This window comes from Nocardia nepalensis (genome assembly GCF_048910785.1).
Classification (GTDB): domain Bacteria; phylum Actinomycetota; class Actinomycetes; order Mycobacteriales; family Mycobacteriaceae; genus Nocardia; species Nocardia nepalensis.
The window spans coordinates 961,919-1,018,649 of sequence record NZ_JBKBET010000020.1 but is presented as its reverse complement, the minus strand read 5'-3'; the positions used below and the strand labels follow the sequence as shown (position 1 = coordinate 1,018,649).

Annotated in this window: 55 protein-coding genes; 30 read left to right on the top strand and 25 right to left on the bottom strand. The window is 66.5% G+C overall.

The features are described 5' to 3' along the window. Positions 1-184 precede the first annotated feature (184 nt). Both ACHQ4I_RS15885 and ACHQ4I_RS15880 read right to left on the bottom strand, forming a co-directional pair. Positions 185-1,072 (bottom strand): aldo/keto reductase, encoded by an 888-nt coding sequence (locus ACHQ4I_RS15885; RefSeq protein ID WP_420772471.1) that lies wholly within the window; start codon positions 1,070-1,072, stop codon positions 185-187. 86 nt (positions 1,073-1,158) lie between these two features. Beyond that, the gene (locus tag ACHQ4I_RS15880) at positions 1,159-1,515 is read right to left on the bottom strand and encodes a hypothetical protein (protein WP_420772470.1); all 357 of its coding nucleotides are present in this window, start codon (positions 1,513-1,515) and stop codon (positions 1,159-1,161) included. 383 nt (positions 1,516-1,898) lie between these two features. Between ACHQ4I_RS15880 and ACHQ4I_RS15875 the strand changes: the two genes are divergently transcribed. Further along, positions 1,899-2,276 carry a hypothetical protein gene (locus ACHQ4I_RS15875; protein WP_420772469.1) on the top strand — a complete coding sequence of 126 codons (378 nt, stop codon included), beginning with the start codon at positions 1,899-1,901 and terminating at the stop codon, positions 2,274-2,276. A gap of 226 nt (positions 2,277-2,502) precedes the next feature. Then, positions 2,503-2,949, top strand: coding sequence for a hypothetical protein (locus ACHQ4I_RS15870; RefSeq protein WP_420772468.1), 447 nt, complete (start codon positions 2,503-2,505; stop codon positions 2,947-2,949). 178 nt (positions 2,950-3,127) lie between these two features. On the opposite strand, the gene ACHQ4I_RS15865 is transcribed toward ACHQ4I_RS15870, so the two are convergent. Both ACHQ4I_RS15865 and ACHQ4I_RS15860 read right to left on the bottom strand, forming a co-directional pair. After that, a complete protein-coding gene (locus ACHQ4I_RS15865; RefSeq protein WP_420772467.1) occupies positions 3,128-3,484 on the bottom strand; it encodes a hypothetical protein in 357 nt (118 codons plus the stop codon). Between the two features lie 70 nt (positions 3,485-3,554). Then, positions 3,555-4,175 (bottom strand): antibiotic biosynthesis monooxygenase, encoded by a 621-nt coding sequence (locus ACHQ4I_RS15860; RefSeq protein WP_420772466.1) that lies wholly within the window; start codon positions 4,173-4,175, stop codon positions 3,555-3,557. A gap of 335 nt (positions 4,176-4,510) precedes the next feature. On the opposite strand from ACHQ4I_RS15860, the gene ACHQ4I_RS15855 reads away from it, so the two are divergent. Then, on the top strand, positions 4,511-4,912 hold the full coding sequence (locus ACHQ4I_RS15855; RefSeq protein ID WP_420772465.1) for a hypothetical protein: 402 nt from the start codon (positions 4,511-4,513) through the stop codon (positions 4,910-4,912). A gap of 103 nt (positions 4,913-5,015) precedes the next feature. On the opposite strand, the gene ACHQ4I_RS15850 is transcribed toward ACHQ4I_RS15855, so the two are convergent. After that, positions 5,016-5,819, bottom strand: a complete 804-nt coding sequence (locus ACHQ4I_RS15850; protein WP_420772464.1) for an SDR family oxidoreductase — start codon at positions 5,817-5,819, stop codon at positions 5,016-5,018. Positions 5,820-5,938: 119 nt separating this feature from the next. Then, positions 5,939-6,835: an alpha/beta fold hydrolase gene (locus tag ACHQ4I_RS15845; RefSeq protein ID WP_420772463.1), complete on the bottom strand. Its 897-nt coding sequence runs from the start codon at positions 6,833-6,835 to the stop codon at positions 5,939-5,941. Positions 6,836-6,958: 123 nt separating this feature from the next. Between ACHQ4I_RS15845 and ACHQ4I_RS15840 the strand changes: the two genes are divergently transcribed. The 4 genes from ACHQ4I_RS15840 (at position 6,959) to ACHQ4I_RS15825 (ending at position 9,919) form a co-directional block, all read left to right on the top strand. Further along, positions 6,959-7,399, top strand: coding sequence for a universal stress protein (locus tag ACHQ4I_RS15840; RefSeq protein WP_420772462.1), 441 nt, complete (start codon positions 6,959-6,961; stop codon positions 7,397-7,399). Between the two features lie 50 nt (positions 7,400-7,449). After that, complete coding sequence (locus tag ACHQ4I_RS15835) at positions 7,450-7,923, top strand: DoxX family protein (protein WP_420772461.1); 474 nt, start codon at positions 7,450-7,452, stop codon at positions 7,921-7,923. A 145-nt stretch (positions 7,924-8,068) separates the two neighbouring features. Then, positions 8,069-8,995, top strand: a complete 927-nt coding sequence (locus tag ACHQ4I_RS15830) for a cyclase family protein (protein ID WP_420772460.1) — start codon at positions 8,069-8,071, stop codon at positions 8,993-8,995. A 99-nt stretch (positions 8,996-9,094) separates the two neighbouring features. Next, a complete protein-coding gene (locus ACHQ4I_RS15825) occupies positions 9,095-9,919 on the top strand; it encodes a GNAT family N-acetyltransferase (RefSeq protein ID WP_420772720.1) in 825 nt (274 codons plus the stop codon). Here ACHQ4I_RS15825 and ACHQ4I_RS15820 read toward each other — a convergent pair. Continuing rightward, on the bottom strand, positions 9,916-11,166 hold the full coding sequence (locus ACHQ4I_RS15820; RefSeq protein ID WP_420772459.1) for a KasA/KasB family beta-ketoacyl-ACP synthase: 1,251 nt from the start codon (positions 11,164-11,166) through the stop codon (positions 9,916-9,918). The genes ACHQ4I_RS15825 and ACHQ4I_RS15820 overlap by 4 nt on opposite strands. A gap of 477 nt (positions 11,167-11,643) precedes the next feature. Here ACHQ4I_RS15820 and ACHQ4I_RS15815 point away from each other — a divergent pair, with 477 nt between their 5' ends. Continuing rightward, on the top strand, positions 11,644-12,321 hold the full coding sequence (locus ACHQ4I_RS15815) for a DUF8176 domain-containing protein (protein WP_420772458.1): 678 nt from the start codon (positions 11,644-11,646) through the stop codon (positions 12,319-12,321). Between the two features lie 177 nt (positions 12,322-12,498). On the opposite strand, the gene ACHQ4I_RS15810 is transcribed toward ACHQ4I_RS15815, so the two are convergent. Next, complete coding sequence (locus tag ACHQ4I_RS15810) at positions 12,499-13,221, bottom strand: uracil-DNA glycosylase (protein ID WP_420772457.1); 723 nt, start codon at positions 13,219-13,221, stop codon at positions 12,499-12,501. A 28-nt stretch (positions 13,222-13,249) separates the two neighbouring features. Further along, positions 13,250-14,539 (bottom strand): M20 metallopeptidase family protein, encoded by a 1,290-nt coding sequence (locus ACHQ4I_RS15805; protein WP_420772456.1) that lies wholly within the window; start codon positions 14,537-14,539, stop codon positions 13,250-13,252. A 240-nt stretch (positions 14,540-14,779) separates the two neighbouring features. Between ACHQ4I_RS15805 and ACHQ4I_RS15800 the strand changes: the two genes are divergently transcribed. From ACHQ4I_RS15800 to ACHQ4I_RS15770, 7 genes are all read left to right on the top strand, one after another. Further along, on the top strand, positions 14,780-15,223 hold the full coding sequence (locus ACHQ4I_RS15800) for a GyrI-like domain-containing protein (RefSeq protein WP_420772455.1): 444 nt from the start codon (positions 14,780-14,782) through the stop codon (positions 15,221-15,223). Next, positions 15,220-15,654: an effector binding domain-containing protein gene (locus tag ACHQ4I_RS15795; protein ID WP_420772454.1), complete on the top strand. Its 435-nt coding sequence runs from the start codon at positions 15,220-15,222 to the stop codon at positions 15,652-15,654. The genes ACHQ4I_RS15800 and ACHQ4I_RS15795 overlap by 4 nt, the downstream gene beginning before the upstream one ends. A gap of 256 nt (positions 15,655-15,910) precedes the next feature. Continuing rightward, positions 15,911-16,675, top strand: a complete 765-nt coding sequence (locus ACHQ4I_RS15790) for a hypothetical protein (RefSeq protein WP_420772453.1) — start codon at positions 15,911-15,913, stop codon at positions 16,673-16,675. Beyond that, a complete protein-coding gene (locus tag ACHQ4I_RS15785) occupies positions 16,672-18,819 on the top strand; it encodes an Rv1355c family protein (protein ID WP_420772452.1) in 2,148 nt (715 codons plus the stop codon). The genes ACHQ4I_RS15790 and ACHQ4I_RS15785 overlap by 4 nt, the downstream gene beginning before the upstream one ends. 67 nt (positions 18,820-18,886) lie before the next feature. Next, complete coding sequence (locus ACHQ4I_RS15780) at positions 18,887-20,704, top strand: putative bifunctional diguanylate cyclase/phosphodiesterase (RefSeq protein WP_420772719.1); 1,818 nt, start codon at positions 18,887-18,889, stop codon at positions 20,702-20,704. 580 nt (positions 20,705-21,284) lie between these two features. Then, complete coding sequence (locus tag ACHQ4I_RS15775) at positions 21,285-22,412, top strand: glycosyltransferase (RefSeq protein WP_420772451.1); 1,128 nt, start codon at positions 21,285-21,287, stop codon at positions 22,410-22,412. Between the two features lie 102 nt (positions 22,413-22,514). Beyond that, complete coding sequence (locus tag ACHQ4I_RS15770) at positions 22,515-23,393, top strand: SDR family oxidoreductase (RefSeq protein WP_420772450.1); 879 nt, start codon at positions 22,515-22,517, stop codon at positions 23,391-23,393. Here ACHQ4I_RS15770 and soxR read toward each other — a convergent pair. Continuing rightward, positions 23,362-23,847 (bottom strand): redox-sensitive transcriptional activator SoxR, encoded by a 486-nt coding sequence (gene soxR, locus ACHQ4I_RS15765; protein ID WP_355176626.1) that lies wholly within the window; start codon positions 23,845-23,847, stop codon positions 23,362-23,364. The two genes, ACHQ4I_RS15770 and soxR, sit on opposite strands and share 32 nt — an antisense overlap. Positions 23,848-23,992: 145 nt before the next feature. Between soxR and arcA the strand changes: the two genes are divergently transcribed. Both arcA and ACHQ4I_RS15755 read left to right on the top strand, forming a co-directional pair. Next, the gene (arcA, locus tag ACHQ4I_RS15760; protein WP_420772449.1) at positions 23,993-25,300 is read left to right on the top strand and encodes an arginine deiminase; all 1,308 of its coding nucleotides are present in this window, start codon (positions 23,993-23,995) and stop codon (positions 25,298-25,300) included. 7 nt (positions 25,301-25,307) lie between these two features. Then, positions 25,308-25,667 carry a GntR family transcriptional regulator gene (locus ACHQ4I_RS15755; protein ID WP_420772448.1) on the top strand — a complete coding sequence of 120 codons (360 nt, stop codon included), beginning with the start codon at positions 25,308-25,310 and terminating at the stop codon, positions 25,665-25,667. A gap of 142 nt (positions 25,668-25,809) precedes the next feature. Here the strand turns inward: ACHQ4I_RS15755 and ACHQ4I_RS15750 are convergent, their stop codons facing one another. Then, complete coding sequence (locus ACHQ4I_RS15750) at positions 25,810-27,411, bottom strand: dolichyl-phosphate-mannose--protein mannosyltransferase (RefSeq protein WP_420772447.1); 1,602 nt, start codon at positions 27,409-27,411, stop codon at positions 25,810-25,812. Between the two features lie 342 nt (positions 27,412-27,753). On the opposite strand from ACHQ4I_RS15750, the gene rsmI reads away from it, so the two are divergent. Both rsmI and ACHQ4I_RS15740 read left to right on the top strand, forming a co-directional pair. Beyond that, positions 27,754-28,605, top strand: a complete 852-nt coding sequence (gene rsmI / locus ACHQ4I_RS15745) for a 16S rRNA (cytidine(1402)-2'-O)-methyltransferase (protein ID WP_420772446.1) — start codon at positions 27,754-27,756, stop codon at positions 28,603-28,605. Positions 28,606-28,692: 87 nt separating this feature from the next. Next, positions 28,693-29,445: an isocitrate lyase/PEP mutase family protein gene (locus ACHQ4I_RS15740; RefSeq protein ID WP_420772445.1), complete on the top strand. Its 753-nt coding sequence runs from the start codon at positions 28,693-28,695 to the stop codon at positions 29,443-29,445. A 208-nt stretch (positions 29,446-29,653) separates the two neighbouring features. Here ACHQ4I_RS15740 and metG read toward each other — a convergent pair whose 3' ends face one another. Then, positions 29,654-31,213 (bottom strand): methionine--tRNA ligase, encoded by a 1,560-nt coding sequence (metG, locus tag ACHQ4I_RS15735; protein WP_420772444.1) that lies wholly within the window; start codon positions 31,211-31,213, stop codon positions 29,654-29,656. A 104-nt stretch (positions 31,214-31,317) separates the two neighbouring features. Between metG and ACHQ4I_RS15730 the strand changes: the two genes are divergently transcribed. The 3 genes from ACHQ4I_RS15730 to rsmA all read left to right on the top strand — a co-directional run bounded on the left by ACHQ4I_RS15730 (position 31,318) and on the right by rsmA (position 34,490). Next, positions 31,318-32,145 carry a TatD family hydrolase gene (locus ACHQ4I_RS15730; RefSeq protein ID WP_420772443.1) on the top strand — a complete coding sequence of 276 codons (828 nt, stop codon included), beginning with the start codon at positions 31,318-31,320 and terminating at the stop codon, positions 32,143-32,145. Between the two features lie 285 nt (positions 32,146-32,430). Continuing rightward, on the top strand, positions 32,431-33,558 hold the full coding sequence (locus tag ACHQ4I_RS15725; RefSeq protein ID WP_420772442.1) for a transglycosylase family protein: 1,128 nt from the start codon (positions 32,431-32,433) through the stop codon (positions 33,556-33,558). A 50-nt stretch (positions 33,559-33,608) separates the two neighbouring features. Next, a complete protein-coding gene (gene rsmA, locus ACHQ4I_RS15720; RefSeq protein WP_420772441.1) occupies positions 33,609-34,490 on the top strand; it encodes a 16S rRNA (adenine(1518)-N(6)/adenine(1519)-N(6))-dimethyltransferase RsmA in 882 nt (293 codons plus the stop codon). 123 nt (positions 34,491-34,613) lie between these two features. On the opposite strand, the gene ACHQ4I_RS15715 is transcribed toward rsmA, so the two are convergent. From ACHQ4I_RS15715 to ACHQ4I_RS15695, 5 genes are all read right to left on the bottom strand, one after another. After that, a complete protein-coding gene (locus ACHQ4I_RS15715; protein ID WP_420772440.1) occupies positions 34,614-35,852 on the bottom strand; it encodes a cytochrome P450 in 1,239 nt (412 codons plus the stop codon). Continuing rightward, the gene (locus ACHQ4I_RS15710) at positions 35,849-36,421 is read right to left on the bottom strand and encodes a TetR/AcrR family transcriptional regulator (RefSeq protein ID WP_420772439.1); all 573 of its coding nucleotides are present in this window, start codon (positions 36,419-36,421) and stop codon (positions 35,849-35,851) included. Before ACHQ4I_RS15710 ends, ACHQ4I_RS15715 begins: the two co-directional genes overlap by 4 nt. Before the next feature lie 380 nt (positions 36,422-36,801). Continuing rightward, positions 36,802-37,698: a hypothetical protein gene (locus ACHQ4I_RS15705; RefSeq protein ID WP_420772438.1), complete on the bottom strand. Its 897-nt coding sequence runs from the start codon at positions 37,696-37,698 to the stop codon at positions 36,802-36,804. Then, positions 37,698-37,904 carry a heavy-metal-associated domain-containing protein gene (locus ACHQ4I_RS15700; RefSeq protein ID WP_420772437.1) on the bottom strand — a complete coding sequence of 69 codons (207 nt, stop codon included), beginning with the start codon at positions 37,902-37,904 and terminating at the stop codon, positions 37,698-37,700. Before ACHQ4I_RS15700 ends, ACHQ4I_RS15705 begins: the two co-directional genes overlap by 1 nt. 172 nt (positions 37,905-38,076) lie before the next feature. Further along, the gene (locus ACHQ4I_RS15695; RefSeq protein ID WP_420772436.1) at positions 38,077-38,691 is read right to left on the bottom strand and encodes a TetR/AcrR family transcriptional regulator; all 615 of its coding nucleotides are present in this window, start codon (positions 38,689-38,691) and stop codon (positions 38,077-38,079) included. A gap of 76 nt (positions 38,692-38,767) precedes the next feature. On the opposite strand from ACHQ4I_RS15695, the gene ACHQ4I_RS15690 reads away from it, so the two are divergent. Next, on the top strand, positions 38,768-39,538 hold the full coding sequence (locus ACHQ4I_RS15690; protein ID WP_420772435.1) for an SDR family oxidoreductase: 771 nt from the start codon (positions 38,768-38,770) through the stop codon (positions 39,536-39,538). A gap of 76 nt (positions 39,539-39,614) precedes the next feature. Next, positions 39,615-40,550 carry a 4-(cytidine 5'-diphospho)-2-C-methyl-D-erythritol kinase gene (locus ACHQ4I_RS15685; RefSeq protein ID WP_420772434.1) on the top strand — a complete coding sequence of 312 codons (936 nt, stop codon included), beginning with the start codon at positions 39,615-39,617 and terminating at the stop codon, positions 40,548-40,550. 202 nt (positions 40,551-40,752) lie between these two features. On the opposite strand, the gene ACHQ4I_RS15680 is transcribed toward ACHQ4I_RS15685, so the two are convergent. After that, the gene (locus ACHQ4I_RS15680) at positions 40,753-41,601 is read right to left on the bottom strand and encodes an LLM class flavin-dependent oxidoreductase (protein ID WP_420772433.1); all 849 of its coding nucleotides are present in this window, start codon (positions 41,599-41,601) and stop codon (positions 40,753-40,755) included. A gap of 400 nt (positions 41,602-42,001) precedes the next feature. Between ACHQ4I_RS15680 and ACHQ4I_RS15675 the strand changes: the two genes are divergently transcribed. Continuing rightward, on the top strand, positions 42,002-43,789 hold the full coding sequence (locus ACHQ4I_RS15675) for an ABC-F family ATP-binding cassette domain-containing protein (RefSeq protein WP_420772432.1): 1,788 nt from the start codon (positions 42,002-42,004) through the stop codon (positions 43,787-43,789). A 119-nt stretch (positions 43,790-43,908) separates the two neighbouring features. Here ACHQ4I_RS15675 and ACHQ4I_RS15670 read toward each other — a convergent pair whose 3' ends face one another. Next, positions 43,909-44,748 (bottom strand): Abi-alpha family protein, encoded by an 840-nt coding sequence (locus ACHQ4I_RS15670; RefSeq protein WP_420772431.1) that lies wholly within the window; start codon positions 44,746-44,748, stop codon positions 43,909-43,911. Between the two features lie 65 nt (positions 44,749-44,813). Continuing rightward, on the bottom strand, positions 44,814-46,088 hold the full coding sequence (locus ACHQ4I_RS15665; RefSeq protein WP_420772430.1) for a DUF445 domain-containing protein: 1,275 nt from the start codon (positions 46,086-46,088) through the stop codon (positions 44,814-44,816). Between the two features lie 381 nt (positions 46,089-46,469). On the opposite strand from ACHQ4I_RS15665, the gene ACHQ4I_RS15660 reads away from it, so the two are divergent. Next, positions 46,470-47,348 carry an Abi-alpha family protein gene (locus ACHQ4I_RS15660; protein ID WP_420772429.1) on the top strand — a complete coding sequence of 293 codons (879 nt, stop codon included), beginning with the start codon at positions 46,470-46,472 and terminating at the stop codon, positions 47,346-47,348. A gap of 100 nt (positions 47,349-47,448) precedes the next feature. After that, on the top strand, positions 47,449-48,033 hold the full coding sequence (locus ACHQ4I_RS15655) for a nuclear transport factor 2 family protein (protein ID WP_420772428.1): 585 nt from the start codon (positions 47,449-47,451) through the stop codon (positions 48,031-48,033). A 56-nt stretch (positions 48,034-48,089) separates the two neighbouring features. Here the strand turns inward: ACHQ4I_RS15655 and ACHQ4I_RS15650 are convergent, their stop codons facing one another. Continuing rightward, positions 48,090-49,733 carry a peptide chain release factor 3 gene (locus ACHQ4I_RS15650; protein ID WP_420772427.1) on the bottom strand — a complete coding sequence of 548 codons (1,644 nt, stop codon included), beginning with the start codon at positions 49,731-49,733 and terminating at the stop codon, positions 48,090-48,092. A gap of 300 nt (positions 49,734-50,033) precedes the next feature. Here ACHQ4I_RS15650 and ACHQ4I_RS15645 point away from each other — a divergent pair, with 300 nt between their 5' ends. Both ACHQ4I_RS15645 and pth read left to right on the top strand, forming a co-directional pair. After that, a complete protein-coding gene (locus ACHQ4I_RS15645) occupies positions 50,034-50,639 on the top strand; it encodes a 50S ribosomal protein L25/general stress protein Ctc (protein WP_420772426.1) in 606 nt (201 codons plus the stop codon). A 24-nt stretch (positions 50,640-50,663) separates the two neighbouring features. Beyond that, positions 50,664-51,245, top strand: coding sequence for an aminoacyl-tRNA hydrolase (gene pth / locus ACHQ4I_RS15640; protein ID WP_420772425.1), 582 nt, complete (start codon positions 50,664-50,666; stop codon positions 51,243-51,245). Positions 51,246-51,297: 52 nt separating this feature from the next. Here pth and ACHQ4I_RS15635 read toward each other — a convergent pair whose 3' ends face one another. Together ACHQ4I_RS15635 and ACHQ4I_RS15630 are read right to left on the bottom strand one after the other, a co-directional pair. Further along, entirely contained in the window at positions 51,298-52,953 is a 1,656-nt protein-coding gene (locus tag ACHQ4I_RS15635; RefSeq protein WP_420772424.1) for a fatty acyl-AMP ligase, read from the bottom strand. A gap of 147 nt (positions 52,954-53,100) precedes the next feature. Further along, the gene (locus tag ACHQ4I_RS15630) at positions 53,101-53,802 is read right to left on the bottom strand and encodes a lysophospholipid acyltransferase family protein (protein WP_420772718.1); all 702 of its coding nucleotides are present in this window, start codon (positions 53,800-53,802) and stop codon (positions 53,101-53,103) included. A gap of 125 nt (positions 53,803-53,927) precedes the next feature. Between ACHQ4I_RS15630 and ACHQ4I_RS15625 the strand changes: the two genes are divergently transcribed. After that, on the top strand, positions 53,928-54,515 hold the full coding sequence (locus tag ACHQ4I_RS15625) for a TetR/AcrR family transcriptional regulator (RefSeq protein ID WP_420772423.1): 588 nt from the start codon (positions 53,928-53,930) through the stop codon (positions 54,513-54,515). A gap of 75 nt (positions 54,516-54,590) precedes the next feature. On the opposite strand, the gene ACHQ4I_RS15620 is transcribed toward ACHQ4I_RS15625, so the two are convergent. Both ACHQ4I_RS15620 and ACHQ4I_RS15615 read right to left on the bottom strand, forming a co-directional pair. Beyond that, positions 54,591-55,508: a ribonuclease Z gene (locus ACHQ4I_RS15620; protein WP_420772422.1), complete on the bottom strand. Its 918-nt coding sequence runs from the start codon at positions 55,506-55,508 to the stop codon at positions 54,591-54,593. Next, positions 55,508-56,686, bottom strand: a complete 1,179-nt coding sequence (locus ACHQ4I_RS15615) for an aminotransferase class V-fold PLP-dependent enzyme (protein ID WP_420772421.1) — start codon at positions 56,684-56,686, stop codon at positions 55,508-55,510. Before ACHQ4I_RS15615 ends, ACHQ4I_RS15620 begins: the two co-directional genes overlap by 1 nt. Between the last annotated feature and the right edge of the window lie 45 nt (positions 56,687-56,731).

Genomic DNA, 56,731 nt, shown 5'->3' with positions numbered 1-56,731 from the left:
CCGGCAGGACGCCGGTCAGCTGCCATAGTTGAACCTGAGTGGCGGCCGTCGCCTCATCATCACGCCCCGTCTTGCGTTATCCAGCACCGCTTCGAGGTTGGCCGGGGACGGCGCAGACCGCCCTCCGCGGCCCGGCAGGGGTGGTGCTCGCGGTGCACCAGCAGCTTGTGCGGATTATTCGTAGTCACCGCCCGGTGACCGCGGCCGCCGCAATGGCCGAGAGTCGTTCGAATTGATCTGCGGACAGCCGTATGTGAGCCGCGGCGAGGTTTTCGTCGAGGTGAGTCGGGGAGGTGGTGCCCGGGATGGGCAGGATCGTCGGTGACCGGTGCAGCAGCCACGCCAGCGATACCTGGACCGGGGTCACGGCGAGTTCGGCGGCGATGTCCGCCAGCACGCCGGTGGCCGCGGCGTGGGCGCCCGCCGCGACGGGGAACCATGGGAGGAACGCGATGCCGTGGGCGGCGCTGTATTCCACGACGTCCTCGGCCGCACGGTGGGTGACGTTGTAGAGGTTCTGCACGCTGGCGATGGGGGTGATCTCCGTGGCTGCGCGGATCTGGTCGACGCTGACCTCGGACAGGCCGACATAGCGGGCCTTACCCTCGGAGACGAGCTGGCTGAGCGCGCCGATCTGGTCCGCGAGCGGGAAGGCCGGGTCGATACGGTGCAGTTGCAGCAGATCGATGTGGTCCAGCCGCAACCGGCGCAAACATAGTTCCGTCTGTTGGCGCAGATAGGCCGGGTGCCCCAGCGGTATCCACTCCGTGGGAGTCGGATGCACGGCACCGACCTTGGTCGCGATGACGACATCGTCGCGGTAGGGCGCCAGGGCGTCGGCAATCAGCTCCTCGGTCTCGCCGAGCGCGTAGGCATCGGCGGTGTCGATGAGGTTCACCCCCGATTCGACCGCACGGCGCAGGATCGCGAGCGCGGCCTGCCGGTCGGCGGGCGCTCGCCAGACGTGGAACACCGATGCGTCGAATCCGGGTTCTTGCGCGGCCAAGCGCATTGTGCCATAACCGATTCGGCTGACAGTGAGCTCGCCGCCGAGCTGGAAGGTGGTTGTCATGGTTGCGACGCTAGGGACCCCCGAGCATGCGTCGCGAGCGTCGACTGACGTAATCGCCGACGCTCGCAACATCGTTGCGGGCGCTGTTACTTCCAGGCCCAGATTTTGCCGACGGCCTTTCCGCTGGCATCGGTTTCCCATTCGAAAGCGCCTGCGACGCCGCGCAGATCGGCGAACTCGGGTGAGTCGGTTTCGTAAACGATGGAGCCGCGCCAGCTGACCGCGCCGTTTTCGGTGAACTGGCCCACGCCGAGGCCCTGCCAGCTCGCATGGGCACCGCTCGGGCCCATCATCACGCCCTGGCCCTCGCCGTGGAGCGTGCCGTCGGGTTGAAGCCGGGCGGTGTAGGTCCCGGTGTCGTTGACGGTGACGCCGAGAAGTTGACCAGTGGTCTGGAAAGAAGTCTCCATCGCCGGGGCAGTTCCGTTTTCGCCGCGCAGCACGCGCTGGACCGTGATCTGACCTTGTTCTTCTCCGATTAGGTCACCGAGCATGATCGAACTCCTCCCTTGAACTCCTCTCGTGGACTCTCCACGCTTCAGCCTCACCCCGTGCTCGGCGTGCTGTCAACGCCCGTCCGATCCTCGTCGGTAGTGCAGTCCAGCTCGACCAAATCGGCCTAACCGCGATCAGGACATGCTGGCTGACTGTGCTGCCCGCCTCCTCGGGCCGCGACGGCGGCGCGCTGCTCTTCGGCCGGGCGCACAAACACCTCGCCTCGGGCGGATCCGCGTTGCCTTGCCGAGGTGTCCGTGCCAGCCTGTTTCAAAGGGCAATCCCGCTGCGAGTCGTCTGTACCGCGGCGTAGGCATCCGAGGAAGGCGCCGTGAGGTATCGAGCCGGGCTCGCGGGGGAGACGACGCTGCGAGTCACCGTCGAGTTCATCGATACGGGGTGGCGGTCGCTCGGCATCAGTTGGTCACCCGTCGCATCCGGCGCTCACAAGAAGCTCGAGTACGCGCGGATCTTCCTGGTGCCGCTGGGAGGTAAATCGCAGCGGGTGTACCTGGCCATCGTGGACGGACGGCCGTCGACGTCGGTGCGGTTGCCCGAGGCGCTGGCCGACGGCGAATACGCCATAGAGGTCGACGCCTACGGCAGTGCGAGCTGGGGGGATGGTCGGCTGGACGCGCGCGGACGCAGTGACTCGTTCGTGATCGGTCTTCCGGCGTCGGGCGAATTACCCTGTGGCACCGGAGAGTAGCGCTCGATTCGCGCCGCGACGATTGTCGTCGACCGGGATCGAATGGTCGGATATCGACTCGACTGGCGGGTGGCGAGGTGATGCGGGCGGTGCACAGCATGGTGGCGGCGATGGTCGGCCTCACGTAACGGTATCGCCGATGGCTCCGATCTTGCAGCACGACAAACCATTTGGTGTTTTCTTCAGTGAAGAGGAGTAGAACTTGAAGCGTCTTCGGGTAGCCCGCGTGAGCTCCTGTGCTGCCGCATTCGCGGCGCTGGCCGCCTCCACGGTCTCGATGGCGTCGCTCGCGGCGGCCGACGAGCCGTTCCTGACGGTGTCCGGGAACGTCCACTGTGTCGACAACGCGTACACCCTCACGGTCCCGCGCGAGAAGATCCAAACGGGCACTACGTCCTATTACTTCATGGACGGCGCCACCCTGAGCGCTGCCACTCAGATCGGGAATGAGCAGCCTCTGCAGCCCGGCCAGGACGCCACCGCCACCTGGACACCCACGACCAGCGGCACACACAAACTCTGGATGCGCGGCATCTCGAGCGGCTCCGCCATAATCATCGGCCCGACATCGGTCGATGTGGTCGACCAGGCGCCCGACGGCGCCAGCTGCGGCACGGAAGGCACCGGCGCCGCCGGAATCGGCGGACTGCTCAGCAGCCTCTCGGCCCACTGACATCTCCCGACCTGTCAACCAGGTCGATAACCGGGCACCAACCCGCGACCAGAGCATCCGGTGCTCCTGGTCGCGGGTTGCCATCACGAGACCGAATTCGGCCACGGAGTGCAGCCACGCGGCAACGAGCCCCTCGCAGGGCCGGCCCAGCCCAACAAGGCAGGTGCCGCGGCGGCACTCAGAAGCAGTAAGGGAACTTGCAAGTCGACGGATCATTCGGACCGAAGATCACCGCGATCAGCCCATTGATAACGGTGTCCGCAACCCCCGATCCGGTGCTGATCGCGACCTCCTGCGCGGCAGCAGGCTTGTCGGCGACAGAAACCGCGACATCGGCCGACGCCGTCGCGGGTGCGCTGACCAGCACACCGGCCGTAACCGCCAAGAGGACCTTCCGAATCATATTGCTGCCTTTCGCTTTTCGATTGATTGCAAAATGCAGCATATCCAGGACGGCGAGGGACAAAACCCCGTCAGCGGTGAGCGCGGCGGCGATAACCGGACTGGAACGCCTGCTCACCAGGCGGTTCGTCACCAGGGGCAGCAGCGCGACGCTCGCGGCGGATGCTCGGCGGTGCCGGGGAGATGACGGCACCGCCGCGCGGTTATACCAATTCGGGGACGCGTAGGTGGGCGAGTGCCAGTTCGAACTCGCACACGTCGACTACCTCGACACCCATTTGCTTGGTGATCTTCTCCCGCATGGCGGTCGCCTGCTCGCGGTTGCGTTCCATCGCGTCGGCGTTGTCGAAGGTGACAGACGAAACGCCGCGCCCGGAAGTCCGGTCGATCAGCAGACTCGCGCTGCAGAAACCCTCGAGCCCTTCCATCGCCTGCAGGGATTGGGACTTGTAGGTCTCGATCATCGAGTCGAGCCGAGCCGGGTCCGTCTTGGTCCAGGCCACGCGGGCGCAGGCGCCCTCCTTCGAGCGGTGGTCACGGTGCAACACGGCGATCTCCCAGTGCTCGACCTGTGCGCCGCCGCCGAACGTCTCCGCGGCACGGTCCCGAATCGAGCGAACGCGGTCCTCGCTGTCGCGCATCGCGTCTTCGGATTCCCATGCGGTCGTGGCGATGCACCGGCCGGACTGCCGGTCGACCAGCAGCGACAGCCCGATACAGCCGGGTAGGCCTTGCACCGCGGGCATTACTTCGTCGCGAACGTGCGCAATCCCGGCATCGATATTGGAGGGTTGCGCCTGAATATTGGTAGAACGTGCGTACACGATCCACCCCCTCGGTTGCTCAGGGCAGCGCCCCGGTGGCGCCACCGGTACGTTCACACTGCTCCGCCTCGGCCGTGATGGCAATAGCGGGTTGCGACTCGGCACACTCTGCGCAACGTTCGCCGCACACGGGCGCTAACGAATGAGACGCCTTCGTAAATTGGGTGCGTGATCTGCGTACGACAACCGGACCTCAGTCCCAACGGACGGCCCCCGCCCCTTGATCGTGGCCGCACAGCCCTGGTCGTATCCCGGGTATGCGCCTCGTGCTGGCGCGAGGGCGGGTGTGCGATCAGCCTATGGTGACGGTGCGGCGATCGGGAACGATTGCGGCGGTGCGGGATTCGGTGTCGGGGATGGTCGAGGAGATGCGTGACGCCGGGTTCGCCGTTGTACGGTTGAAGCTCGAGGTGGTGCCATGGGCCGAGGGTGTACCCGAAACTGGCACCGCGGCAGCGGAACTGGGGGAGGGGTATTACTTCGAGCATCACGTCAAGCTGGTGCTCGATGCCGAGGAAGAGCTTGCGCGACTGTCCGCGATAGCCGCAGGGCACCAGGCGCATCTGTCGGCGAATGCGCGGCGGGCGCGCAAGCTGCTCGGGCGCACCGAATGCTCGCTGAACCAGGCCGCGGACCTGGTGACGGAAATGCGGCGCGGACTGGCGCGAATGCCGGACGACTATCGCGGGCTCGGCGATCCGCATCGGATCGCGACGGCTCTGGCTCCTTACGTCTGATCGCGTCCATCGATGTGACCTCGCGTCCGCGCGGTCACCGACGCACCGCCGGAATGCCCGCCCAGGAGCACTTTTCGCCGCCGCACGGTACGCACGGCCGAACTCATCGGCGCAGTCCGTAGGAGTTGGCAATGAGTTTTTCGATGAGGGTGCGCGGCAGGAGGCGGCGCAGCGCGAACATGGCGGGTGCGTTGCTGCCGACCGCGTAGAGCGGTTGTGGCCGTTGCGCCTCGACCGCGGTGACGATGGTGGCGGCAACGCGTTCTGGCGCAATGCCTTTGGCCTGCTGCTCATCGAGTTTGCTCATGAAGCGGGTGAAATCCGCTGTGTGCGGGGAATCTTCGGTGATGTACTTGGTACGCCGCTCACGCAGCCCGGTATCGATCTGACCGGGTTCGACGGTGGTGATCCACACCCCGAACGGGGACTCCTCGAACCGGGCCGCGGTGGCGAAGCCGCGGACGGCCGCCTTGGTCGCGACGTAGGAGGATCGGTACGGCATCGGAAAGCTGGCGAGCATGGAACCGACCATGACCACCCGCCCGTAACCACGGCTGCGCATACCGGGAAGCACCGCCTGGGTGAGTGCGACCGGCCCGAGCACATTGAGCTGGAACAGCCGCTCGACCGCAGCGGCGGGTAGTTCGGCCAGGGGTCCGGCCTGGCTCTCGCCGGCATTGTTGATCAACACCTCGACACCGTCGAGCCCGTCGACGAATCGCCGGATCGAATCGGGAGCGGTCAGATCGAGCGCGCGATACTCGACATCGGCCACTCGATCGGCCGCCGTGATCGAATCCGGGTTGCGGCTCGTCCCGATCACCTGGAATCCGCGCGCGACCAGTGCTGCGGCCGTTGCCTTTCCGATGCCGGACGAAGCGCCGGTGACAACTGCGAGTCGGTTCATGGTAGTTCTCCCTGTCATTCACGCTCGATGCTGCGACCCTCGCGCCGCCGTCGATGACCCGACGATGATGTTCTGCGGATCATCCAGACCTGGGCGCGCAAAAGCCGCAGTGACGAAGACTATTTCGTGGTCTGCGCCAATTCGATCAGACGGGCGCGAACGATATCGGGCCGCTCGTCGGCGACGAAATGTCCACAGCCGCTGACGGGTTCGAAGGTGTAGTCGTCGGCGCGGGCGGTTTCGGCGGCGGCAAGAGAAGGGTGCACGGCGACGTCGTCGACGCCGAAGACCGCGCGGATCGGGATGGTGGCGCGGCGGCGTTCCGGATTGCGTGCGGCATTGGGGATTTCGCGCAGCCAGAACGTTCGGTAGGTGTCGGTGGCGGCGCGGGCGCAGACCGGATCGCGGAAGCGGTCGGCGAAGATTCGCACCACCTCGGGGCCGACCGCGCTGTGGTCGGTGGTCGCGGCGCCGATGACCCGCTCGAGGAACTTGGTGCGCTGTTGCAACGGCACACCCACGGTAGCGATCAATGGCTGATAGGTGAGGAAACGCCAGAGGTGTCGCAATACCGTCGATACCGGAACCCACGGATGTGCCATGTTCAGTACGAGATAGCCATCGAACCGCTCGGGTTCGCGCAGCATCATGCGATATCCGACGTAACCGCCCCAATCGTGTCCGACGAGCAGCACCCGGTCCAGGCCCAGCACATCGAAGAGTGCGAGCAGATCGGAGGCGACGTCGTCCTTCGCCCACCGATGCGGCGCCGGGCCCGACCAACCGTAGCCGGGCAGATCGGGCGCGATGATCCGGAGTCCCTCGGGCGGGTCGGCGAGCAGGTCCCGATAGGCGTAATGGTGCTGCGGCCAGCCGTGCAGCACCACGACCGGCCGACCATCCACCGGTCCGGCCTCGGTGACGTGGAATCGGACATCGCGGGCGGTGACGAACGATCGGCGCACGCCGGCAATGGCTGGCGGTTCGGAGACAGCGGTACCGTCGGTAACGGGCATATGGACACCATAGTTCGCCACGCGCCTGCCGAACCACCTTCCGTGGGCGGATCCGAACCCCGTCCGTGGGTGGATGGCCAGGGATGCTGGACCACGATCAATCTGACGATCACACTGGAGGTTGTGTTCCAGCGGATCGTGGTGGGATACGACGACTCGCCCGGCGCCCGCGAGGCTCTTCGAATGGCGCTCGAGTTGGCCGCCGCGCACAAGTCCGCGCTCACCGTCGTCGCCGTGGAGGAGCATCGGCCGCTATACGCGCCGGTGATCGGTGAGATCGAGGAGGAGCGCTCGGTCGAGGAGGTGACCAGCCGTCGCTGGCTTGCCGCGGCCGCCGCAACCGCCGCCGAACGCGGCATCGCCATCAAAGCCGAGATCCGGGCAGGTCACCCCGCGCATGAACTCGCCGTCGCCGCCACCCATCATGAGGCGGACCTGCTGGTCCTGGGCCGCAGCGGCCATTCGGCGATCTGGGGTCGTTTCATCGGTGCCACCGCTGAGAAGGCCGCCCGCCACGCCGACTGCTCGGTTCTCATCGCCCAGGATGGGCCCGCACAATCCTGATGCGGCGCGATAATCATTGATGGCAGTTGGCACGAGCGGAGGCATATCGCATGTCCCAGTTCAGTTCCTGGTCGGCGCGCCTGACCGCGACCACCGCACCCGCCTCGGTTGTCCTCATCCGCCTATACGTCGGCGTGGTCTTCCTATCCGAAGGCATCCAGAAATTCGTCTACCCCGACGCGCTGGGTACCGGCCGATTCGACAAGGTCGGTATTCCGGCCCCGGGATTCATCGCACCGCTGGACGGCATCTTCGAAATCGTCTGCGGCGCACTGATTCTCGCCGGGCTCCTGACGCGCCTCGCGGCCGTCCCGATGATCGTCGACATGATCGGCGCGCTGCTGATCACCAAACTGCCGATCCTGTGGGGCGATGCGGCACTCTTCCCTGGCAAATCCGGATGGTGGACCTTTCTGCACGAATCCCGCACCGACCTCGCCCAACTGTGCGGAAGCGCATTCCTGCTCATCGTCGGCGCGGGGGCATTCTCCTTGGACGCCAGGCTCGTTCGTGCCACGGACTGATCGCCGGACCACGAACTCGGCCGCCATTCGCCGAGGATAGGTGGTGCTCATCGGTGCGCCGCCGCGTGTTCGCGGATGCCGCCGAGACGGCCGGTTCGACCCGGTAGCACGCCTACACGCCGGCCGCGAACGGTAGATTGCCGCCATGGCATTGCCCCCGGAATTGCTCGATATCGCCGAGCGCGTGAACAACTGGGGGCGGTGGGGCGGCGATGACGAGATCGGAACGCTCAATCTCATTACCGACGAGGTCGTCCGGGATGCGGCGGCGACGGTGCGCACCGGGCGTCGGGTCCCGCTCGCGGTTCCGTTGCAGCAGAACGGGATACAGACCGGATTGATACCCGGACGGGTCAATCCGTTGCATTCGATGATCGCGCTGAACTGGGAGATGTTCGGGCCCGGACTGGTCGCAACCAGCGACGATGTGGTGACGATGGGACTGCAGGCCGCCACCCATTGGGATGCGCTGACCCATGTCTCGCACTCCGGGCGGATCTACAACGGGCGTCCGGCCGACACCATCACCGTGCACGGCGGCGCCGCCTTCAGCGGGATCGATAAGGCCCGGCATATCGTCTCGCGCGGTGTGCTGCTCGATATCGCGGCCGCCCACGGCGTCGATCGCCTCCCCGGCGACCACGCGGTAAGGCCCGAGGACCTGCTGGCCGCCGAGGAATTCGCTCGCGTGCGGGTCCGCGCCGGGGACGTGGTGCTGGTGCGAACCGGCCAGATGCGGCTGTATCTGGCGGGCGACAAACAAGGGTATGCCGTTCCCGCACCGGGACTTTCGGTCCGCTGTCCGGAATGGTTCCACGCCCGCGATGTCGCGGCCGTGGCGAACGACACCCTGACATTCGAGATCTTCCCGCCGGAAATCGAGCACGGGTGGCTGGCGGTGCACGCGCTGCACCTGGTCGAGATGGGCATGCTGCAGGGGCAGAACTGGAATCTCGAGGAGTTGTCGCGGACCTGCGCCGAAGAAGGGCGCTACGAGTTCCTGCTCAGCGCTATGCCGGAGCCGTTTGCCGGTGCCACCGGAACGCCCGTCGCGCCGGTCGCGATTTTCTGACCGAGTCCGACACGCCGTACCTGCTCAGCGGTAAACCAGGTGAACCGGGCCCCACCCGCAGGGTAGGAATGCCTCATGCCGTCTGACTTCGCCCCGGGTTTGTTCGCCGGACAGGACCTCGCAGCGCGCGTCGAGCACGTCGAACGGACGCTGATCGAGGACGGCGCTCGCGCGGCCGCGCGTCGGGACCCGCGGGAGCGAGTGCTGCTGCAACCCATCGGCAGTGGCCTCGCGGTGTGGGCGGGCGCGGGTTCACCGCTGGACAAGGTGGTCGGCGTCGGCATGGGAAGTGCGTTCGACGACGTAGAGCTGGAAGCGGTCGAACAGGCCTTCGCCGAGCGGGAGGCGCCGGTCCAGTTCGAGGTATCGACCCTCGCCGACCCCGCCGTCGTCGAATGTCTGACCCGCCGGGGCTATGTGCTGCTCGGATTCGAGAACGTACTCGGCTTGCGGCTCGACCCGGACCGGCAGGCGCGGCTGGCCGACGGCGTGCAGATTCGCGATGTCGGGCACGAGGAATTCGAGACCTGGGTGAATGTCGTCGTCGACGGCTTCGCCACGCCGGACACGCAGGGCGTCGCCTCGCACGAGGATTTCCCGCGCGAGGCGATCGAGCGCGCCGAGCGGGACCTCACCGCGACAACTGGTTTCGTCGGTTCGCTGGCCTGGATCGATGGCGTGCCCGCCGGGGGTGCGAGCCTGCGCCTCAGCGACGGCGTGGCCCAACTATGCGGCGCGGCAACCCTTCCCGAATTCCGCCGACGCGGTGTGCAGGGCTCGCTGCTCTCGATGCGCCTGGCCGCCGCCGCGGCCGCGGGCTGTGACCTCGCGGTCGTGACGACCCTGCCCGGTTCGAAATCACAGCAGAACGTTCAGAAGCTCGGCTTCCAACTGCTCTATCCCCGCGCCATCCTCGTCCGCTAGTACCGCCCGAAGGCGAGCGCGACATTGTGCCCGCCGAAACCGAACGAATTATTGATCGCGTACTCGATCTCCTGTTGACGCGCCTCACCGTGCACGACGTCGAGATCGATCTCGGGATCGAGGTTTTCCAGGTTCAGGGTCGGCGGGACGACACCGTCGCGGATGCTGAGCACGGTCAGGATCGATTCCAGCGCACCGACCGCGCCGATCGAATGTCCCAGTGCGGACTTCGGCGCGTATACCGAAGCATGGTTACCCACGGCCTTGTTGATCGCGTTCGCTTCGGCGGTGTCGCCGACCGGGGTCGCGGTGGCGTGCGCGTTGATGTGGGTGATGTCCTTCGGCGTCAGACCGGCGGTCTGCATCGCACGGGTCATCGCGCGGGCGGCACCATCGCCATCGGGCGCCGGAGCGACCAAATGGTAACCGTCGGAAGTGATTCCGGCGCCGAGCAGGCGCGCGTGGATGGTCGCCCCGCGTGCCTTCGCATGTTCCTCGGATTCGAGGACCATCAGCGCACCGGCCTCACCGAAGACGAAACCGTCGCGATCCTTGTCGAACGGACGCGAGGCACCCTTCGGGTCGTCGTTGCGGGTGCTCATCGCGCGCATCATGGTGAACGCGGCGATCGGCAGCACATCGATATAGCCCTCGACGCCGCCGGTGACGACCATATCGGCGTCACCCATCGCGATCATGCGCCACGCGTTGACGATTGCCTCGGAACCGGACGAGCACGCCGAGACCGGGGTGATCACGCCGGCCCTGGCCTTCAACTCGAGACCGACGACGGCCGAGGGTCCGTTGGGCATGATCATCTGCACGGCCAGCGGCGAAATCTTGCGGTAGCCACCATTCTTCAGCTTGTTGTTCGCGTCGGTGATCGCATCCGCGCCACCGAGCCCGGTACCGATCGCCACACCCAGTCGCTCGGGATCGACCTCCGGGCTGCCCGCATTGCGCCATACCTCGCGGCCCAGCACGGTCGCGAGCTGTTCGACATAGGCCATGCGGCGCTGCTCGACCCGGGTCAGCAGGGTCTCGGGCCGAACCTTCAGATGACCGCCGATGCGGACCGGCAGGTCGTACTCCTCGATGAACGGATCCTCCAGCACCTCGATTCCGCTCTCCCCGTTGAGGAGTCCCTTCCACGTGGCGTCGACGTCACCGGCGATCGAGGTGGTCGCCGCGAGGCTCGTCACGACGACATTCGGGAATCGCCCGTCGGCGGCAAAGAGATTGCGCACGAGTGTCACTCCTGGTTTTCTTCCGGTAACTCGGGTTTCGGTGTCCTGACGAGTGCCTTATGCGAAGCGAACAGGCGTACGACGGGCTGCGGCGGCCGGACATCGTTGTCGAGCGGCATCGTCACAGGCGTCTTCCGGTGCTCGGTAATGTGCCGAAACGCATTGCTGAGCAGGCATTTTCGCCGGACATCGTTTCCGGACGAGCTTACCGGCGCGGCTCGGGCGCGGTATGCCCGTCGTTACGAACCTTCGGCCCGGCTCTTGTGGGAACCCTCCAAAGTTGCTGGAACGGCGCGCATCCGCGGCGGGATCGGGCGTAGTCTGCTGGTCCGCTGACCGGTTCTCCCTCGCCGATTCGGTCGCCAATACTCGTGTGATGTGCAATCTTGTTATTGCACAACGGCATTGAATGGGCTGCTGGCCCGGCGATTTCGGAAGGTCGCCCGAGCGGCACCGGCAAAGGGGTGTGGCGAGATCATGGTGTCGTCGAACGCGGAGTCCGGCGGCAATACGGCCGCGCTTCGCACCGGAACGCGCCGTAGCCGGAACCGGTCGGCTGCCCCGCTATGGCCGGGCATGATCCCGCCCGGACCGTCGCCACGCGTACTGCCCGCGCGCCATCCCCAGCGCCGGAAACGACGCCCGCCGCGTCGGCCCTGGCTGGTCGGTAGCGCCGCATTCTTCGGGACGTTGGCCGCGGTGGCGCTGGTATTGGTGTACACGGCCGAGGCGAGCAATACCCGTCAGGCGACGGCCACGATCACCGATCCGGTGCTCGGCGGCGGCCCGAACTGCGAGCCGACGCGCACCGAACAACTGGTGCGCGGCAATGGCACCGGTTCGACCGCATCGGGTCCGGATGTGATCCTCGCCTTCCAATACGCCTACTACGTAAGCCGATCCGGCTCGGATGCCCGGGCACTGACCAGCCCGGAAGCGGGAGTGTCCGCGGTCCAGTTGATCGATGCCGGGATCAAATCCATTCCGCTCGGCACCCAGCACTGCGTGCTGATCACCTCGATGCTCGACGGACGGTTCGATGTCGTGATCACCGAGATCCGGCCCGATTCGACGGTGCGCACCTATCGGCAGTTCGTGAGTGTCGCACCTCGCGAGGGCATCACCGTCATCACCAAGATCTCGCCGCCGTCCTGAGCCCCAGCGCCGCGGCGCGCTGATCGTCGCGCGGCTGGCTTGCACCGCTACGCGGCGCGTTGCGCCGAGTACGGCTGGCGCTTCGACCGCCTCGAGATCACCCCGGTGGCACTGACCGAAGCCATCGACCGGGCCCTGTAGGTCCGGTCGGCGCGCCGCCGAGTCCTGAGCGAAGGATCAGCTCCGGCTGCCGGGTAGGCCCGCGGCGGTTGCGGCGGCGGCCAAGACCGATTCGAGCATTTCGGAGGTGAGTCGGCCAGTGAAGGTGTTCTGCTGGCTGACGTGGTAGCAGCCGAAAAGGTGCAGTGGCGCACGGTCGTCGGCGGCCGGCGGCAATACGACGTGGGCTCCGTGTCCGAACTTGGGACGCGGGCGCGGCACGGTCCAACCAGCCGAAGCGAGCACCGGTAGCAGCGCCTGCCAGCCGAACGCACCGAGTACCACCACCGCCCGCAATGTCGGTGCGAGCAGAACCGATTCGGTTTTCAGCCAGTGACTGCAGCGATCCCGCTCGTCGGGTGTCGGCTTATTGTCCGGCGGTGCGCAGTGCACCGGCGCGGTGACCCGCGCGCCGATGAGCCGCAGTCCGTCGTCGCGGTGTACCGCGGTCGGTTGATTGGTCAGCCCGACATTGTACATGGCGGCGTAGAGGAAATCCCCACTGCGGTCGCCGGTGAACATCCGGCCGGTCCGGTTGCCGCCGTGCGCGGCCGGGGCGAGACCGACGACCAGCAGCCGAGCGTCATCCGGGCCGTAGCCGGGAACCGCCCGGCCCCAGTAGGTCTCGTCGCGGTAGGCGGCGCGCTTCTCCCTGGCCGCCCGTTCTCGCCAGGCGACCAGCCGCGGGCAGGCGAAGCAGTCCGCTACCGCGGCGTCGAGTTCGGCGATGGTCTCGCACACGATGGCATTCGATCACATAGCGGGCGGGTCATTTCGGCGACAGCGTGCCGTTGAGGTGGTCATAGGCGACGTGCGCATGCAACCGCACGCCGGTGACGAGCTGCCCGTCATCGGCATAGAAGAGCGGATTGTGGTTCATCGCCATACCCCGGCCACCCGGAACGGGTACGGGCATGCCGGTTTTCGGGTCGAGCTCGGAATCCTGCACGCCGAGCGTCACATAGAGACCACCGTATTTGTTGACGAATTCGGAGACGTCGTCATACCCGAGCGTCGGGATCGTCGGGGTGACCTTATCCGCCCCCGCGACGCGCCGGAACGTCGGCAGCCCCGCTTCGATCCACTCCTCGCTGTTGCGCACGGCGGGCACGTCCTGGAGGTATTCGACTGTCGCCGAACAGTTGTAGGCCTGCGCCGAATACACGGCGAGGGTGTCGAGGCGCTTCTGGATATCGGCCATATCGGTCTCGACGGCACAGCGGATGGTGCCCCACAGCGTCACGGTCTGGCCGATGACATTGAACCGGCCCACATCCTCCACGTGGCCGATGCTGACGGTGACCGGGTCGAACGCGCTGATCTGCCGGTAGAGCTGGCCGATGCCGGTGATGACGGCGCCGGCCGCGGGCATCGGATCGACACCCATCCACGGTGTCGACCCGTGCACCTGATGCCCGGTAATGGTGATCTTGACCAGGCAGGAGGCGCCGAACTGGTTGCCGATCCGATATCCGATGTAGCCCTTGGGATAGGGCGTGACGTGGAAGCCGAATGCCATGGTCGGAGCCGGATCATCAAGCGCACCCTCGGCGAGCATTTGCTTTGCGCCGCCCTTTTCGTTCACCGGCGGCCCCTCCTCGGCGGGTTGGAAGACGAACAGCACGGTGCCAGGCAGCTGGTCGCGGACACCGGTCAGTACCGAGGCCGCGCCCATCAGCATCGCGGTGTGACAGTCGTGGCCGCAGGCGTGCGAGACCGGGAACGGTCCGCCGGGGTATTTGTCATCCACGACCTTCGACGCGAAATCGACACCACACAGGTCGGGCACGGGCAGCGCGTCGATATCGGCGCGCAGCGCGATCGTCCGGTCGCCGCCCCGGTCGCCGCGCAGCACCCCGACGATGCCGTATCCGGCGATGCCGGTGCGCACCTCGTCCAGGTGCAGCGAGCGCAGATGGTCGGCGATGAGCGCGGCGGTGTTCGACTCGCGGTTGGACAGCTCGGGATGCTGGTGCAGATGGTGTCGCCACTGGATGACCTGATCGGTCACTTCCGCCGCGCGCCTGTCCAATTCGTCGTAGATCGCGCCTGCGTTCATCTGAACTCCGTTCGTCGGTTCGTCGATGCCACGATCAGCGATAGGCGAGACGATCAAGTCCACTATGCATCGATAGCCATCTGTTTGCGTACAGGTCGCATGACCAGTTCGACGGGCCGGTGAGTAGTGGGTAACGACCCGGACATGTGAGCCGGACCACGGTGGCGAGTTGATAGCATGGCCTTTCTGACCGACCGGATGCGGGCAACGCCCCCGGGTTCACCTCGAAAGAGCCTTTCCATGCAGTTTGAAATCGTCGAGCGAGACGAAACGTGGGTGGCCGGGTTGCCGGTGCGCAGCCCGAAACGTGCGCTCGGGGAACTGCGTGACCACGATCTGGAGGCCGCTTGGGCAGCGGTACTGCATCAGGAACTCGGCGGCCCGCTGGCCAGCGCATACACCGACTACTCCGGTGAACTCGGCACCTACAACACTCAGATCGTCGGCTACGAGTGCGTGTCCTTCGACGATGTCACCCGCGGTCATCTGGTGGCGCGGCTGCCGCGCGGCACCTATGCCCGCTTCTCCTCGGTCGGTAACTTCCCGCAGGTGATGACCGACTTGTGGACGCAGATCGCCTACGCCGAGGAACACAACTACATCAAACGCACCTACACCGGCGATTTCGAGTGTTATCCACATGCGTACAAGATCGAACTCTATCTGGCGGTCGATGCGCGATGACCTATGCGATCGTGGTGCGCCGCGAGGCCATCTACGGCGGTCTGGTGGTGCCGCGGGTACGTCCGAGCTTCAAGGTCAGCAATAGCGACCTGATCGAATTCCTCAAGGATCGGCTGCGCGACCGCGCGGGCGCCGACCAGCCGATGTACACGGTGTACGTGCCGGATCCGGCCGGGAATTACAACGCCGTTGTTTGTTTCGAGTATTCGGATCCGAGTGCGGTTCCGGTGGGCGATGTACTGGTCAAGGTGCCCAAGGGTGTCTACGCTCGGTTCGAACCGAACGGGGACTACCACGATCCGGTCGAGGATGTGTGGGCCCAGGTCGACGATGCGACGGCCTCCGCCGAGATCACCCGGGCCTACCGGGAGGAGATCGAGATCTGGCGCGGGCCGGACTCGGTCGAGTTGTTCATCTCCATCCTGGTTTAGATTTGCTAATTGTTAACTGCGTGAGTACCGACTGGTCTCTCTCTTTTATTCGATGGCTTGTTCGAGCGTGCTGACCTGCGGTAATTTCGAGTTCAACAATTAGTTTTCGGAAGATTAACCAGACGGCTGGTCAATTCTTGTCCGATGACGGATACTGCCCTAGGCAAACTCACCCGATCGGCGAGTCGTCTGGCGAGTCGGCCAGACCGGCTCGGTGACCGCGCGGATGTGCGGTAGCAAACGGAGTAGGAACACCATGACTGTCGAAACAATCGCAGTCGGCCCCGGGGGCACGCGCGATGCCGAGGTGTTGCGGTTTCGCGACATGCATTCCGGTTATGTCTTTCATGTCGCTACTCCGCAGGCTCATCCCGATCTGTGGCGCCGTTATCTGCGCGGTGCGCTGCAGGTTTACCGGCACTACGGCGTTGATCACGCTTTGGAATACGACAGCGTTGTCGATGGCCGTTCGACATCGCTGTTCTTCGCCGCGGTCGACCCGACCGGCGCGGTCGTCGCGGGATTGCGGGCGCAGGGTCCCTACGGTGTCGCCGACGAGGTGCACGCCCTCGGCGCGTGGGCCGGTCGACCCGGTTCCGCCGAGTTGCGCGCGATGGTTGCCGACCGGATACCGGAGGGGGTGGTCGAGGTGAAGGCGGTCTGGGTCGCACGGGCGGCCGAACAGCGCGCCGCGCTCGCCGCCGCGATATCGCGCTGTGTCGTGCACGCCGCGCGGCTGCTCGACGCCCGGTTCGCCTTCGTCACCACTGCCACGCGCAATATCGGTCTGTACCGTTCCAGCGGTGGTTATGTCGCCGATCGGATACCGTCGGTGCCCTATCCGGACGACCGCTATCGGACCATCCCGATGTGGTGGGACGCTCGGACATATCGGTCATTAGCCGCCAAATTGCAGAGTTCATTGATCGCGCTGGAGCATGCCGCGCTCGATGCTTGGCTGTCGCCACTCGGTCGAGCTCCCTCGGGTAGACCAGGGATCGGAGGACTGGCGCAGGCATGAACGGTGACCTCCCCGCGGACCATCGCCCGCTGATTCTCGACGAGACAACAGCAGACGACGCGCACGTCCTCGTGCAATTGCGGAAATCGCCGCAGGTCCGCATTCACGACCTCCGTGATGTGCTGCGCGCCGAGCTCGCCAAGGTGCGTCGGCCGCCACCGGATCTGGGCGGCCCTGAGACAGACCGATGGGTCTATTACCCGTGGCGGCGCACGCTTGTCGGGCTGCCCGGCGAAGAGACGTACCGGGCCATTCGATTGGACCGCAATCAGAACAAGCTCACCCGCGTCGAACAGCAACGTTGCGCCGGTCTCGCGGTCGGGGTGGTCGGGCAGAGCGTCGGCCACGCGGTCGCCTACGCGCTGGCCCTCGAGGGCACCTGCGGCCTGCTGCGCCTGGCCGATTTCGACGATATCGAGCTGTCGAATCTGAATCGGGTGCCCGGCGGGATCTTCGATATCGGGGTGAACAAGTCGATCGTGACCGCGCGCCGGATCGCCGAACTTGATCCCTATCTGCCGGTCGAGGTGCACACCGCGGGCATCGGCGAGGACACCATCGACGAGTTCATGTCCGGGTTGTCGGTCGTCGTCGAGGAATGCGATTCGCTCGATATCAAATTCGCGGTCCGGGAAGCCGCCCGCCGCCACCGCATTCCGCTGTTGATGGATACCAGCGATCGCGGTCTGCTCGATGTCGAGCGCTACGACCTCGAACCGGACCGTCCGCCGTTCCACGGTCTGCTCGGCGCGACCGTCGGGGCCGATCTGCGCGGGCTGTCCACCAAGGACAAGGCGCCGCATGTCATGCGGATCCTGGATCCGAAGGAGCTTTCGGCCCGGATGGCGGCCAGCCTGGTCGAGATCGACGAAACCGTGACGACCTGGCCGCAGCTCGGCGGCGACGTGCAGTTGGGCGCGGCCATCGTGGCGGCCGCGGTGCGCCGGATCGGGCTCGGGCAGAAGCTGTCCTCCGGCCGGACCAGGTTCGATCTCGAGTGCGGTCTCGACGAACTGGCCGAACCGGAGCCCGGATGCGAGAAGGTATCCGACGAATATCCGGCGTCGGAAGCTGTCGCGCCGGAATCGAACGGAACCGCCCTCGAAAAGGTGCTGGAGTGCGCACAGCGTGCGCCCTCGGGCGGCAATACCCAGCCGTGGCTGCTGCGGGTCGACGGGGATGAGCTGCGCATCGACCTCGTCCGAACCCGCTCGTCGGCACTGGATATCGGTTATCGCGGCAGCGCCGTCTCGATCGGTGCGGCGCTGCACAACGCCCGTGCCGCGGCGGCCGCGCACGGCATCCTCGGCGAGCACGAGTTCATCGAGGACAACTCCACCGCGCTATCCGCGGTGCTGCACCTCGGCAACGGCACCGACTCCGTGCTGGCCCGGGACCATCCGGACGCGCTGACCCGCGAGACGAACCGCCGCTTCGGCACCGGCGCGCCGTTGGCCGACCACGTCCTGCCCGCACTGGAGGCGGTCGCCGCCGATGCGATGGTCAGGGCGGTCACCGAACCCGACGACCTCCGAACCGCGGCCGCGCTGCTGTCGGAATCCGATCGCATCCGGTATCTGACCCCGCGCCTGCATCAGGAGCTGTTCAGCGAACTGCGCTGGCCCGGTGAAGATCCGCGCAGCGGGATCGATATCCGGAGCATGGAATTGGCCGCCGACGAGCAGGCCAAAATCCGGATCGGGGTGCGCTCGGACGTCATGGATCGGTTGCGCGAATGGTCCGGCGGGGCCGCGCTCGGCGAGTACACCCGGGATCGGGTGCTGTCGAGTTCGGCGCTGCTCGCGGTAACTTTTCCGCGTCGATCCGGCTCCGCATCGGTATCACTCGCCGATTACGCGCGCGGCGGCGCGGCGGTGCAGCGGGTGTGGATCGAGGCGCAACGGCTCGGTCTCGCGGTGCAACCGGTGTCGCCGTTATTTCTTTATGCGCGGCACCCCGACGAGCTGAAAGGGATTTCCCCGGATTTCGCGGATACACTAACGTCACTTCAGGGCCGTTTCCTGGACCTGCTGGGAGTGCCTGGGCATGAGATCATGGCATTGGTGCTTCGCCTGAGCTATGCGGCAGCAGCCACGGTCCGCAGCAGGCGGCTTCCAGTGCCGGGCGCGGGCAACCGCAGCTAGCGCGATCGGAGAATAGGTGCCTCGGCGAACGCTCGACTCACTGGTGACCCAGGTCGCCTCCGAGTTGATGGGCGTCGACGCCACGACGATGGTGGCGGCGAGTGAACGCGTGCTGGCCAGACTGGTCGAGCATTTCGACGTCGATTTCAGCTACCTACGCCATACCGATCGAGAGCAGCGGGCCACGGTGCTCATCGCGGAGTGGCCGCACCGCGGTGACATACCGGATCCGGACCCGCTGAAGATCGTGCATTTCGAGCACGCGGACTCGGTCTTCCGCGAGTTGGAACACGCCACCGAGCCGATCATCGTGCGGCCAACCCAGCAGTCCGCCGACTATCAGGAGACCATCCGGCGCTCCTCGGGCATCCCGCAGGTCGCGATGGCGGCCGTGCCGCTGCTGTCGCGCGGTGAGTCGACCGGCGTGCTCGGATTCATCAAACAGGGCGACCGGGACTGGAGCACCCGGGAACTGAATGTGCTCAAGGCGATCGCCGCACTCTTCGCCCAGTTGCAGGCCCGCGTGGTGGCCGAGGAGCGGCTGCGCTATATCGCCCTGCACGACGATCTGACCGGTTTAGCGAACCGGCGTGCGCTGCTCGAACATATGGAGGAGCGGCTGAGACAGGGCAGCCCGGGCCCGGTCGCCGCATTCTTCCTCGATCTCGACCGGCTCAAGGCGCTCAACGATTTTCTGGGGCATACCGCGGGGGACAATTTCATCCGCACACTCTCCTCGCGACTGCGCGAGAATCTCGATCCGAATGACATGATCGCCCGGCTCGGCGGCGACGAATTCGTCATCGTGCCAGCCAAACCGATGGATCCGGTGGCGGCCGAGTTGGAGGCGACGCGGATCCAGCAGCTCATCGGACGGCGGGTCACCGTCGGCGGGGAATCGGTCAGCCGCGGCGCCAGTGTCGGTGTCGCGGTGGGCATTCCCGGTGAAACCACGGTCGCCGACGTGCTGCGCCGGGCCGACCACGCGCTGCTGTCGGCGAAATCGGGCGGCGGCAACGGCGTCGCGGTCTTCACCGACGCCATGCGCGCGCAGTTCGAACTGCAGGACGATGTGGAGCTGAATCTGCGCGGCGCGGTCTCCGACGGATCGCTACTGCTGCACTACCAGCCCGAGGTCGATCTGCGCACCGGCCGGGTTGTCGCGCTGGAGGCGCTGGTGCGCTGGTTGCATCCGACCAGGGGGTTGCTGCCGCCCGGTGCGTTCGTCACGGTCGCGGAGGCCACCAATCTCGCGGGTGAGCTGGGGCGTTGGGTGATTCGGTCGGCGTGTGCCCAGTTCGCCGAATGGCGCAGGCGCGGGCTCGCGGCGAATGTGGTGATGCGGATCAATGTGTCGCCGGTTCAGCTGGTCAGCCTGGACTTCGTGGAGCGGATCGAGGACATCCTGCGGCTGTTCGGGATCGATGGCAGTTCGGTCTGCCTGGAGATCACCGAACATGTGGTCGTGCAGGATCTGGCGCGGACCCAGGTCACGCTGCGCGGGCTCAAGCGGATGGGTGTGCAGATCGCCATCGACGATTTCGGCACCGGCTACAGCTCGCTCTCGCATCTCAAGGCGCTTCCGGTGGACGCGGTGAAGATCGACCGCGGGTTCGTGCAGCGCCTCGGCGCGAGCACCGACGATCTGGCGATCGTGAAATCCATCATCGGGTTGGCCGGGTCGTTCGGGCTCGGTGTGGTCGGGGAGGGCGTCGAGACGCCGGTCGCCGCGCGCACCCTGGTCGGATTGGGTTGCTATCGGGCGCAAGGGTTCCTGATCGCGCGGCCGATGCCCGCCGACGAGGTGGAGTCGCATCTGAGCGTCGGCCGGATCCCGTTGGATCTCGATCTGCCCCGGGCGGGCCGGGGTACGACGCGGGCCTGACCGTGTCGGAAAACAGCTGGTTGCTGATCGAAACGCTCGGTCATCACCAGCAACCGACCCTCGTCGCGGATGGTGATCGCACCAAGGACTGGGGGAGCCTGCTGCGGGTCCGCCGCGAGTTCGGATCGTCTGCCGCCGCTCGGGCTGTCCCGTCGCCACGACGCGACCCTGGCGAGCGGTCACGACGGCCCTCTGGAACTGCTGCTCCGGGTGCGCTTCGACGGGGATGAATGGGTTCGAGCGCGGGCCGAGTTGGCGCGAGCTGTCGACGGGGATCCAGGTCATGGGCTCGTCAGGGTGTGGTGTGAACCGGGTGAGTAGGTGTCGCTGGGCGGTTCCGGGGCAGTGAGTGGTGTGGGTGCGGGGCGAGTTGGTGCGTGCGGTCGACGGGGATGCGCGTGATGGGCTCGTGAGGGTGTGGTGTGAACCGGGTATCGGTGCCCGGTTCGAGCGGGGACGGGTAGCCGCGCGCCCCGCGTGCAACCGGGACGTACCCGTTAGCAGGGTCTTTCACGGGTGTTCATGCGCTGTTGGGCGCACCGGTTCCAGGGGGAACCCGATTCGCTGCACGATCGGCGGTGTGCGCATCGTGCAACTGGCGAACTTCTACGGTCCGCGGTCGGGTGGGCTGCGCACCGCACTGCATCATCTGGGCGAGGGCTATGTGGCCGCCGGACATGAGGTGGTGCTGATCGTGCCGGGGCCGCGCCGGGCCGAGGAGATCCTGCCGACCGGTGCCGTGCGGATCACCTTGCCCGCTTTGGCTATTCCGTGGACGGGTGGATACCGGGCGGCGGATCCGCGGCGGGTGGCCGATGTGCTGGCCGGGTTGCGGCCGGACGTGCTCGAGGTATCGGATCGGCTGACGCTGCGGGGGTTCGGGCGCTGGGCGCGCACCCGCGATGTGGCCAGCGTAATGATCTCGCACGAGCGGCTGGACCGGCTGCTCGGCCAGATCATGCCGGGTCCGGCGGCGCGCCGATGCGCCGACGTCGCCAATCGGCGCACCGCCGACAGTTACGACATCGTGGTCTGCACGACGGAATTCGCGCGGGCCGAGTTCCTGCGCATCGATGCGCCCAATGTCGAACTGGTGCCGCTCGGGGTGGATCTGGAGTTGTTCAGCCCGCGCCGCCGCGACTACCGGCTGCGGGCCGATCTGGGCGCGGCGGGGCATCCGCTGCTGGTGCACTGCGGCAGGTTATCGGTGGAGAAGCGGGTGGATCGCAGCATCGAGGCCATCGGCGCGCTACGCAAGGCGGGCGTGCAGGCCCGGCTGGTCGTCGCGGGGGAGGGGCCGCGGCGCGAAGCCCTGGAGCGTCGGGCGCGGGCCTTGCCGGCGCTGCCGGGTGGGCTACCGGCCGTGCACTTCACGGGATTCATCACCGATCGGGCGATGGTGGCGAAACTGCTTGCCACCGCCGATGTTTCGCTGGCACCCGGTCCGCACGAGACATTCGGGCTCGCCGCGCTGGAGGCACTTGCGGCGGGCACGCCGGTTGTCGCGAGCCGGTCCTCGGCGCTCGCCGATATCGTGACCGCCGAATGCGGCGCCGTCGCCGCCGATCGGCCGTCCGCCTTCGCCCAGGCGGTCACCGACGTGCTCGCGCTGCCGACCGCCAGGCGTCGCAAGGCGGCCCGCAGCCGAGCCGAGCAGTTCACTTGGCCGCGTGCGGTCGCGGGGATGCTCGCTGTGCTCGGACGATAGTCCGCGACCCCGGTTCGAACTATTCGGCTCGCCTGCGCCGTATGAACCTCAGAACGTCGCCGTTGCCGCGTACCCTGCGTGCAACCGATTCGGCTATTCGAGATGGGATCCGGTGTGCTGGGCTTTGGTCGCAGGAAGACAGTGCGGGATGCGAAGGTGCTCGTCACCGGCGCGGCGAGCGGCATAGGCCGGGCGACCGCCGTGGCATCCGCGGCCGCCGGAGCCCAACTGGTGCTGACCGATATCAACACCGAAGGCCTCGAGGATACGGTGCGCATCATCAAGGAAACGGGCGCAAGCGTGCTCGCGTCGCGTGCACTCGATATCACCGACTACGACGCGGTCACCGCCTTCGCCGCCGACGTGCACGCCGAATTCGGCAGCCTCGATATCGTGATGAATATCGCCGGCACCTCCGCCTGGGGCACCGTCGAAAACCTCGAGCACCGGCATTGGCGAAAGATGGTGGACGTCAACCTGATGGGCCCGATCCACGTGATCGAGAACTTCGTGCCGCCGATGATCCGGGCGAAACGCGGTGGGGCACTGGTGAATGTCTCCTCGGCGGCCGGAATCCTCGCGCTGCCATGGCATGCCGCCTACAGCGCGGCCAAGTACGGCATCCGCGGCGTCTCCGAGGTCTTGCGATTCGACCTACGGCGCCACGGTATTTCGGTGCATCTGGTGGTGCCCGGCGCGGTGAATACACCGCTGGTGCAGACCTTCGAACTGGTAGGTGTGGACAAGGCCGATCCCCGGGTACAGCGACTCACCGCCGCGTTCACCAAACACGCGGTATCGCCGGAACATGTTGCGGCGGAGATCCTTCGCGGTATCGAGCGCAATCGGTTCCTTATCTACACCTCCTTCGATATCCGTTTCAGCTATTGGTGGGCACGGAAATTCGCCTATCCCTACGAATTAGTGTTGCGCCGCACCAGCGATCGGTTCAACAGGCTGCTGGTTTCGAAGGACAGTTGAGCGTCACATCGAGTACGCGGGCGCCCGGTCCCTGCTCGCCGAGGCGGTCGTGTTCGTTGACCAGTCGGCAGCTGCCGAGTGATAGACAGCCGCAGCCGATGCAGCCGGTCAGGTTGTCGCGCAGGCGAGTCAGCTGGGTGATGCGGTCGTCGAGGTCGGCGCGCCAAGTGGTGGAGAGGGTTTCCCAGTCGCGCCGGGTGGGCGTGCGGCCCTCGGGGAGTTTGTCCAGGGCGGCGCGGATTTCACTCAACGGAATGCCGACCCGCTGGGAGATGCGGATGAAGGCGACGCGGCGCAGCGTTTCGCGCGCGTATCTGCGCTGATTTCCACTGGTGCGACGGCTCGTGATCAAACCCTCGCGTTCGTAGAAGTGCAACGCGGAGACCGCTACTCCGCTACGCTCGGACAGCTGCCCGGGGGTCAGCTCCTTCGCTCGCCAATCGGTTGTCGACATCACGCTCCTCCATTCACCTGAACAATACTTCAGGTTAGGGTGTGCTGGGGTGAGAATCGGTTATCCGTAGCGACTGCTTGCAGGTCGCTCGAAAGGGTCGGGCCAATTGCGTGCTCTTACGCCTTCGGCGAACTACGGTCGGATCATGGGAGCAGACGCGGTGCGGGCGGGGCACGAAGGCGGTGCGGATGAAGCGGGCGATGGGCTGGGCGGTGTCGGTGATCCGGGTGGTCGGCTGGCGGTCACCTCCGAGGTCGGCACCCTGCGCACGGTGCTGCTGCACCGGCCCGGTGACGAGCTGCGGCGGTTGACTCCGCGCAATAACGATCAGCTGCTCTTCGACGGCATCCCCTGGGTCGAGCGGGCCCAACAGGAGCACGACACCTTCAGCGGCGTGCTGCGCGAACGCGGCGTCGAGGTGCTGTTGCTCTCGGATCTGCTCGCCGAAACCCTCTCGGTCAGCGGCGCCGCCCGCATCCAGGGCATCTCCGGGGCCGTCGACGCGCGCAAGCTCGGGCATACGCTGGCCGACGAACTCGCGGCCTTCCTGCGTGGCGTCCGGGCCAGGGATCTGGCCAATATCCTGATGGCCGGGATGACCTTCGACGAGCTGCCCTTCGGCGGCGACAACACCTCGCTGGTGCGGCGCATGCACCACGGCCACGACTTCGTCATCGATCCGCTGCCGAATCTGCTGTTCACCAGGGATTCCTCGTTCTGGGTCGGCCCGAGGGTCGCGATCACCTCACTCGCGCTGCCCGCCCGGACCCGCGAGACCTCGCTGACCGATCTGATCTACGCGTTCCATCCCCGCTTTCTCGGTGTCCGGCGGGCCTACGAATCGCATACCGCGCCGATCGAGGGCGGTGATGTGCTGCTGCTCGCGCCGGGGGTGGTGGCCGTCGGTGTGGGCGAGCGCACCTCGCCCGCGGGCGCGGAAGCGTTGGCGCGCAGTCTGTTCGACGACGATCTCGCGCACACCGTGCTGGTCGTCCCGATCGCGCAGAACCGCGCGACCATGCACCTGGACACCGTCTGCACCATGGTCGACACCGATGCCGTGGTGATGTATCCGGCGATCCGGGATTCGCTGTGCGCGTTCACGATTCATCGCGAAGACGACTACGGCGGCCGCAACGACCAGGCCAGGGTGAGCATGCGCGGACCCGATCCGTTCCTGCCGGCGGCCGCGGATGCGATGGGCATCGGCAAACTGCGGGTCATCGATACCGGACTCGACGTGGTGACCGCCGAACGCGAGCAATGGGACGACGGGAACAACACCCTTGCGCTCATGCCCGGCGTGGTGGTCGCCTACGAGCGCAACGATATGACCAATACCAGGCTCGAGGATGCGGGCATCGAGGTGCTGCGCATCCCGGGCTCCGAATTGGGTTCCGGCCGTGGCGGACCGCGGTGCATGTCCTGTCCGCTGTCCCGAGATGATGTGTGAGCGTGCGATGTTCACCATTACCGTGACCCACGATTCGTCGATTCCGCCCTACGAACAGCTGCGGCTCGGCGTCATCGCACAGGTGCGCTCGGGTGAGCTGACGGCGGGCACGAAGATACCGACCGTGCGGGCCCTCGCCGCGCAGCTCGGGCTCGCGCCGAATACCGTCGCCCGCGCCTATCGGGAACTCGAGGCCGACGGCGTGGTCGAAACCCGCGGCAGGCAAGGCTCTTTCATCGCGTCCTCGGGCGACCCGACCAAGGATCTAGCAGGCCGCGCCGCGACCGATTACGTCGCCACTATTCGACGGCTCGGCCTGGATGACGAGGCGGCACTGCGGTACGTCAGGGCGGCAATGGAGGGTTAGCCCTCGACTGTAGGGCCACTCCGGCATCGGTCGTGCCGCCGTGGTCGTTGTGTTTCGGTGCCGCCGTTCGCCGCGCCCGGTGCTGTGCGCCTCGGGCCCAGTGCGGCCCATGGTGGGTCCCGTCATCGGTCGAGACGCGGGATCAGCGCCAGCTGGGCAGCCAGAGATGGTCGTGCCAGTTGCCCGGGGTGATCGGGAGCGCGGTGAGGATGGGCCAGAGCCAGATGAAGTTGGCGATCACGAGGCCGAGGTAGATGCATACCGCGAGCAGTCCGAGGCTGCGCCGTTCGTTCGGTACCGCGGGCAGATAGGTGCCCGCGGGACTGCGTGGTATCGGCATCGCGCGGGCCGGGCCGAGAATATCGCCGCAGACCAGCGCGATCCCCATCACCAGGAACGGGGCCAGCGGCACCGCGTAGAAGTAGTACATCTGCCGGTCGAGGGTGAAGAACCAGGGCAGCAGTCCGGCACCGTATCCGGTCAGGATCGCCGCGTAGCGCCAGTCGCGGCGGACCACGCTGCGCCACAGCATCCAGGCCAGTACCGGGAACGCGATCCACCAGATCGCCGGGGTCCCGATCAGCATGACGGCCTTCACGCACTGGGTCTGGCCGCATCCGGTGACGCCGTTGTCGGCGTAGTAGTAGAGCATCGGCCGCAGACCCATCGGCCAAGTCCACGGCTTGGATTCCCAGGGGTGATGGTTACCCGCCGAATTGGTCAGGCCCTCGTGGAAGCGCAGCGTCTCGCCGCTGTAGTACCACAGTGAGCGCAGCGCGTTCGGGAGGAACGACCACGGCCCGCCGCGGCCGACCTGATTGCCGACCGCGTACCGGAACACGCCGTCCTCACTGGCGAACCAGGCCCAGTAGCTGGCCAGATACACCCCGAGCGGGATCAGCACCAGCGCGTACAGCGCGGGCCCGATATCGCGCACCGCCGTGCCGACCCACGGGCGGCGCACACCGTAGGTGCGTCGCGCGGAGGCGTCGAACCAGACGCTCATGAGGCCGAACGCGAGGATGAAGTACATGCCGGACCACTTTGTGCCGCAAGACAGTCCGAGCAACACCCCGGCCCCGAAGCGCCACCAGCGCACCCCGAGTCGCGGCCCCCATTCGCTCGCGTCGATGCGACCCTGGTAGTCCGCCAGCGCGATTCGGGCCCTGACCTCGTCACGATCCACGATCAGACAGCCGAATGCGGCGGTGACCAGCACCGCCATGAAGATGTCGAGCATGCCGATGCGCGAGGAGACGAAGGTGAGTCCGTCGGCGATCAGCAGAATGCCCGCGATCGCGCCGATCATGGTGGAACGCGCCATCCGCCGCACGATGCGGATGACGAGCAGTACCAGCACCGTGCCCGCCACCGCCGCGCTGAATCGCCAACCCCAGCCGGTGTACCCGAACATCCACTCGCCCACCGCGATCAGCTGCTTGCCGATCGGCGGATGCACCACCAGCCCGTATGCGGGATTGTCCTCGACGCCGCCACCGGTGAGGATCTGCCAGGCCTGCGGCGCGTAGTGCTTCTCGTCGAAGACCGGGGTGTACGCGTCGGTCGGATAGTCCAGCAGAATGAACCGCGTCAGCGCCGCGATGGCGGTGAGGACAGCGGTGACCACCCACCCCCGCATCTTGTCGAGCGGCCCGAAATCGGGCGATGGCCGCAGTGGCGCGGGGCTCGACCAAGAGGGCACGGCCCCGGCTACGGTCGCGCGCTGGTCGGTCACCTGGGTCACGCCCCGATCGTATGCTGTGCGCGCCACCGGGACCCGCACCGGTGAGCGCGCCGCCGCGCGAATCACACCGTGAGCAGTGGTCGAGGGATTTCCCGAGCACCACCCGCAGATCAGGGTGAGGCGAGTCCGCCCGCGTGTCGGCATCGGTGCGATCACCCGGCACGGGATTCGTTTTCGCGTGATGACAGAATCTCGACTGGTGAACGCAGCGACTGATTTCGTGAGGACATGGGTAACTCACCGGGTACGCCCAGAACTTGTCGCGCACCCAACCGCCGGTCTGGTGATCGAGCCTCGAGCCGCTGACGACGGGCAAAAGGCCCGGGGAGGCGGGGGAGCGAGGTGACGGCGGGTCGATTGGTGCTCGCTGCGACGCCGATGGGCGAGATCGGCGATGCCTCACAGCGGCTGCGCGAGGCGCTCGGATCCGCCGATATCGTCGCCGCCGAGGACACCCGACGCACCCGTGCCCTCGCCAAGGCCCTGGAGGTGGAGATCACCGGACGGGTGCAGCGTTTCGACGACCATGTGGAGGCCGCGAAGATTCCGGCGCTGCTCGACGAGATCGAGAATGGTCGCACGGTGTTGCTGGTGACCGATGCGGGCATGCCATCGGTGAGCGATCCGGGCTATCGCATGGTGGTGGCCTGCGTGGCGCGTGAACTGCCGGTGACCTGCCTGCCCGGACCATCGGCGGTGACCACCGCGCTCGCACTGTCCGCGCTGCCGGTGGAGCGCTTCTGCTTCGACGGATTCGCGCCACGCAAATCCGGTCAGCGCCGAGAGTGGTTGCGCACCTTGCTTACCGAACCGCGGGCCTGCGTATTCTTCGAGGCGCCGCACCGTCTAGCCGACTGCCTGGCCGATGCGGTCGAGGTGCTCGGTCCGGACCGGCGCGCCGCGGTCTGCCGGGAACTGACCAAGACCTACGAGGAGGTCGTCCGCGGCAACCTCGGTGAACTCGCCGCCTGGGCGGTCGATGGGGCCCGTGGCGAGATCACCGTCGTCCTCGCGGGCGCGCAACTCACCGCGGCCGACCCCGCCGATCTGGTCGAGGAGGTCGAATCGCTGACCGCCGAAGGCATTCGTCTCAAGGACGCGTGCGCGCAGGTGGCGGCCGAGACCGGGGTTTCCCGCCGCGAGCTCTACGACGCGGTCCTGGTTGCTCGTCGCCACGGCGGTGACACCTCGTAACCCGACACGCCATCGCCGACACTCACAGTGGGGCGCATGGGGAGTGTCATAGTGCCATCGGTCACGGGCGAGACGATGATCGGTGTCATGACCTCTTTGGAAAGCAAGGCGAAGGCGTTTCTCGAATTGCATGTGCCGGGCGATCCCGGTGTCTTTCCGACGGTGTGGGATGCGTGGTCGGCGAAAGTCGCTGTCGAGGCGGGATTCTCGGCGCTGACCCTGGGTAGTCATCCGGTCGCCGATTCGGTCGGGCGCAGCGATAAGGAAGGGATGACGTTCGCGGAGCTGTTGACTCGCGTCCGGCAGATCACCGGTGCGGTCGAAGTTCCGGTCTCCGTCGATATCGAATCCGGTTATGGGCTCGAGCCCGCGCAGTTGATCGAGGGACTGTTGGAGGCGGGCGCGATCGGCCTCAATGTCGAGGACACGGTGCACAGCGAGGGCGGTCGGTTGCGCACGCCCGAGGAGCATGCGGACTTCGTGCGCGGCCTGCGTCAGTTCGCCGACGCGGCGGGTGTGCACGTGGTCATCAATGCGCGCACCGACCTGTTCATGCGCGAGGACGGCGACGCGAGCGATCGCGTCGATCGCGCCATCGCGCGGCTGAAGCTGGCCGCCGCCGCGGGCGCGGATTCGCTGTTCCCGGCGGGGCGGCACTCCGATGCCGATATGCGCCGCCTGACCAGCGAATTGCCGCTGCCGGTCAGCGTGGTCGGGCTGCCCGACAAGTCCGATAAGGCCGTGTTCGCCGATCAGGGCGTCGGCCGAATCACCTTCGGACCGCTGCTGCAGTGGGCGCTGACCGCCGAGATCAACCGGCTGCTCGATCGCTGGAAGTAGGTCCGGCCGAACCTGAGGCGCTACCGCTTTATCGAGCGGTAGCGCTTCAGCAATGCGGTGATCGTCGCGTAGTCGGCCGCGCCATTGAGCTCGATCAGCAGATCGTCCGGGCACAGCTGGTAATGATCACCCCAGTAGCGGCGCGTCTTGTTATCCCAGATGCGGTAGCCGCCTGGAACGCCTCGTGCTACGTATCGCCTTCTGCTGATTACTTCTTCGGCTCCACGTAGCGCGGGTAGACCGCTTCGGGCTCCGGCAGCGGGGTGCCGGGAACCAGCGGGGTCGCGATATCGGCGAAGGTGCGATTCTGGCTGGCCAGCAGATCGAGGATCTTGCCTGCGGATTCGGGCATGACCGGCTGGACCAGGATGGCGACGATGCGCAGCAGTTCGATGGTCACGTACAGCACCGTCGCCTCGCGGGCCAGCGACTCTTCGGTAGCGGTCTTGGCCAGCGCCCACGGCGCCTCGGCGGAGAAGTAGCGGTTGGCCTCGCCGAGGGTCAGCCAGATCGCCTCCAGCGCCAAATGCATTTGCTGCGCGTCGAATTCGGTACGGCAGCGCTCCAGCAGACCGTTGGCGCGGTCGAGCAGGGCGCGGTCGGCCTCGGTGAATTCGCCCGGCGTCGGCACCACGCCGCCGCAGTCGCGTGCGACCAGCTTCAGGCTGCGCTGCACGAGATTTCCGAATTCATTGGCAAGATCGGTATTGATCCGGCCGACGATCGCCTCGTGGCTGTAGCTGCCGTCCTGACCGTAGGAGATCTCGCGCAGCAGGAAGAAGCGCAGCGCGTCGACGCCGTATTCGTCGACGAGCGCGAGCGGGTCGACCACATTGCCGACCGACTTGGACATCTTCTCGCCCTTGTTGTACAGGAACCCGTGCACGAAAACGCGTTTCGGCAATTCGATTCCGGCCGACATCAGGAACGCGGGCCAGTACACGGTGTGGAACCGGGTGATGTCCTTACCGATGATGTGCACGTCGGCGGGCCAGAACCGCTGGAACGCAGCAGATTCCGTATCCGGGAAGCCGACGCCGGTGATGTAGTTGGTGAGCGCGTCCACCCACACGTACATCACGTGATCGGGATGTCCGGGCACCGGCACGCCCCAGTCGAAGGTGGTGCGCGAAATGGACAGGTCCTTCAGACCCGCCTTCACATAACTCACCATCTCGTTGCGAGCCGTTGCGGGCGCGATGAATTCGGGATGTTCGTCGTAGAGCGCGAGCAGCTTGTCCTGGTAGTTCGACAGCCGGAAGAAGTAGTTCGACTCCTCGGTCCAGGTGACCGGCGTCTTCGATTCGGTCGAGATCCGGGTGCCGTCGTCGAGCAGCGTCGTCTCTTCCTCGGTGTAGAACGCCTCGTCGCGCACCGAGTACCAGCCCGAGTAGTTGTCCAGGTAGATATCGCCGTTGGCGAGCATCCGCTCCCAGATCGCGGCGCTGGCAACCTGATGGTCGTCGTCGGTGGTGCGGATGAAGCGGTCGAAGGAGACATCGAGCGTCTTGTCCAACGCCTCGAACACATCCGAATTGCGCGCGGCGAGCTCCTCCACCGGCACACCCTCGGCGACCGCCGTCTGCTGCATCTTCTGCCCGTGCTCGTCGGTGCCGGTCATGAAGAACACGTCGAATCCGTCGAGCCGCTTGAAGCGGGCGAGGGCGTCGGACGAGATGTACTCGTACGCATGCCCGATGTGCGGCGCACCGTTCGGGTATGCGATGGCCGTGGTGATGTAGAAGGCGGGGCGGTCGGCTGGCGTCATGGTGTGTCTACTGTAATGCGCGTGGATTCCGACGCTCACGTGAATATCCCCGGAGACGATGACCGCCGTCAGGCGCCCGTATTCTGCCGCGCCGGAGCCGGCCGATGAGCGCCAAGCGCGCCGCGCCGGAATTGCCGGAACCGCTCGCGCCGCTGGTGGACGCGCATACCCATCTGGACGCCTGCGGGGCGACCGATGCGGAGTCGACGGCGGCGGTCGTGGACCGCGCGGCCTCGGTCGGTGTCGGCCAGGTGGTCACCGTCGCCGACGATCTGGCCGCGGCGCAGTGGGCGGTGCGGGCCGCGAACTGGGATCGACGGGTATTCGCCGCGGTCGCCCTGCATCCGACGCGGGCCAATGCGCTCGACGAAGCGACCAAGGCCGAGCTGGAGCGATTGGCCGCCGACCCGCGCGTCGTGGCGATCGGCGAGACCGGACTCGATTACTACTGGCCCGGCAAACTCGACGGCTGCGCCGACATCGAGGATCAGGTCGAAGGATTTCGCTGGCATATCGACCTGGCCAAGCGCCTGGGTAAACCGCTGATGATCCACAACCGCGAGGCCGACCACGATCTGCTGACGGTATTGCTGGACGAGGGCGCCCCGGAAACCGTGATCTTCCATTGCTTTTCCTCGGACGCCAATATGGCGATGTCCTGTGTGGCCGAGGGCTACATCCTCAGCTTCTCCGGCACGGTGAGTTTCAAGAACGCGCATGAATTGCGCGAGGCCGCCAAGGTGGTGCCCGACGATCAGATTCTGGTCGAGACCGATGCGCCCTATCTGACCCCGCACCCATTCCGCGGCGCGCCGAATGAGCCCTACTGCCTGCCGTACACCGTGCGCGCGCTCGCGGAATTGCGCGAACAGGATCCGCGCGCGCTGGCCAAAATCACTACCGCGAACGCGCGGCGCATCTACGGAATCTGAAATGCAATTGTTTCGCGCAGTCTCGATGAGCGTTGGGCGCGCATGGATCGGCGTGCGCCGTAATGGCTGCGGGCCGACGACTTCCGATTGATCTTGATTCGAACTCCGATATCGGGCGGTCGGCGCATGTAAGGGGACTGGATCACGTAAGTGTGGTCTAGGTCACTATGGTCGGCATGTTTTGTGATTTACCTGCGGCGTCGATATCAGTTTGTGATATTGAAACCCGCCGCTAGGAAGTCTACGGTTGTCGACCCCTGACCCCTTCGTTATCGTACTGTGACCATGTCCCCATTCTCGAGGATCAACCAGTCCCGCTCGCCGATGCTGTACGCGGCGGTCGCGGCGCTGCTGGTGACGCTGATCGTCGGTGCCGCGATGGCCATCGTGAACCGCAAGACGGTCACGGTCGTCGTGGACGGCGAACAGATGACCCAGACCACCATGTCGCGCAACGTCAGCGGAGTGCTGCGGGCCGCGGGGCTCGATGTGAACGACCGCGACCTGGTTCGGCCAGCGCTGGCCGCGACGATTACCGATGGCGCCACCATCACGCTGAATCGGGCCCGTGAGGTCGCGCTGTCGCTCGACGGCAAGGTCGAGAAGGTCTGGTCCACCGGCCTGACCGCCGGCGATGTGGTCGACCAGTTGCACCTGCCCGGCGAGGTGTTCGTTTCCCCGGCCCGCACCGAGCGGCTGCCGCTGGAGGGCGCCGCGCTGCAGATCTCCAGCCCGCGCTCGGTATCGCTGCTCGATGGCATCGGCAATCCGGTCGACGTCCGACTGGCCGCGCCGACCGTCGGTGATTTCCTTGCCGTCGCGGGCATTCCGCTGATCCAGCAGGACACCGTCGAGCCCGCGGCGACCACCCCGCTGACCGATGGTCTGCGGATCGTGGTGACCCGCAAGCGCATCGAGAACAAGGTCGAGACGATGCCGCTGGATCCGCCGGAGAATGTGATCGAGGATCCGACCATGAATATGAGCCGGTCGGTGGTGGAGAGTCAGGGCGCGCCCGGCGTGCAAGACGTCACCTTCGCGGTCACCATGGTCAATGGCCAAGAGGTGAGCAGGCAGCCGATCGCCGCCAATGTCACGGTGACGGCGCAGCCCAAGACCGTGCGCAAGGGCGCCAAGCCCGGCACCGAGGTGCCGCCGGTGCGCGACGGCGCGATCTGGGATGCGCTGGCCCGCTGCGAATCCACCGGTAACTGGGCCATCAACACCGGCAACGGCTACTACGGCGGCATCCAATTCGACCAGGGCACCTGGGAGCGCCAGGGTGGTCTGAAGTACGCCCCCCGCGCCGACCTCGCCACCCGCGAAGAGCAAATCGCCATCGCCGAGGTCACCCGCGCCCGCCAGGGCTGGGGCGCCTGGCCCGCCTGCACCAGCCGCCTCGGCATCGGCTGAGTTCGACTCCCTGACCGGTAGTGGATAGGCGGGTTGATACGTTGTCCGTCGTGTCCGAACCCGATATTTCCGCTCGTGGGAGCGCCGCGCTGCTCGGGCCCGCCGAAGTGCGGGCGCTGGCGGAGCGGCTCGGCGTGCGGCCGACCAAGCAGCTCGGGCAGAACTTCGTGCACGACGCCAATACGGTGCGGCGCATTGTCGCGGCCGCGGGGGTCGGGCGCGGGGATACCGTGCTCGAGGTCGGGCCCGGGCTCGGCTCGTTGACTTTGGCGCTGCTCGATGTGGTGGATTCGGTCGTCGCGGTCGAGATCGATCCCGTTCTCGCCCGGCATCTTCCATTGACCGTCGCGGATCGTGCGCCGGAACTGGCCGGGCAGTTGCAGGTTGTCGAGGCCGACGCGCTGCGCGTTCGCGCGGGGGATCTGCCGACGCGACCGTCCGCGCTGGTCGCGAACCTGCCCTATAACGTGGCCGTGCCGGTGCTGCTGCATCTGCTGGCCGAATTGCCCAGCATCACAACCTCATTGGTGATGGTGCAGGCGGAGGTCGCCGACCGCCTCGCCGCCGAGCCCGGCAGCCGCATCTATGGCGTCCCCAGCGTCAAGGCGGGCTTTTTCGGGACCGTGCGCCGCGCGGGCGCGGTCGGCACCCAGGTCTTCTGGCCGGTGCCGCGCGTCGAATCCGGTTTGGTCCGCATCGAGCGCTACGCCGAACCGCCGTGGCCGATGGACGAAGCACACCGCCGCCGCGTCTTCGAGGTCGTCGACGCCGCCTTCGCCCAACGCCGCAAAACCCTCCGCGCCGCCCTCGGCACCTGGGCAGGTTCCCCCGCCGAGGCCGAACGCCGCCTGCTGGCCGCCGGAATCGCTCCGACCGCCCGCGGCGAAACCCTCGATACCGCAGCCTTCGTCCGCCTCGCCGCCCAGGCGTAACTCCGTCAGGTGGTAACCGGTCGACGGCCCGCAGTGTGGCGGTCTCGGCATCGCGTAGGCGGTATGCCTGGCCGATTGGGCGCTGCTTTCACCTCGCACGCCGGGGTGCCAGCAAGGTGCACGTCAGGGGTGGCAGGCGGGTATTTCGGTGCGGGTGAAGGTTATCGGTTGGGTGCGCAGACCGCGTAAGACGGGGCTGGCGATGCGTCGGGGAGTGCCAGCGGGGGCGATATCGGGGAGGCGGCGGGTGATTTCTTCGATGGCTGCGGTGGCTTCCATGCGGGCGAGGGCGCTACCGATGCAGTAGTGGATGCCCGCGCCGAAGGCCAAGTGGTCCTGGATATTCGGGCGGTTCAAGCGGAATTCGTCCGGGGCCGGAAATTGGCGCGGGTCGCGATTGGCGGAACCGATCAGCGGCAGCACGAAGGCGCCCGCGGGAATCGTCGTGCCGCTCAGTTCGATATCCGTCCGTGCGACGCGCAGCAGACCTTGGCCTGGACCGTCGAAGCGCAGCGCCTCCGCGATGACAGCCGCGGCCAGCTCCGGATTCGCCCGGACCTGGTCGCGGAGATCGGGACGGTCGAAGAGCGCGAGCATGGCATTGGCGATGAGGTTGGTTGTCGTCTCGTGGCCGGCGACCAACAGCAGGACACAGAAGTTGACGGTTTCGGGGAGGGTGAGCGCCTCCTCACCGGATCCGGTGATCAGCAGGCTGATCAGGTCGTCACCGGGTGCGCGGCGGCGTCGGCGAATGGTGCGGACGAAAAACCAGGAGATGGCGATCGCGCTGCGGATCATTTTGGTTCGGCTGCCGCCGGTGAGCAGTCCGTCGACCAGTTCATCGGACCAGCGCTTGAAATCGTCCTGGCGCGCCGCGGGCACGCCCAGCATTTCGGCGATGATCGTCGCGGGCAATGGTGAAGCGAGATCGCGGATCAGATCCGCGGGTCGGTCGGCGGACAACATATCGTCCATCAGCCGCGCGGTCACCTCGCGGATCCGCGGCTCCCATTCGGTGATCCGGCGCGGGGTGAATACGCGACTCACCTTGCGCCGCAACATCGTATGATCCGGCGGATCACTGGTGAGCAGCACTCGGACGGCAGGTATTCCGGCGAACAGGCGACGCACCAGTTTCGGTGGCTGCATGCTCGGGTTGAACGGATCGGAGTCGATCGCGGAGACCGCGGAGGAGAACCGCTGAGCGTCGCGTACCACGGTGCGAACGTCGTCGTAGCGGCTGACCAGCCAAAGATCCGGGTCGGTCGAGTGGTGTACCGGCGCTTCGTCGCGCATTCGCGCGTAGCTCGGATACGGGTCCGCGATGACCGCGGGATCATTGAGATCGAAGGTATGTGTCATTGTTTCGCCCCCAGTGCGGTGAGTAGGGAATCAACCCATTCGGCTACGAACCGTTCGTCGTCCATACCGAACGGCGGATGGTGGTAGAGGTTCGACATCACCCAGTAGTTCTCGATCGCACCGAGCCACACCGAAGCCGTCGCCTCGAAGTCGCGCTCGGGCAGACCTTCCTGCACGGCGCGTTCGGTCAGCCAGTTGGCGAGATAACGATACGAGGGCGTGAACAGTCGCTCTCTGGCCTGCGACATCACCTCGGGGAACTGGTCGCTCTCCTTAATCATGACCCGAATCAGATTGCGCCAGTTCGTCATCAGCAGCAGCGAGCCACGCGCCACCAGAATGAGTTCGGCCCGCAGGTCGCCCAGCGGAAACATCGGTGCCAGTGCGAAACCGGTCTCCGCCAGCTTCACCGCGCCTTCGACGGCCGTGGCCAGCACCTGCTCCTTGGACCCGAAATGTGTGTACAGCGCCCCGGAGCGCGGCGAAAGTCCGGCCGCCTCCTCGATCGCCGCCACGCTGGTGGCCGCGTAACCCTTTTCGGCGAATAAGGCGCAGTGCTTCGGCGACAATGCGATCCCGAGTACCGTCTGCCACGGTTTCCCCCATCAACCACTTGGATTACCGAAGTGTGCGCTTGGAAGCCCATATACCGCAATGGTGTTGAGGACGGCGAACGATATTCGCATTCGCGTCGCCCCGGCCCGGCCAGGGCGGACTGGTCGGTTTCTGTTGCTGGTGGGGGAGGAGGACGCCCGCCGTAACCAGACCCGCCACCTGCTCTTCAGCTGCTCCGTCGAAACAGATTGTGGATAGCGAACTTTTGCCTTGCCGTCGCGAAGGCTGCGGTCGCCTCGGCCTCATCCGGGCTGCCGCGCGCTGCGTGCCGCGTAGAAAGCGCAGGTCACCGCGCCGATTCCAGGCTCGGTCGGGTGCCGGTCGGTGGCTGCGGTCAGGAGTGGCCGCCACCTGAATGGTGTCCGCCATTGGATGTGGATGGTGCTGTGGATGATTCGACGCGCACCGTGAATTCCGCGGTGTGCACGCCGCCGCCGTGTGAGAAGTCTAGATACAGCCGATACGCGCCCGCACTCGGGGCCTGTGCGTGGAAGGTGATCTCCGGACCCGCTGGTGTGCGACCGATTTCACCTTGCGGATGGACGTGCAGGTAGGCGAGGTCGTCGGCGCGCAACGCGACCAGATGCCCATACGCGCCCAGATACGGTTCGAGGTCGGTCACCGGCGCACCGTCGCGTGTCACGGTGAAGCGCAGTTCGCTGCCCGCGGTGCTCAGCCCGCCGGTCATATTCACTTGGTAGCCGTCCACCGTCGCCGACCGTGACTCGGGCGGAAGTGGTTGCGTCGTGATCGTTCCCGCGACCGCGACGGTGCGGCTCAGGACCAGATCGCCCGGCCCCTGCTCCGGGACGAAATCCGCGAAGACGCGATATGTGCCGGGCGCCGCCCAGTTCCAATCGATCGACCAGGTGCCTGCGTCGTCCATGGTCGGATGCACATGCCGATATCCGGTGGTGTCCGACCGGACCACGATCAGGTGCAACTTCTTGTCGTGCTGTGTGGTGAATCGGGTGACCGGCGTTCCGTCCGGCCCGGTGATCCGAAAACGCAGGGCCCCGGCCCGATTCGGATCCGCGGGTGCGGTCAGGTCGGCCAGGGTGTAGCCGGATCGTGAATCCGACAGCCCGGCGTCCTGTCCGGTGTGCGACATCGCGCCGTGGTCCGGCGCCGACCCGGTCGTATCGCCCACCAGGGCGCCGATTCCGAGTGCGGCACCGAACAGCGCGAGGAGTCCGCCACCGATCGCGGCGAACTTCAGCCGGTCCTGCATCAGACGGCGACCTCGTACCCCGCTTCGTCCACGGCGGCGACGATATCGGCGTCGGCGAGCGGCGCGGCGCTGTCCACCCGGACGGCGCCGGTGGCGAGGTCGACGTCCACGCTGGTCACGCCGTCGATCTTGCCGATCTCCGTCTTGACCGAGCTGACGCAGTGTCCGCAGGTCATCCCTGTGACGGTGTAAGTGCTGGTGGCCATGTCCGACTCCTTCGCTCGCATTAGATCATACGGTGTGGGGGTATCCCCAACGCAATGAAACATACCCCCCAAGGGTATTGAGTGCAAGTGTTAGTTGCCCAGTCGTCCCGGTGGTTCCGTCGACTGGTCGTTTCGCGAGTCCGGATAGTTCCGGCTGTTGCCGGGGCTCCGGTCAGTGCTGATCTGGTCGCGCGGCGAAAGACCAACCGTGCATGGCCAATTCGGCGACCCGCATCAACTGGGCGGGACTCGCGCCATCTCGAGCCGCCTGCGACATGCCTTGCAGGACAGTGCCCACATAGCGCGCGAGCGTGGTCGCATCGGTCTCGGGTGGCAGCAGGCCCGCATCGATATCCGCCTGAATGCGCGTGGCGAAGCCGTCCACATTTCGATTGCGAATCCGACGCAGCATCTCGGCGATATCGGTGCTGGTCGTGTTGAGTCCCGCGCTCATCACCAGACAGCCGTGTGGGCAATCGGGCCGTGTGTACTCCGTCGCCGCCTCGCGCAGAATGCGGCGCACCGTCGCCTCGGCCGTCGGCTCCTCGGCGAGGGCGCGCGGGATGAATCCGCCGTAGCGCGTGCCGAAGGCCTGCACCACCTCGTTGAACAGCGTCGCCTTATCGCCGAATGCGGCGTACAGACTGGGTGCGCCGATTCCCATCGCCGCGGTCAGATCGCCGATCGAGGTCGCCTCGTAGCCGCGCGCCCAGAACAGTCGCAGCGCCTTCTCCAGCGCGGCGTCCCGGTCGAACGAGCGGGGTCGCCCTCTGGTCGGTGCACCCATGCGTTCATTTTATAGCGACCGCTAGAGAATGTGCTAACGTCCGTTCTGTAGTGATCGCTAGAGAAAGGGATACGTCATGGGCGCACCGCTGCGAACCGGTCGGCTCGACGGCAAGACCGCGCTGGTCACCGGCGCCAGCCGCGGCATCGGCCGGGCCATCGCGGAACGGCTCGGCCGGGAGGGGGCGCGGGTCGCCGTGCACTACAACGGCAATGAGCAGGCGGCGAAGGAGACCGTCGCCGCCATCGAGGCGGCCGGTGGCTCGGCATTCGCGATCAAGGCCGAGCTCGGCGTGCCCGGCGATGCCGCGCAGCTGTGGGCCGCGTTCGACGCGCAGGCCGACGGCGTGGACATCATCGTCAATAACGCGGGCATCGATGGCATCCGTGAACCGATCGGCGGCACCGACGAGGCCGCCTTCGACCGGGTCTTCGCCGTCAATGCGAAGGCCCCGTTCTTCGTCACCCAGCTGGGGCTGGATCGGCTGCGCGACGGCGGTCGCATCGTCAATATCTCGACCGGCCTCACGCACGGGGCGAAGATGCCGCAGCTCATCGCGTACACGATGACCAAGGGCGCGATCGATACCTTCACCCAAACGCTGGCAAAGGAACTCGGTGCCCGCGGCATCACCGTCAATGCCGTCGGTCCTGGCGTGATCGATACCGATATGAACGCGAACTGGTTGCGCAATGACGAGGCCGAGGCGTGGGTCGCGGGGCTGTCTCCGTTGAACCGTGTCGGCCAGCCCGGCGACGTCGCCGATATCGCCGCCTTTCTCGCCTCGGACGACTCGCGCTGGGTCACCGGACAGTGGATCGATGCGACCGGCGGCGCACTGTTGTAACCGTCCGACACATGGCTGGTGAATGTCTCATCTCGAGCTGAGCACCTGTCGGACCCACCGGATAGGCTTGAGCACCGTGTTGTCAGTTGTGCCGAGTCCCGTCGTAGTGCGCGCTCCGTCCAAGGTGAATCTCCATCTGGGCGTCGGCGACGTGCGCGCGGATGGCTATCACGATCTGACCACGGTATTTCAAGCCCTATCGCTCAGCGACGATCTGGAGATCGCGCCCGCCGCCTCGTTGACCGTTCGAGTCAGCGGGGAGGGGGCCGCCGATGTGCCGACCGATCGCACCAACCTGGTCTGGAAAGCAGCCGTGCGTGTCGCGCATCTGGCCGGTCGCGCACCACTGGTGGAAATCGCCATCAACAAGGGCATTCCGGTCGCTGGTGGCATGGCGGGCGGCAGTGCGGATGCCGCCGCCGCGCTCGTCGGCCTGAACGAGCTGTGGGATGTCGGGCTCACCCGCGACGAATTGTTCGCCGTCGCAGCCGAACTCGGCAGCGATGTGCCGTTCGCGCTGCACGGCGGCACGGCGCTCGGCACCGGCCGTGGCGAACGGCTGCTTCCGGTGTTGTCCCGCAATACTTTTCACTGGGTGCTCGCGCTGGCCAAGGGCGGGCTGTCCACGCCCGCCGTCTTCGCCGAACTCGATCGACTACGCGAGCATGGCAACCCGCCTCGGCTCGGCGAGCCGCAGGCGCTGATGCAGGCGCTGGCCTCGGGTGACCCGAAACAGCTCGCGCCCCTGCTGGGTAATGACCTGCAGGCGGCGGCGTTATCGCTGAAGCCGGAGTTGCGGCGGACGTTGCGCGCTGGCGTCGGCGCGGGCGCGCTCGCCGGGTTGGTCTCCGGCTCCGGTCCTACCTGTGCGTTCCTGTGTGACAGCGAGGATGGGGCGGTGGCGGTGGCGGCCGAGCTCGCGGGCGCGGGTGTGTGCCGCAGCGTGCGGACTGCCAGCGGACCGGTGCCCGGTGCTCGGGTCATCAGCAGCCACATGCCTGGAAAGCGCTGACGGTTCCGCGTTCGCCGATTCGGCGGGAGGGTGCGCGCTGGGCGGCTGCCGGCGGCGGAATGGGTGAGTTACCGGAGGCGTGCGCCGACACCGTCGTGGATGTCGGTTGCCGAAGATGGCCTGAGCGAGCACTTTTCGCGTGAGAATCTGGCGGAAATCGCCGGGTTCGGCGGAAAGTGCACGCTCGGGCCGGTCGCGCAGGTTACGCGATGACGTCGGCGAGGCGGTCGACTTGGTCGGCGTCGCGGCCGTAGCAGTACAACATGACCTCGTCGGCGCCGAGATCCTCGAATTGGCCGATGGCCGTGCGGATATCGGCCGGCGTGGTGAGCATGCCCGCGAGCATGTACTCGGCGCGACCGCTGAACTCGTAGTAGGCGCCCATCGAGGCGCGGGCGTCTTCGATCAGGTCGGGCGTGCCGAGCGCGACATTGACCTGGGCGACGATGCGGGGCTCGCCGTCGCGGCCGTGTTCCTTCCATGAGCGACGGGCGGTGTCGAACAGGGCACCCGCCCAGGACGGTGCGGCGGCGGCGAGAAAGCCGCCGCCCCAACGGCCGACGCGATCAATGGCGGCGGGCTGGAAGCCGCCGAAGAGAACCTCGGGGCCTTCGGGACGCAGCGGTGCCGGGCCGACGGGTCCGCAGTCGGTGCCGTGCGGCTGGCCGGACCACAGGCGGCGCATGATCTCCATTTGCTCGTCCAGGCGGCGACCGCGGGTGCGCAGGTCGGTGCCGGAGGCGATGTGATCGTCCTCGCGACCGCCGACGCCGAGGCCGAGCACGAAACGGCCACCGGACATGCGGTCGAGCGTGGCCGCCTGCTTGGCGAGCAGCGTCGGCTCGCGCAGCGGCGCGATGAGCACCTCGGTCTGCACCTTGATGCGGTTGGTGGCACCGGCGACCATGCCGAGCGCCACCATCGGTTCGGGATTGTCGTAGACGAGTCGGTCGAGCAGACCGAGCGTGGAAAACGGACCCGCATCGGCGCGGCGAGCCCAGTCGAGCAGAGCGGCGGGATCGGAAATGGGCAGACCGAGACCGACGTGCATGAGAAACCTCCGGGTAAGGGTTGTGCAACGGTGCCGCCTCCGCTCACCTCGCTGCGAGGTGGGGCTCCCATTCTGCGGCTGTAATCTCAGGAGCGCTAACGCTGTTCGTAACGAACATCGTTCGTTACGATGACTGTAAACGAACGTCGTTCGTCGCGCAAGCCTTGGAATCGCCCCGTTCGCCAGTCGAAGCCGAACCGCTGGCCCGGATCTGATTCTCGCAGTGACGTCGCACTCTGGGGCTCTGTTGGGGCGGTCGGGCCGAGTGGTGCGGAGGTGGGCGGACGCCGCGGTGGGGGTGGGGCGGGCCTTTGGATTCGGCGGGGCGGTGGTGGGTTCGGGGTGCTCGGTACGCTTGCGCAGGGCAGGTACTCGCCCGGTGCACGACTCGGAAGGATCCATGTCCAACCTGATCAACCTCGAGCAGGTCTCCAAGAGTTTCGGTATCAAGCCGCTCCTGGACAACGTGTCGCTCGGTATCCACGCGGGCGAGCGGATCGGTGTCGTCGGCCTCAACGGCGGCGGCAAGACCACCCTGTTGGAGGTGCTGACCGGCCTCGAACCGCCGGACAGCGGCCGGGTGAGCCGGGTCGGCGGGCTGCGGATGGCGGTGGTGACCCAGCGCGGCGCGCTGCCCCCTGGCGCGACCGTCGGATCCGTCGTGCTGGCCGGACTCGCTGATGATGCGATGACCGACGATGTCGCCGAACATGAATGGGCCTCGAACCCGCGCATTCGTTCGGTGATGGCGGGCATCGGCATCGAGGGCCTCGGTCTGGAAACCTCGGTCGACAATCTGTCCGGTGGCGAGCGCCGCCGTGTCGCACTGGCCGCCGCGCTGGTGCGCGACCTCGATCTACTCGTCCTCGACGAGCCCACCAACCACCTCGATGTCGAGGGCGTGCAGTGGCTGGCCGAACATCTGCTCAACCGCCGCAGCGCCCTGGTTGTCGTGACCCACGATCGCTGGTTCCTCGACACCGTCGCCACCGATACCTGGGAGGTCGTCGGCGGCAAGGTCGAGAGCTATGAGGGCGGTTACGGCGACTGGATCTTCGCGCGCGCCGAGCGGGCCAGGCAGGCCGACGCCACCGAGGCCCGGCGCGCGAACCTGGCGCGCAAGGAGCTGGCCTGGCTGCGGCGCGGTGCGAAGGCGCGCACCTCCAAGCCGCGCTATCGGGTGGAGGCGGCCGAGGCGCTGATCGCCGATGTGCCGCCGCCGCGCGACAGCGTCTCGCTGGCCGCGTTCGCGCGAAAGCGCCTCGGCCGCGTCGTCATCGAACTCGAGGACACCACCCTCGCGACGCCGGACGGCCGCGAGCTGGTGCGCGACTTGACCTGGCGCCTCGCGCCGGGCGAGCGGGTCGGTCTGGTCGGGGTGAACGGATCCGGCAAGACGACCCTGCTGCGCACATTGGCCGGAGACACCGAACCTGCTGCGGGCAAACGCATTCAGGGCCAGACGGTCCAGATCGGCTGGCTCCGTCAGGAACTCGACGACCTGCCCACCGAGCTGCGGGTGCTGGAGGCCGTGCAGCAGGTCGCGCAGCGAATCATGCTGGGCGACAAGGAGATCTCCGCGGGCCAGCTGGCCGAACGACTCGGCTTCACCCCCGCTCGCCAGCGTACTCCGGTCGGCGATTTATCCGGCGGCGAGCGGCGCAGGCTGCAGCTGACCCGCATCCTGATGGCCGAGCCGAACGTCCTACTCCTCGACGAACCGACCAACGACCTGGACATCGACACCCTGCAACAGCTCGAGGACCTGCTCGACAACTGGGCGGGCACCCTGGTCGTGATCAGCCACGACCGCTACCTGATCGAGCGCATCTGCGACTCCACCTGGGCACTGTTCGGCGACGGCAAACTCACCAACCTCCCCGGCGGCATCGACGAGTATCTGAAGAAGCGCGCCGTATCGAGCTCCACGGCAACGCGACCCGACACCAAACCCGCCGAAACCCCAGCCACCGATTCTGCCGCCTACCGCGCCGCCCGCAAGGAATTGGCCAAACTCGAGCGGATTATCGACAAACTCACCGAACGCGAACAACGCCTCCACACGTCCCTCGCCGACGCCGCCACCAACCCCGAAAAACTCATCACCCTGGGCACCGAACTCAAACAGGTCCTCGCCGAAAAGGAAACCGCCGAGCAGCGCTGGCTGGAACTCGCCGACGCCACCTGAGTGGTCCCGGGATCAAGATCAGGTGGCACTGGTGGCGGGGGGTTCTCGGGGGATGCCGCCATAGATTCCACGTGATCACACGTCCAATTTGGAGGGGGCGGCTCGGGTGGGGGCGGGGGTTAGTCGGTGCCGGAGGCGCGGCCGTCTTGGACTACGACTGGGAGGCAGGTTTGGACGAAGTCTGCGCCGAAGCCGGTTAGGGTGATGCTGCGGTAGTAGACCTTGGTGCCGAAACCGGAGCGCTTCAGGACTTCTCGGACGGGGGATTGGGCCTCTAGGAGTTGGTAGCGGTTCGGGTTGCCGACGGGCTCCTTGACGAACTCGATTAAACCGAGGCGGCGCAGGTTCGGGAGGTACTGCTGGATGCGGTTCGGGAAGCGCAGGCCAGCGTGCTCGCCGATCAGGTTGAGGCCGGAGATGATTCGCTCGACGCCGAGGCCGCGCGGGCGTCCGGCGCGGATGTCGATCGAGGGCTGCGGGCCGTCGAGGTGCAGGAAGCGCAGGATGCGTGCCTCGTCGGGGGTGAGTTCCTCGAGCATGCGGGCGAAGGCGGGGTGGGTTTCGTGATGTTCGCCCTGTGTGCTCGCCGATAGGCGCAGCAGTGCCGCGCCCTGCTCGCGCAGCGTGGGAACCGCGTCGGTAGTGAGCTGCTCGGGCGTCGCGGGTAGGCGCAATGCGCGGCGCACCGCGTCACGGACCTCCGCCTCGGCCTCGGCTAGGACCTCGCGCGGTGGATTTCCCGCGATACTGCCGCGCACCACGGTCGCGCCTACGCCGAGTGCGGTATCGATGCCCCATGCGGTCACCTCGGCCGCGGCGGTTACCGCGACCCGGGCGACGCCGGTGGTCGCGCGGACGGTCTTGCGCACCGAACCGGGTTGGCGCTTGCGGGATTCGACCTCGACCGAGGTGATCGGTAACCGCGCGATTTCCTTCGAGAGCTGGGCTGTTTCGGCCACCTCGGAGTGCTCCACGTGCTCAGAGCCCTGTCCGGCGGCCCGTGTATCGTCGCCGCCAGATTCCGTTATAGCCATGATGTCGCCACTCCCGTTCCGAAGATCAGGATGTGAGCGTATCCGGCGAAGAGCCCCAACACGCCGCCATGCAGAAAAAGCAGCCATTCGTCCTGTTTGATGGCCGATCGCAGCATATCCACGAAGTCCGGGGGCGACAGCGCCGACATCTGTTTGGCGATGTAGTCGTTGATTTGCCTGCCCTGCTGGACGTTGAAGTCCGGATCGGCGAAGGCGATCGGCGCGATGGACATCGCCTCGGTGGTCAGCGTCGACTGCAGCGAGTCGTACTCCCGACTGCCGAGCATGAACTTCACCGCGGGTCGGGCGGGTCCGAGCGCGCGGTCCGCGGCCGGGCGCAGCGTGTCCTCGAGCATCTGCATGGTCCGGTCCGAGCGCGGACCGTTCAGCAGTTCGTCACCGATATTGGCGACGGTCATCACCTGGCTGGAGACCAATTCGGCGTAGCCGTCGGTGATTTCGGACTGCCGCTTGATCAGCAGACCCTGCCGCCACGGGCACCACCACTTCGGGTACGCGGGCGCGAAGATCATGTTAAGGCCGATCCAGTTGACCACCCAGCCGATGATGACGCCGCCGATCGGCAGCACCACCAGCGTCGACCAGCCGGTCACGTGCAGCACCGCGACCAGCACCACACCCATCGGCGCGCCGAAGTAGAAACCGAAGTTCTGCATGAAACGCAGTTCCTTGGCGCCGAGCACTTGGAAAAGGGTGTTGAGCAGGTGCGGTCGGGCCTGGAAATAGCGGATGACCATCTGCTTGACGTCGAGCAGTTGATCGATATTGGCGCCCAATTCCTCGGTCAGCTCGCGCAGAATATCGGGCAGCTGCTGACGGACCCGCGCGTGAATCATCTCGCGCACGCCGGTCGGCAGGTTGTACCAGAGTTGCGGGTGCTCGCGGCGCAGGATTTCTTCGACGATGTCCTTGATCTGCGCATCGGCGATACTCGCGAGATGTTCGGCGAGCTTGTCCGGTTCCAGCTCGCGATAGAAGTCGGCGACACTCCCGAGTTTCGCCAAACCCTTGTCGACGGCGATGCTCGCCATTTTGTCCGCGCGCGACGGCACGATGCCCTGCCAGCCCATTCGGCCGTCATAGCTCAGTAGCGGAAGCACCTGAATTCGTTTGGGCAGGAAGGGAAACAGCGCGCGCAATCCGGCTAAATGCACACCGTGGAAGGCGACCGGCTTGAACAGCATGAGGATGCCGGTCCAGTTGGTGATGTAGCCGATGATTCCAGTGAAAAGCGGGATAGTCACTAACTCGAGGAGGATCGTCGGGTGAATCCCGAAAACGCTCTCTAACACGACACCCTCCTGCCGATAAACCGGTGACCGCCGCCTCACCGGCATCCCAAAACTAGCACCCTGTCGGCAGACGGACCCTACTGTGAGACGGAGAGGCCGGTCCACCGCGAGTGTCCCGCCCCACAACGGATTGTCTGAGACATCAGTCACACTGTGTGTCCAGGATGTCGTACTGTCAACTGGCGCCGGAGACAATGACGACCACCACACGTCCGACAGCAGGGGTCGGCGTGTTTGCTGGCCCACTCGGCTCGCGGTTAGGCATACCTGGAAGGCTTGCGGGCAATAATCTGTGGGCGTATTCGTTCACTTGGCAATACATCGGAGTAGAACGTGACAGACGACAGGACCGGACAGGACGTGGCCCGGGCCGGTACCCGCTCGGTGGAGCGCAGCTCGGATGTCGAACAGCGGCAGATCAGCAATGAGGCGCGGCTGATTCGCGGTGTGTTCCGAGCGGCGGGGCTCGCGGCGGGCACCGTGGTGCGCGGCAGCCAGTGGGCCGTCGAGACGACCTATGAGGTGACCAAGGAGATCACCCAGGCCGCGCTCGACGGTGAGTCGTCGGCCGATATCGCCGAACGCACCGGCAATGCCTTGCGCTCCATCGCGCGCAGCGCGCTAGGTGTCACCGAGGGGTCGGTGCGCGAAATCGTCAGCTACGTACCGGCTTCCAACGGTGCGCCGCAGCCGACGGCGATCAGCATCGGCGCGCCGCTGCACTCGGCGAGCAGCGAAGAGCTGCGTCGCCGTGGTGACGCGCTGCTGGCCCGCTCGGCCGATGTCTACTTCACCGATGACGTGCACCCCGCCTACGACCGGATCCTCGACGAGCTGGCTCCGGACGAGGCGCGCATTCTGCGGTTCATGGCATTGAACGGTCCGCAGCCGTCGGTGGATGTGCGGACCAACCGTCCGCTCGGCATCGGCTCGGAGTTGGTGACCGGCGATCTGACCTCCGTGCCCGAACAGGCCGGCGTCCGTTATCCGGACCGCGCCCGCACCTATCTGATCAACCTCAACCGCCTCGGGCTGACCCAGGTCTCCGAGGATCCGGTGGTGCTGAGCCGATACATGGTGCTCGAGGTGCAGCCGGTGGTCGAGGCGGCGCTGAAGAAGGCCGGGCGGGCGCCCAAGATCGTGCGCAAGAGTCTGCGGCTGACCGAGTTCGGCAGCGATTTCTGCAATACCTGCTTCACCATCGGGAACTGACCCATACGGAAGATCACGAATTTCGGCTCGTAGTGATAGCAATCTGATACAAATCTCCCAATAGGTCCAGCGCGGCGACTTCGAATGGGATTGTTGAGGTATGGATCAGGATGCTGTGTCAGCGATCAGTCGCCTGAAGTTCCGGTATCTGCGCGCCCTCGACACCAAGTCATGGGATGAATTTGCGGACACCATGATTCCCGAGGCGACCGCCACCTACAGCGAATACCTGCAGTTCGAGTCGCGGGACGCGTTCTTGGCCTTCATGCGCAACACCCTCGGTCCCCATGTCATCACCGAGCACCGATGTGACCATCCGGAGATCGACGTCGACGGTGATACCGCCACCGGCACTTGGTATCTCGCCGATACCGTGCTGATACCGGAGCACAATATGCTGCTGCGCGGCGCGGCGTTCTACACCGATCGCTATGTGCGGTGCACGGACGGTCTCTGGCGCATCGCGCATACCGGCTACGAGCGGACCTACGAGGTGGTCCTGTCGCTCAGCGATCTGCCGAGCCTGCGATTGACATCGAGTCGCTGGGGGCTGATCGCCCGCGAAGATGGCATAGCGGCCGTCGAACGTGAGCCCACCACCCCGCTGCGTCGCGAGCCCGAGCCGGAGCCCGAGCCGGAGACGGCGAAACCCGAACCGGAGACGGCGAAACCCGAAGCCGGGTGAGAGAGAATGGCCTGAGCCTCCATCCCCCGGAATCGGGACACAGCTGAGGGCAATCCCTAATCCGCCGCCGCGACCAGCGGCTCGAGCGTGAGCTTCGGATGCTCCTTCTCGATGTACTGCAGCCGCCACTTGTCGCTGAACAGTGCCAGCAGCGCCCCGTCGGACCGGGTGAACACCTCGACTCCGCGCTGGCGGTCGAGTTCGGCCATCGACTCGGCATCGGTGCGCCGGGCCAGCGTATAAGGCAGGTGCTCCATGTGGGTTTCGACGTTGAACTCCGCAAGCATCCGCGCGGTCACCACCTCGAACTGCATCGGTCCGACCGCCGCGAGCACGGGTGACGCATCACCGCGCGCGTCATTGCGCAGCACCTGCACCACGCCCTCGGAATCGAGCTGATCGATGGCCTTGCGGAACTGCTTGTACTTGCCCGCACTCTGCGCCCGCAGCACCGCGAAATGCTCCGGCGCGAAGGACGGGATCGGCGGGAACTCCACCTTCTTGTCCACGAACAGCGTGTGCCCCGGCGCCAGCGCGGTGGCATTCACCAGGCCGACCACATCACCCGGGTAGGCGGTGTCGACGGTCGAGCGCTCCCGGCCGAAGACGGTCAGCGCGTATTTGGTGGCGAACGGCCGACCGGTCTGGGCGTGCGTGACGACCATGCCACGCTCGAATTCACCGGAGACGATCCGCATGAACGCGAGCCGATCCCGGTGTGCCGCATCCATTCCGGCCTGCACCTTGAATACGACCGCGCTGAACGGATCGGTGGTGTCGCGCGGCGTGCCGCCGACATCGGCGCGCGAGCCGGGCGCGGGCGCCAGCGCGACCAAGGTCTCCAGCAATTGCCGCACACCGAAATTCAGCATCGCCGAGGCGTATATGACGGGGGAGGTCTGCCCGGCCAGGAACATTTCCTGATCATGGTCCTGCCCGGTGGCCGAGAGCAGTTCGCTCTCCTCGGCGGCGGTCGTCCACGCCTCACCCTCGCGGGCCTCGGCGGATTCCGGGGTGATCGACTCCTCCGGCGCGATGGTCGCACCACCCGCGGTCCGGGTGAAGTGGATGTATTCGACGGCCTCGCCCTCCGGGCCCCGGCGCAGCAGGCCGCGGAAGTCACCGGCGATGCCGACCGGCAGGAACAGCGGAGTCGGGGTGAGTCCGATCCGTTCGTTGATCTCGTCGAGCAGTTCCAGCGGCGCGCGGCCGGGGCGGTCCCACTTGTTGATCACGGTGATGACCGGGATGCCGCGATGGCGGCAGACCTGGAACAGCTTCAGGGTCTGCGGCTCGAGACCCTTGGCGGCGTCGATGAGCATGACCGCGGCGTCGACGGCGGTCAGCACGCGGTAGGTGTCCTCGGAGAAATCCGAGTGGCCGGGGGTGTCGACCAGGTTGATGACGTTATCGATATCGGAGCCGGCGGCGCGGTAGTTGAACTGAAGTGCGGTGGAGCTCACGGAGATACCGCGCGCCTTCTCCATCTCCATCCAGTCCGACACGGTGGACTTGCGCCCGGCCTTGCCGTGGATCGCGCCCGCCTCGGAGATCATTCTGGCGTGCAATGCCAGGGCCTCGGTGAGCGTCGACTTGCCCGCGTCGGGGTGGGAGATCACCGCGAATGTGCGCCGTCGGGCGACCTCGGCGGGCAACCCACGCGGGGCGGGCGCGACGACACCCTCAGTGGAGGCGGTCAACTTCAAAACCTTTCAGACGGCCGATCGGCAACCGCTCCAGCGTACGCGACAGGGGTGACAGCAATCCGGTGACTATGACCACCCGATTCAGCTGGACATAAACACTTGCGCTATGGTGTTCGGGTTGTCTCGGCGAGGGTGACCGCAGACGTAATGCGTTCACCGTGATCGACGCGGCTCGGCTCTCGGCCGTCCTCGTTCGGTCTTCGCCCGACGAATAGACCAACCTTTGCCAGGGTGAACAACAGTCCCTGGCGCACTGTTGACAGCCCGGAAGAGCCGTAGGGAGTAGATCCAGTCATGTCTGACGCCAACCTTCTCGAAGCCGCCGTCCGCACCGAGTTCGGCAAGGGCGCCGCCCGCCGTACCCGTCGCGCGGGCAACGTTCCCGCCGTGCTGTACGGCCACGCCGCCGACCCGCAGCACCTCTCGCTCAACGCCCAGGCCTTCGCCGCCATCCTGCGCGAGCACGGCACCAATGCGGTGTTGAACCTCGTAATCGACGGCAAGAAGCAGCTCGCACTGACCAAATCCGTTGTGGTGCACCCGATTCGCCGTTACATCGAGCACGCCGACCTGCTGATCGTCAAGCGCGGCGAGAAGGTCACCGCCGATGTGAACGTCACGCTGACCGGTGAGGCCGGTCCGGGCACCCTGGTCACCCAGGAATCCACCACGCTGTCCATCGAGGCCGACGCGCTGAACATCCCGGAGGCCATCGAGGTCTCGATCGAGGGCGCCGAGGCGGGCACCCAGATCACCGCCGGTGCGATCGAGCTGCCGAAGGGCGTCACCCTGGCCGGTGACCCGGAGGCCCTGATCGTCAACATCATCGCGGCGCCGCTCTCCGCGCAGGAGACCGAAGAGGCCGCCGCGGCCGCCGCGGAGGCCGAGAGCGCCGAGTAAGAACTCCTCGGGTCGGTTATCCGCATGACCGAATCCTCGACCGGGCCCGCGCTCGTGGTCGGACTGGGCAATCCCGGTCCCGAGTACGAGCGCACCCGGCACAATGTCGGCTTTCTGGTCGCCGACGTGCTCGCGCAGCGCGTCGGCGGCCGTTTTGCCGTGCACAAGAAGTCCGGTGCGGACCTGCTGCAGGCCCGGCTGGACGGGCGGCAGGTGCTGATCGCCAAACCGCGGTCGTTCATGAATCTGTCCGGGCGCCCGGTCGCGGCCTTGGCGAAATTCTTCTCGGTGCCGCCGACCGAGGTGATCGTCGTGCACGACGAACTGGATCTGCCGTTCGGCCAGGTCCGGCTCAAGCGCGGCGGCGGCGAGGGCGGGCACAACGGATTGCGTTCGGTCTCCAGCGCTTTGACCACCAAGGACTATCTGCGCACCCGCATCGGCATCGGCCGCCCGCCCGGCCGTCAGGATCCGGCGGACTATGTGCTCAAACCGTTTTCCTCGGCGGAGCGCAAGGAAGTTCCGGTGATCGTCGAACAGGCCGCGGACGCAGTCGAATTGCTGCTGCGCGTCGGGCTCGAACCGGCACAGAACCAACTGCACTGAGGCGCGGATTGCGCGGTCGATCAGACCGCCGCGCCAACGGCGGCGGCCGTGGTCAGCGAAGATGGACTGCGGTGGCGGAGCGGCGGAGTTTGCCGGAGGAGGTCTTCGGGAGGGCGCCGGGCCCGAGGACGGCGACGGTGCGGGGGCGCGCGCCGACCTCGGAGAAGACCGAGTGCACGATTTCGCGTTCGATGCGCTTGACCTCGTCGGCGTTCTGGTGGTCGTTGCTTTCCACGACCACGGCGAAGCTTTCGCGTTTTTCGCCCGCGTCCAAGCGGACCGCGACGGCATTGCCCGGGCGCACCCCCGCCACCCGCATGGCGGCGCGCTCGATATCGGTGGGGTAGATATTGCGGCCGGCCATGATGATGACGTCCTTGATCCGGCCGCACACCACGATCAGGCCCTCATCGGTGAAGTAGCCGATATCGCCGGTGTCGAGCCAGCCGTCCGAATCCTGGGCCGGGCGGAAGCCGTTGACCGTGACATAGCCCGAAGTGACTGCGGGACCGCGCAGTTCGATCACCCCGACCGAACGGGTCGGCAGCGGTTGGCGTTCCGAGTCGACGATCCGGCCCTCCAGATTGTCGACCAGGTAGCCGAGCGTGGGTAGCCGGCGTATGTGGCCGTGGCCGTGGCCGCCGTGCGGATCATGTACCGGCACAGCCTTTCCCAGTGCCTCCAGCAGGTCGGCATCGATGATGTCGAGCACCTGGCCGTGCCCGGGATCCGGAATCGACACGGCCAGTGTGGTTTCGGCCATACCGTAGACCGGGGTGAGTGCCATCGGATTGAGCCGGAAGCGTTTTCCGGCGTCGGCGAGGGCGTCCATGGTGTCCGGGTCGACGGGTTCGGCGCCGTTCCACATGTAGCGGACGCTGCTGAGATCGTAGGCGCCGTCCTCGGCCTGCTTGAGCCTGCGCGCCAGCAGCGAGTACGCGAAATTCGGTGCCGCCGTGACGGTTCCGCGGTACTTATCGATCAGCTCGGCCCACAGCAGCGGGCGCATCAGGAAGTCGATCGGCGTCACGCAGACCACATCGGCGCCGAATTGCATAGGGACGCTGAGGAATCCGACCATGCCCATATCGTGGAACAGGGGCAGCCAGCTGACCATCACATCATCGTCGAGCTGGAACTTCACCCGATCGAACATGGCATAGGCGTTGGCGTAGAAGTTCTCGTGCGTGATCCGCACCGCCTTCGGCGATCCGGTCGATCCGGAGGTCAATTGCTGCAAGGCGATATCGGTCTCGACGGTCGGCACCGGATCGACCTCCGGGCCGTCGCGCAGCTGGTCGATGCGCACCACTGTGATGCCGCGCTCGCGCAACAGCGATTCGGCGGCCTCGAAGGGCGCGCCGAGCACCACCGCGCGCGCCTCGATCATCGAGAGGACGGTCTCGGTATCGCGGGCCCAGACCACCAGATCGGTGCGCGGGGTCGGCTGATGCAGCATGGTGATCGATGCGCCGCGCATCCAGATGGCCTGACAGGCCGGTGCGATATCGACCGGCATTCCGGCCAGCACACCGACCGCGTCACCGTGTCCGATTCCGGCTGCCGCGAGGCCGCCCGCCATTCGGCGCGCGATCTGATGGATCTCGCCCCAGGTTTGTCGCAACGGGGTGTTCGGCTCTCCGGTCACCAGCCCTCGACCCGTGGATTGCGCCGCCGTCGCGTACATCTCATCGGTGAACCTGCTCAACGTCCACTCCCTCGTGACCACAATGCGGTGGCCGGACATTCGATCCGGCCTGCTTCCCAACTATCCCGCGTATTGGTCCCAGCGTTAACCGTTCCGTCCGGTTGTCCACGGACATGTCCGGTGCGTACGGCGAATGCGGCGAAAATGTTACGAACGGGTGGAACCGAAGGTGGCGGCGTAGCGGTCGACGTAGTTGCGGCCGGATCGGGCGGCCAACTCCCGCATCAGCTCGTCGGTGGCCGCGCGGACCGGGCAAGGGGCCGAAGTGTCGCCTGCGGTGTGGACTGCGGGCCTCGGGGTGAGCGGGGGGTAGTAACGCGGCGCGCCGAAGCTGATGCGCACCTTGCCGAAACGCGGCAATTTGGCACCGCGCGGATTCACCTTGTCGGTACCGGCGAGCACCACCGGAATCACCGGCGCGCCGGTCGCCATGGCGACCCGCAGTGCACCGGTGCGGCCACGGTAGACGCGGCCGTCGGGGGAGCGGGTGCCCTCCGGGTGGATCGCCCAGATATCACCCGATTCCAGGATTCTGGTGGCGGCGTCCAGTGCGTCCGCGGCGGCGGTGCCGCCGCTGCGGTTCACCGGGACCTGACCCGCGACGGTGAAGAACCAGCGCTTGAACCGTCCCTTGAGCCCGGTGCCGGTGAAGTACTCCTGTTTGGCCAGGAATGTGACGCGGCGGGGCAGAACCAGTGCGAGGTAGAGCGAATCCAGCATTGCGAGGTGGTTGGCGGCGATGATCACCGGTCCGGTGCGCGGCACGTGCCGCCGACCTTCCACTTCGGGCCGACCGATCAGCCGCAACAGCGGGCCGACGAACACGTACTTGAACAACCGGTACCACACATGAGCCTCCGAGGAAGTTGCCGTAGACACTGTCTACCACGTGAGTGTAGACATTGTCTACGATTATCGGTAGAGGATTTCTACCTAATGTGACGCAGTCGGGGATACCGGTGAGGAGCGATTCGATGGCCGACGTAGACAATGTCTCCATGGTCGAAAATGAGCCCCTGCGGGAACGCTTGGTCGGCGCCGGGGTCGACATGCTCGAAGAGGTCGGCGCGGCGCAGCTCGGTCTGCGGGCCATCACCCGCGCGGCCGGGGTTTCCCATGGTGCGCCCCGCCGCCACTTTCCCACGCACCGTGCGCTGCTGGCCGCCATTGCCGCGCGGGGTTTCGCCGATCTCATCGATCGGTTCGCGAAGGCTCAGGAGGGTGCGACCACGCCGCGCGAGCATTTGCAGCGCATGGCGGCGGAGTACGTCGAATTCGCTGGTGAGCGCCCCGAAATGTTCACACTGATGTTCCGCCACGATCTGCTCGAGGGGTCCGGCGAGAATCTGCGCTCGATCACCCTGCCGCTGTTCGAGGGCTTCGCCGCGCTGGTCGCCGCAGCCGCGCCGACCGCCGACGACCCGAGGGCTGCCGCGATTGCCCTGTGGACCAACCTGCACGGCATCGCCGCTCTGCAAGCCAACCGCAGCCTGCGCCTGGTCGGCCCGGCGACCAGCACCCGTGCTCTCGTCGCCCAGGTCCTCGCGTTGCACCTGGCCTGACAGCCGGGAATCCGAGTCTGCTCCTGGTGCGGATCCCAGTGCGTTGTGACGGGCTGCTGCGCCGCCACCGTCGAGCTAATGGCGTGGGGGCAGTGGGATTCTCGCGAGATCGGTGGCGATCACGATCTCCCCGGTGAAGTGCTTCGACGCCTCGGCGAGGTGGCCGTCGAGGTCGCGGTAGCGCTGCGAGAAGTGGGTCAGCACCAGGGTGCGCACGCCCGCCTCGGCGGCCACCCGGGCCGCCTGCCCGGCCGTGAGGTGGCCGTATTCCTCGGCGAGGTGGGCGTCGGCATCCAGGAACGTCGCCTCGATCACCAGCATGTCCACACCCGAGGCGAGCGTGAGTACGCCGGGGCAGAGCCTGGTGTCCATCACGAAGGCCAGGCTCTGGCCGGGGCGCGGCTCGCTGACATCCGCCAGAGTGATTGTGCGCCCGTCGTATTCGATGCTGCCCGCGCGTTGCAACTGTCCGACGGCCGGGCCGTACAGCCCGAGGGCCGCGAGCCGATCCGGCAGGATGCGCATGCCGGTCGGCTCGGTGAGCCGGTAGCCGAAGGCCTCGACCGGATGCGATAGCGCGACCGCCTCCAGGACGAACGGTGCGCCGGGCGCGTCCAACACGCCGGGATCGGCGATCGGATGCGGCCGCAGGTCGGTGGTGCGGTAAAAGGCGCTGGCATTGCTCAGTCGATCGAAGAACGGCTCGCCCGAGGCGGGGTAGTAGACATCCACCGGATGGGCGACCTTGTCGAGGCTGATCCGCTGGATTATGCCGGGTAGTCCCAGGCAGTGGTCGCCGTGGAAATGCGTCACCGCGATCCGGGTGATGTCGGTGACCGAGACGCCCGCGTATGTCATCTGCCGCTGCGTGCCCTCGCCCGGATCGAAGAGAATGCCCTCCTCGCCCCAGCGCAGCAGATACCCATTGTGGTTGCGCTGCTTGGTCGGTACCTGACTCGCGGTGCCGAGGACGACCAGTTCCCGGGGTGACATCAGAGCGTCGCGACCGCGCCGACGAACCGGTCGAGCTCCTCGAAACTCACGAAGCAGTGCGGCGAGGCGCGCACCACCGAATCCAGGCCACGGGCGGTCATATCCAGCAGCGTAGAGCTGGCATGGCTCGCCGTCACCGTAATATTCTGTGCCGCAAGGCGATCGCGCACCTCGACGGCGGATTTCCCGTCGACGGTGAACGAAACGATGCCGCTGTGCCGAATCCCGATGTCGCGCACGGTGACTCCGTCGATTTCCGGTAGCGATTTGCGCAGGTGTTCGGCGCGGGCCGCGATCGCCGCATAGACGTCCTCGGGTCCGAGGTCGAGCAGGTACCGCACGGCCGCACCGAGACCGAGTCGCGCCGCGACGTCGCATTCCCAGAACTCGAAACGACTCGCGTCGGGCACGAGTGCGTACTCATCCGGGCCGGTCCACTGCGCGCTGTGCAGGTCCAGCCGCTGTGGCTCCATCGACGCCGCCAATTCCGGTCGCACATAAAGGAATCCGGTGCCGCGCGGCCCACGCAGCCATTTGCGGCCGGTGACCGAGAGCGCGTCGACACCGAGTTCGGCCACATCGATGGGCAGCTGCCCGGCCGATTGGCAGGCATCGAGTAGGACCAGCGCGCCGACCGAATGCGCGATCCTGGTGGCCTCGGCGGCCGGGTTGACCAGGCCGCCGTTGGTCGGGGCGTGCAGCACCGACACCAGCTTGACGCGTTCGTCGACCAGCTCGGCGAGCGCGTCGAGATCGATCTGACCGCTGCCGTCGCTGGGAATCGACTCGACCACCGCGCCGGTCGCCTTGGCGCGCTGCAGTGCGGCGATCGCGTTGCTCGCATAGTCCGCGCCGGAGATGAGGATGCGGTCGCCGGGCGCGAGCGGGACGGAGTAGAAGAAATCGGTCCATGCGCGGGTGGCGCTGTCGCTGAGCGCGATGCCGGCCGGATCGGCGTTGATGAGTGCGCCGATATCGGTCTTCACCGCGGCGAGGTCGTCGAGTCGTTCGTTCGCCGCGCGGTAGCCGCCGATTTCGGCCTCACGTCGCAGATGGTCCACGACGGTGTCGAGCACGGCCCGCGGCGGCAGCGACGATCCCGCGCTGTCGAGGAAGACCAGCTCGGATCCGGACCCGTAGCCCGGGATATCGGCACGTACGCGATTCTCGTCCAGCATGTCGACGACAGTATCGCCGAAACAGGCCCCCCGCGTCGTCGCTCG

Bases quoted from the DNA above. Each gene is read 5' to 3' on its own strand.
- ACHQ4I_RS15885 (WP_420772471.1), bottom strand. From the start codon at position 1,072: ATGACAACCACCTTCCAGCTCGGCGGCGAGCTCACTGTCAGCCGAATC.
- ACHQ4I_RS15850 (WP_420772464.1), bottom strand. From the start codon at position 5,819: ATGAACCGACTCGCAGTTGTCACCGGCGCTTCGTCCGGCATCGGAAAG.
- ACHQ4I_RS15845 (WP_420772463.1), bottom strand. From the start codon at position 6,835: ATGCCCGTTACCGACGGTACCGCTGTCTCCGAACCGCCAGCCATTGCC.
- ACHQ4I_RS15835 (WP_420772461.1), top strand. From the start codon at position 7,450: ATGTCCCAGTTCAGTTCCTGGTCGGCGCGCCTGACCGCGACCACCGCA.
- ACHQ4I_RS15830 (WP_420772460.1), top strand. From the start codon at position 8,069: ATGGCATTGCCCCCGGAATTGCTCGATATCGCCGAGCGCGTGAACAAC.
- ACHQ4I_RS15815 (WP_420772458.1), top strand. From the start codon at position 11,644: ATGGTGTCGTCGAACGCGGAGTCCGGCGGCAATACGGCCGCGCTTCGC.
- ACHQ4I_RS15805 (WP_420772456.1), bottom strand. From the start codon at position 14,539: ATGAACGCAGGCGCGATCTACGACGAATTGGACAGGCGCGCGGCGGAA.
- ACHQ4I_RS15800 (WP_420772455.1), top strand. From the start codon at position 14,780: ATGCAGTTTGAAATCGTCGAGCGAGACGAAACGTGGGTGGCCGGGTTG.
- ACHQ4I_RS15795 (WP_420772454.1), top strand. From the start codon at position 15,220: ATGACCTATGCGATCGTGGTGCGCCGCGAGGCCATCTACGGCGGTCTG.
- ACHQ4I_RS15790 (WP_420772453.1), top strand. From the start codon at position 15,911: ATGACTGTCGAAACAATCGCAGTCGGCCCCGGGGGCACGCGCGATGCC.
- ACHQ4I_RS15785 (WP_420772452.1), top strand. From the start codon at position 16,672: ATGAACGGTGACCTCCCCGCGGACCATCGCCCGCTGATTCTCGACGAG.
- ACHQ4I_RS15780 (WP_420772719.1), top strand. From the start codon at position 18,887: ATGGGCGTCGACGCCACGACGATGGTGGCGGCGAGTGAACGCGTGCTG.
- ACHQ4I_RS15770 (WP_420772450.1), top strand. From the start codon at position 22,515: ATGGGATCCGGTGTGCTGGGCTTTGGTCGCAGGAAGACAGTGCGGGAT.
- soxR (WP_355176626.1), bottom strand. From the start codon at position 23,847: ATGTCGACAACCGATTGGCGAGCGAAGGAGCTGACCCCCGGGCAGCTG.
- arcA (WP_420772449.1), top strand. From the start codon at position 23,993: ATGGGAGCAGACGCGGTGCGGGCGGGGCACGAAGGCGGTGCGGATGAA.
- ACHQ4I_RS15755 (WP_420772448.1), top strand. From the start codon at position 25,308: ATGTTCACCATTACCGTGACCCACGATTCGTCGATTCCGCCCTACGAA.
- ACHQ4I_RS15740 (WP_420772445.1), top strand. From the start codon at position 28,693: ATGACCTCTTTGGAAAGCAAGGCGAAGGCGTTTCTCGAATTGCATGTG.
- metG (WP_420772444.1), bottom strand. From the start codon at position 31,213: ATGACGCCAGCCGACCGCCCCGCCTTCTACATCACCACGGCCATCGCA.
- ACHQ4I_RS15730 (WP_420772443.1), top strand. From the start codon at position 31,318: ATGAGCGCCAAGCGCGCCGCGCCGGAATTGCCGGAACCGCTCGCGCCG.
- ACHQ4I_RS15725 (WP_420772442.1), top strand. From the start codon at position 32,431: ATGTCCCCATTCTCGAGGATCAACCAGTCCCGCTCGCCGATGCTGTAC.
- ACHQ4I_RS15715 (WP_420772440.1), bottom strand. From the start codon at position 35,852: ATGACACATACCTTCGATCTCAATGATCCCGCGGTCATCGCGGACCCG.
- ACHQ4I_RS15705 (WP_420772438.1), bottom strand. From the start codon at position 37,698: ATGCAGGACCGGCTGAAGTTCGCCGCGATCGGTGGCGGACTCCTCGCG.
- ACHQ4I_RS15700 (WP_420772437.1), bottom strand. From the start codon at position 37,904: ATGGCCACCAGCACTTACACCGTCACAGGGATGACCTGCGGACACTGC.
- ACHQ4I_RS15695 (WP_420772436.1), bottom strand. From the start codon at position 38,691: ATGGGTGCACCGACCAGAGGGCGACCCCGCTCGTTCGACCGGGACGCC.
- ACHQ4I_RS15690 (WP_420772435.1), top strand. From the start codon at position 38,768: ATGGGCGCACCGCTGCGAACCGGTCGGCTCGACGGCAAGACCGCGCTG.
- ACHQ4I_RS15680 (WP_420772433.1), bottom strand. From the start codon at position 41,601: ATGCACGTCGGTCTCGGTCTGCCCATTTCCGATCCCGCCGCTCTGCTC.
- ACHQ4I_RS15675 (WP_420772432.1), top strand. From the start codon at position 42,002: ATGTCCAACCTGATCAACCTCGAGCAGGTCTCCAAGAGTTTCGGTATC.
- ACHQ4I_RS15655 (WP_420772428.1), top strand. From the start codon at position 47,449: ATGGATCAGGATGCTGTGTCAGCGATCAGTCGCCTGAAGTTCCGGTAT.
- ACHQ4I_RS15645 (WP_420772426.1), top strand. From the start codon at position 50,034: ATGTCTGACGCCAACCTTCTCGAAGCCGCCGTCCGCACCGAGTTCGGC.
- pth (WP_420772425.1), top strand. From the start codon at position 50,664: ATGACCGAATCCTCGACCGGGCCCGCGCTCGTGGTCGGACTGGGCAAT.
- ACHQ4I_RS15625 (WP_420772423.1), top strand. From the start codon at position 53,928: ATGGCCGACGTAGACAATGTCTCCATGGTCGAAAATGAGCCCCTGCGG.
- ACHQ4I_RS15620 (WP_420772422.1), bottom strand. From the start codon at position 55,508: ATGTCACCCCGGGAACTGGTCGTCCTCGGCACCGCGAGTCAGGTACCG.
- ACHQ4I_RS15615 (WP_420772421.1), bottom strand. From the start codon at position 56,686: ATGCTGGACGAGAATCGCGTACGTGCCGATATCCCGGGCTACGGGTCC.